Source organism: Sphingobium sp. FG58 (assembly GCF_057809055.1).
Genome location: NZ_JBMDJF010000003.1, coordinates 333,432 through 382,645, shown reverse-complemented (window position 1 = coordinate 382,645; position 49,214 = coordinate 333,432). Strand labels below are relative to the sequence as shown.

Genomic DNA, 49,214 nt, shown 5'->3' with positions numbered 1-49,214 from the left:
GTCGAGAAACGTGCCACACCGGTTTCTCGACTTCGCTCGAAACGAACGGAGGGCGGGTTGCTATCTCAAATTGTGACGCTCTGCGTGGCTGAAACTATTGGCGGCTTGCGCTCTGCCTGCAGCATCGCAATGCTCTGCACCCTAATCCCTGCTCGCGCGTTACCGCGTCTCCTTCCCCAAACCTGAAAGGCTCCCCTGATGCGCGTCGCGATCGAGGCGATACTGGATTATGACTTCGCCGAACCGACCGATGTGCTGCTGGCGGTGGAGGCTGCCGCGCTGCCCGACCAGCATATCGTCAGCCAGTCCCATATCATCAACAATGCAGGGCCATTGACCAACAAGGTCGGCGGCAGCGGCGTCGGGCGGCGGACCTGGACCCGCACCGGCACCGGGCGGATGCTCAGCACCTACCGCGCCACGGTGGATGTCGAACGGCCTGTGGTCGATCTCGCCAGCCTCAACAAAAGCCCGCTCCCCAGCCTGCCGGAAGAGGTGCTGCCCTTCATCTGGCCCAGCCGCTATTGCGAAGCCGATCGCTTCGTCAGCTTCGTCTGCGGCCATTTCCCCGATCTGGAGGGCGGCGCACTGGTCGCGGCACTGCGCGACTGGGTGCAGGACAATCTCATCTATGTGCCGGGCAGCTCCGATGGCGCGACCACCGCCGCCGACACCTTCGTCGCGCAGCAGGGCGTCTGCCGCGATTATGCCCATCTCACCGCCGCGCTGATCCGTTCGCGCGACATTCCCGCCCGTCTGGTGTCGGTCTATGCCCTCGGCCTCGACCCGCCAGACTTTCACGCTGTCGTCGAAGTCTGGCTCGACGGCGCATGGCACATTGTCGATTCGACCGGCCTCGCCCCGGTCGAAACCATGGTCCGCATCGCCGTCGGCCGCGACGCCACCGACATCGCCTTCATGACCGCCTTCGGCAACGCCATGATGAACGCCCAGTCGATCCTGGTATCCCGCGTGGACGAATAAGACAGTTTGAGGGGGCGGAGTCGCCCGCTCCCTCAATAATCCTTCGAATAGCGCAGGTTCGCCGACGACCCGGCATTGGTGCCCGTCTTGGACAGCAAGCTCAGCGTCTTGGACAAAGCGATCTCCAACTGGGTGGCGGTAAAGCCCTTGGAGTCGGTGATCACCTCGACGTAAACATTGTTCGAGATATGCTGCCCCACCGCGAGTGAGGTGCCGCGTCCGGTCGCCTCGTCGCCCCCGACGATACCGATGCGATCGACCCCCGACGCGCCCTGCAACTTGCCCATCGGGTTCAGCCCGCCACTACTGCCACGCAGGCCATTGAGCGCAGCCGCCAGCTGCACCGCCTGCATCGCCGACAGGTTCGCGACATTATCGCCAAACAATATGCGCGACAGGATCTCGTCCTGCGGCAGGGTGGGGTTGGAGATGAACGCGATGTCGGGCTGCTGCGCCGATCCGCTCACCTGTATGCCCGCCGTCACCGTGTCGATCCGGGTCTGCGCCTTGATCGCCAGCACCGGGTTCAGCATCGGCCCGTTAAAGGTGATGACACCCTGTTCCAGATCGAACTGCTTGCCCGAAAAACTGTACCGCCCGCGCAGCACTTCCAGCCTGCCGACCACGCGCGGATTGGCGGTGGTCCCGGTCACCCGCATCGCGGTTTTCCATTCCGAATCCAGCCCCATGCCGGTCACGTAAATCTCATTGTCGGCCCGCAGCCGGATATCGAGTTTCCAATCGGTCGGTTTCGCCGCCGCCTGCCGCGCGGCCATGCGCTGGTCCAGAATATCCACACCCTCGCCCTTGCGCCGCACGCCCTGCAACTGGCGGATGTCGGTGCCACCCTGCCAGGCGACCTTGTAACGGGTTTCGGGCAGGGTGAGGTCGCCCTTGATCAGGCCGCCATTGGCCGGACTGTTGGTGATCGCCATCGTCCCGCTGACCACGCTGGTGATCGCTTCGCTGCGCGCCAGCCGCGCGCGGTCGAGCGCGATGGCGATGTTCATCGGAAAACCGCTGTCGGCAGCGAGCCCGACCGTGCCGGACGCCTTGACCGTGCCATCCCCCGCCCGCCCGGAAAAATCGCGTATCTCCAGCCGGTCGTTGGTGAAGCGGCCGTCCAGCCGCATCTGGGTAACGCGGGTGCCGAACGTCTCATTCTCATAGGTCAGGGCATTGGCGCGGACGATGCCGTTGACGCGCGGGTCGGTGAGCCGTCCGCTAAAATCCGCCGCAACCGCCAGCCCGCCGGTCAGTTGCTGGTCAGCCAGCCCCGCAAAGGAGAACAGAACATCGGCTGGCCCGGCATAGCGGATACCCCCGCCCAGCGGTGCCGCCTGCAACTGCTCGCTCCAGCTGGCGCCGGGTCCGGGCGGGGCAAGCGTCGCGACGAACCGCCCCAGCGTGGACGTGCCGCGCCGGATCAGCCCGCGCAAATCGCCGCCCGCGCCCGACAGTTTTCCCTCCATATTCATCGACACCGGATCGGACACGGCGGTCAGGCTGGAGCGGCGGAAATCGGCGATGGCGAGCCGCGTCGTCGCGGTCGGGAAAGCATTGCCAGTCTGCGCGAAATCGAGCGTCCCGGTCGCCTTGCCGCCAATGCCGAGGCCCGGCGCAGCGATGTTGATGATGGCGAGATCAAAATCCTTGAACCGCGCCTGCATGGCGGTGCTGCCACCAAAGCGCCCCGCCAGATCGACCTTGCCCTGCGGCAGTACCAATGTGGCCGGTTCCAGCCGATAGCCCGCCGGTTCGGTGCGGATGATCGCCGGGTTGGCGAGACGGAAGGGGATATTGCCCGCCTTGCCCTGCAACACCACGGCATAGAGGTTGGGCCGCAACGCCGTATTGGCCGCGATCGAGAATGGCACGCCACTGGAGCCGTCGGCCACGAGCTGCGCCTTGCCGCGCCCGCCCTGATAGTCGATCTTGGCGCGCCCGGTGCGCACGACATAATCGCCATAAGCGGCATTGGCGATCTGCACATCGGCAACGATGCGCGGCTGATCGGTCAGGACCATGGAAGCCGTCACGATGGCGCGGCCAATCAGCACCTCCGCGTCGCCGGGCAGCTTGGCGTTGCTGGCGGTGGCGTTGACGTCCACCCCCTGCGCCTTGCCGACCGCGGTCAGCCGCACCGCGCCGGTGATGCCCGACCCGTTCATGCTGAGCTGCCCGGTAAACGGACCGGCTGCACTTTGCTGCACCGTGCCTGCCATATCCACCCCGGCGAAGCGCGCCTTGGCAATATCGATCGTCAACGGCCCCTTGGCGGTGCGGATCAGCACATTGGCGAAGAAGGGACCATAAGGCGATCCTCCGGTCGCTTCGAGCCGATAGCCCGCGGCCTCACCATTCAGCTTCGCCACCACTTCGGACAGTTGCACGCCGACATTGGGCCGCGCCGCGCGCAGCACCGCCTGCGGCCGCTCCATCGTCCCCCGCACGGTGAGCGCCAGCGGGCCATATTGGCGCGACGAAGCCGTTGCGTCGAACGCGATCTGGCCGTCGGTGTCATAACTGCCCGATCCCGACTGGATCGTGAAATTGGGCGCTGCACCCTTCAGCCCCGCCAGTATGAACTTGCCCTCCGGCGTCATGCCGATGCGCCCGGTAGCGACCGCATTGCCGCCCAGAAAATCGCGCACGGACGCATTGTCCCAGCGCGCCGTCCGCACACCAAAGCGACCCGACAGGCCAAAGCCGCCCCTGGGTCCGGGGACCAGCTCGACATCGGTGTTCAGGTTGACGATTCCGACCCCGTCGATCCGGTAATCATTGACCCGCCCTTTCAGCGCCCCGCGATAGAGCGCGTTATCAAGGTCCGCCAATATGATGGCAGTCGCGTCGACCCGGTCGCTGTCGATCTTCAGATTGTCGCTGATCAGCTTCCCGCCCGCATAGGCGAAATCGCCCTTCACCCGCAGATTGTTCATCAATCCGCCCGCCGCTGCATTCAGCCCGGTCACCCGGCTTGCGGTTGCGCTGACGGGAATGCGAATACGATCGGCGTCGATGACCGCGCGGCCGCTGGCTTTCAGATTCTCGATCCCGGTCGCGTCGAACGCCAGATATTTGGCGGTAATGTCATAGTCGATGAACGGCGTCGCCATCGGCCCGTCCAGGATGATAGCGGCGCGCACGTCGCGGCCCTTCACCTTCTCCATGATCGCGCCGGGGGTCAGCAGCGCGGCGTTGATCCTGAGCGCGTTGAAGCGGCTGGTGCCAAGGTCGATGATCCCCTGTGCATCGGCGGTCAGGGCTGGCGATCGCACCGTGCCTTTCAGATTCACCCGCCGTTCGTTGAGGCCTGCGAACAGATCGACGTCCAGCTGCGGCCCGGTCAGGCGGTCGACGGTCCCTGCCATGACCAAGCCCGGACGCACCGGCCCCTTGGCAGTGAAGGCGCCATCCCGCGCGGCGATGGCGATATTGGCGAGTTGCCCCTTGGGACTGGTCGCAATGATGCGCCCGTCCCAGGCTTGCCACGTCCCCTTGCCATCCAGCATCGCGGTCATGCCGTCGGTCAGACCGGACATGGCGGCAATCACCCCGCCCTTGGGCGCGGTCAGCGTGCCGCTCATGGCCAGGCGGTTTTGCGCGGGGACTGCGTCCAGCTTGGCCTGCAACCGGTCGCCGCTGTCGACGATCGCGTCGGCGGACAGGATCGCCCGGCCATCGGCGATATGGGTCACGCCATCGATCGCGATTTCCCGCTTCTGGCCGATCACCGGCCTGGCGAGGATGAACTTGCCGATCTTCATCCGGTCGACGTCAATGTCCAGGTCCGGCAGGATCGGCGCGTTGGGATCGGTCGGGGTAGCGTTGAACTGCGGGCTGCGCGCCAGCACGACCAAAGGCGTTTCGAGCAGGCTGACCGAGATATGATTGTTCACATAGCGAAACGGCTTCCACACCACATGGACGCGGGGTGACACCGCAAACACGCCCTTGGGATCGCGCAGGATCAGGTCGTGAATCACCATGTCGCTATAGACCGACCCGTCGATCCGCCCGACCTCGATGGCCATGCCCGATTCGAGCTTCAGCGCAGCAATCTGCTGGATCAGGAAGCGCTTGCCCGGCTGGGTGTTGAGACCCAGCAGCAGCCCCGCCGCCAGCACCACCAGCGCGACGACAAGGCCGACGACCCCGATCGCGATCTTCTGCCACAACGGGCGACCCTCGCGGACGATGACGGTCTGGGCGGGGACAGTCTGGGTAGGAGTGTCGTCCTGCGTCATTAGAAAGCCTGCCCGATGCCGATATAGAGGGCGAATTTGGATTCGCCCGGCTGCCGGTTGATCGGCATCGCAATGTCGGCGCGGAAGGGACCGAAATTGGTGTAGAAACGCCCGCCTATGCCCACGCCATAGCGCATGTCGGAAAATTTCGGGATCGCGCTATCATAGACCTGACCCGCATCGACAAAGGCGACCGCACCATAATTGCCGAAGCGATAGCGACCCTCGACCGCAAATTCATTGACCGACCGGCCACCGACCGGATCGTTATTCGCGTCTTTCGGCCCCAGTTCCTGATAGCCATAGCCACGCACCGATCCGCCCCCGCCCGCATAGATGCGCCGCGATGGCGCGACATCGTCGCGCCCCACGCCGCTGATCGTGCCGAGTCGGGTGCGCGCGGCAATGACCAGCGCATCGGACACCGGATAATAGCCGGTCAGGTCGAACGTCCCGCGCACATAGGGCGACACATTGCCCTGCAAAGAGGCTTCGGGCGACACGCGCACACTGGCGCGGAAACCCTTGGTCGGATTGAGCAGATCGTTGGACCGATCATAACCGACCTGCACCGGCAGCGCGCCGATGAAATAGGTCAGCCGCTTATTCTGGCCGGTCGCTGGGTCGATCGTCGTCTGTTCGTTCGACAGCAATATTTCCGCGCCATAGCTATAGGTCCAGCGCTTCTGGAAGATCGGCGTCGATTGCCGCGCCCAGCTGATGTTCAGCCCTGCGGTAAAGGCTTCATAGGCGTCATATTTCTGATGGTTGATCAGCGCACCGGCCTGAAACGTCTTGTCGCGCTTGCCCGCATTGGAGCGGCGGAACGTGCCCGACACACCCTGTTCCTGCGTGCCTGCGACCACGCCCGCGATCAGCGCGCCTTCGGGCGGGAACAGGTTGCGGTGGGTCCACGTCCCCTCCGCCCGGAAACCCTGACCCGTGCCATAGCCCAGCTCGCCCGCCAGCGTGCGCGGCGGCCCGGCATCCTGTTCGACATGCAGATCGACATATTCGGTGCCGTCCGGCCCGGCCTCGTTGGTGCGCACCGGATCGACCGCAACGCTGGAGAATAGCCCGGTCGCGACCAGCGCCTTGCGCAGGTCGTCCACCTTGCGGCTGTCATAAATCTCGCCCGGCTTATAGCGGCGGATCACCTCCATATGATCGGCACCAAAGGCCTGTTTCTCGCCGCTGGTGGTGATCTTGCGGAACGTGCCGCGCGGGCCGGTATCGACCGGCAGCCTATAGTCGCCGGTTACGGTCGCGGGGTCGAGCAATATGTCGCGCTCCCCCACCTTGGCAAAGGCATAGCCCTGTTCGGGCAGCCGCAGCGCGACATTGGCCTCCGCCCCCTCGACCGTCGCCGCGACGATATAGTCGCCACTCTTGAGCGGCAGGCTGTCGCGCGCGAGTCCCGGCGGCACCGTCGGCCCGGCGGTCACGACGATATCGCCCAGCTTATAGCGTTTGCCCGGCGTCACCGAAACCACGGCAGTCAGCGTCCCATCCCCGGTCTGGTCCAGGCTGGCGAGCGCGGTCGCGTCATAATAGCCCTCGGAATAGAAAAGCCGCACCGCCAGCTTTTCATCCTCCTGCGCCCGCGCCTGCACCATCGCGGCGGTCTCCGCCTTGCCATCGCCGTCGATCAGCGCGGACGCATCGCGGAATGCGTCCTCAAGGCCCGTTTTGCCGAAACCCTCGATCCGGGTGGCGTAGCGGATATCGGGCGTCTTTATGTTCGGGTCAGTGTCGGCCGCGACATTGGCGGGTACGGTCACGCTGTCGAGCGCGGGCAGGGGTTGCGCCAGTTCTGGCTCCTGTACCGGCTCCGTCGCGGCGGGCAGCTCTGCTGTCGCACTGGTATGCGGCATTTGCTGGTCGATCCAGCTGTCGATCGAGGGCAGGCGCGCGTCAAACTGGTCGTCGGGCAGGATCGGCGCTTCGGCTTCGGGCGGCGTCGCTGTCTGTGCCATCAACGGCAGGGGGGATGCGGTCGCGATGAGGAGGCCCAACATGTGCCGGACATGATGCGCCTGTCGTCTGATCATATGTCCGTCATGCCCCTTTGGTCGCCAGCCCTGTAGATGGCCGACGAACCTGCAATACGCGCAAGGCGTTGCGGCGGTTCCGTCGAGCGGACGATTCGCCGCGACGGCTCGCGCTTCCCTCCATGCTTCCCAGAGTCTAGAGCGGCGGCATGACATTTGCGCTCAACGTCTCTCGCTCGATCACTGGCCAGCCCTGGAAATGGCGGGGGGAGGGGGCGGATGCGCGCGAACCGGGCTATCTGCCCGACGATCTGGTGACGCAATTGCTGCTGGCGCGCGGCTGCCCGCGCGAGGCGCTGGAGGCGCACCGCAACCCCACCATCCGCGCCTTCATGCCCGATCCCAGCCTGTTCCGCGACATGGACGCTGCTGCCGATCGGCTGGCCGACGCGGTGCAGCGGGGCGAGGATGTGCGCATCTTCGGCGATTATGACGTCGATGGCGCGACCAGCGCCGCGCTGCTCATCCGCCTGCTGCGCGATCTGGGGTTGGCGGCCAAGCCCTATATCCCCGACCGGCTGATGGAGGGCTATGGTCCGTCGGGCGAGGCGCTGGTGCGGCTGGCGGGCGAGGGCGCAACCCTGATCGTCACGGTCGATTGCGGCGCGCAGGCGTTCGAGGCGCTGGCCATGGCGCGCGAAACCGGGGTCGATGTCGTCGTGGTCGATCATCATAAATGCAGCGCAGCGCTGCCCCTGGCGCTGGCGCTGGTCAATCCCAACCGGCTGGACGAGGGGGATGAGGCGGCGACCCACGGCCATCTCGCCGCGGTCGGCGTCGCCTTCCTGCTCGGCGCGGCGCTGGTGCGGGTGCTGCGGGCGCGCGGCTGGTTCGCGACGCGGACCGAACCGGCGCTGATGGAATTGCTCGATATCGTCGCGCTGGGCACCGTGGCCGATGTCGCGCAACTCAAGGGGCTGAACCGCGCCTTCGTCGCGCAGGGGCTTAAAGTGATGGCCAGGCGCCGCAACATCGGCCTCGCCGCGCTGATCGACGCCAGCCGCCTGACCCGCGCGCCGCTCTGCCATGATCTTGGCTTTGCGCTGGGGCCGCGCATCAATGCGGGCGGGCGCGTGGGGCAGGCGGATCTGGGCGTGCGGTTGCTGACCACCGACGATCCAGCCGAGGCCGCAAGGATCGCCGAGCAGCTCAATCAATATAATGAAGAACGGCGCGCAATCGAATCGACCGTCCAGGAACAGGCCGAGGCATTGCTGGCCGCCCAGGGCAATTGCGCCGTCGCAGTGATCGCCGGGCAGGGCTGGCACCCTGGCGTCATCGGCATTGTCGCGGGCCGTATCAAGGAAAAGGCCGGGCGACCCGCCATCGTCATCGCGCTGGATGAGGATGGCGTCGGCAAGGGATCGGGCCGGTCGATCAGCGGGGTCGATCTTGGCGCGGCGGTGATGGCGGCCAAGGATAGCGGCCTGCTGGTCGCGGGCGGTGGCCATGCGATGGCGGCGGGGCTGACCGTGGCGGCGGACCGGGTCGATGCGCTGGCCGATTTCCTCGACGATCGCCTGTCCGCCGCTGTGGCGCGGGCGCGTGACGATCGGGCGCTGCTGATCGACGCAGTGCTGGCCCCCGCCGGGGTCAATCCCGACTTCATCGCCGCGATCGAGGCAGGCGGTCCCTATGGCGCAGGCTGGCCCGCCCCCCGCATCGCCGCCGGGCCGATGCGGGTGATCAAGGCCGACATCGTGGGCAATGGCCATTTGCGCGCGATCATGGGCGGGGAGGATGGCCGGTCGTTCAAGACCATCGCTTTCCGTCAAGCCGAAACCGATCTGGGCCAGGCGATATTGGGCGCGCCACGCGACCGGCGCTTGTGGGTTGCGGGCCGCGCGAAGATCGACGATTGGGGCAGTCGCCCGGCCGCCGAACTCCATCTGGAGGACGCCGCCTGGGCCGATTGAGTGCGAAGCCTCCCGCCACACGCAAAAGGGGGGTTGACCCCTGCGCCGTCTCCTCCTAATGCCCGCCTCGCTTCGCAGCGCCATCCGGTGGCGCCGCCAACGGCCCCTTCGTCTAGCGGTTAGGACGCGGCCCTTTCACGGCTGAAACACGGGTTCGATTCCCGTAGGGGTCACCATCAAGCAGGCAGGCGCACGGTCGCCGGGTCGCGATGGTGTGAAGATGGGTGTTTTCCACGTTAATCCGTAGTTTACCATGGTTGACCTTGACGGGTCTTAGGGTGCAACATTGCTGTCATGAAAAAGGCAGAGGGTGCATTGTTGACCATCAGCGAGCTGGCGGGTGAACTGGGTCTGCCCCAGCATATATTGCGCTATTGGGAAACCCGTTTCCCGCAGCTGCGCCCGCTCCAGCGCTCCGGCAATCGTCGCTATTACCGCCCCGCCGACGTGGCGCTGGCCCGCCGTATCCACGACCTGCTCAATGTCGAAGGTTTCACCGTCAAGGGCGCGCAGAAGATGCTGGTCGATGGCAATGGGACGACCGTGCCTGATACGCCTGCCCAACCGGCTGACGATGTGCTGAGCCAGTTGCAGGCGATCCGGTCGACGCTGGCCCGCGCGATCGGCGAATAGACCGCGTCAGCGCGTCCCCGGACCCAATGCCGGGTCCAGATCGCGCGGTCGGGTGAAGCTGACCAGCGTAGCGATATTCTCCTGCGCCTGATCCCACCGGTCGATGGCAAGGTCCAGCACGGCGATGCTGGCGGTCGGAAATTTCACCTCCACATCCTCGCGCAGCGGATTGGCCCCGTCATCGGGGACCAGGTCGAGGATCAATTCCTCCAGCCCCGGATTATGTCCGGTCAGCAGCGCACTGCCGGCGCTGTCGGGCAGGTCGCGGATGACATCGAACAAGGTGGGGGAGGAGGCGAGATAGATGCGCCGGTCCCAACGCGCGTCGAGCGTCTCACCAAAGCCGATAAAAAACGTCTCCAGCGTCTGCACCACCCGCACGGCGGGGGATGCGACCAGCATGTCGAACTGCATCTGCCGCCGGGCGGCAAACTGGCCCATCAACAGCGCCGCCTTCTCGCCCCGGTGGTTCAGGGGCCGGTCGAAGTCGCGGGCCACCGGATCGTCCCAGTCGGACTTGGCGTGGCGCAACAGGGTCAGCCGCTTCATTCTCTCTCCAGATGGCTGTGGCCGGATTCGTGTCCCTGATGCCCTAAGGGCGACGTTTCGCCAAGGGATTCGCGCCGCGAAGCGACACTGACGGCAATGATTGCCTCGTCCAGTGTCACCCGGCGGATCGGCGTGCCGGGCGGAAAGGCGCTCAGCAAGCGGCTCGGCATCGCGGCGGACAGGATGACGAAACTGCCCTTGTCCTCCGCCCGGCGAATGAGGCGACCAAAGGCCTGCGCCAGCCGCGCGCGGATCAGCCGGTCGTCATAGGCGTTGCCGCCATTTGCCAGCCGCCGCGCGGCGTGCAGCACGGTCGGCTTGGACCATGGCACCCCCTCCATCACCACCAGCCGCAACGAATGGCCCGGCACGTCCACCCCGTCGCGCAGCGCGTCCGTCCCCAGCAGCGACGCGCGCGGATCGTCGCGGAAAATGTCGACCAACGTGCCGGTGTCGATCGGGTCGACATGCTGCGCGTAGAGCGGCAGCCCTGCGCGCGCCAGCCGGTCGGCGATGCGGGCATGGACCGCGCGCAACCGCCGGATCGCGGTGAACAGCCCCAGCGTGCCGCCGCCCGCCGCGTCGATCAATCGCCCATAGGCGCCCGACAGCGCGGCTAGATCGCCGCGCTTGATGTCGGTGACGATCAGCACTTCCGCGCGTGCGGCATAGTCGAACGGGCTGCTCGCCTCGAACCGCCCGGCACCATGGGGCAAATGGGTCGCCCCGCTGCGGCTTTCCGCATTGCCCCAGTCGCCCCCGCCTTTCAGCGTCGCGGATGTGACGATCACCCCCTGCGCGGGCTTCAGCACGGTTTCGGCGAGCGGGCGGCTGGGGTCGAGCCAGTGGCGATGGATGCCGATATCATATTCGCGCCCCTCGACCCGATCGACCGTCATCCAGTCGACATAGTCGGGGTCGGCGGGGCCACCGATCCGCGCCAGCAGCGCCAGCCAGGCGCTGATCAGGTCGCGCCGCCAGCCCAATGAGGCGACCGCCCCCTCGATCCGCGCCCGTGCCGCGCCATCCAGCCAATCGGGCGCATCCTCGATCACCGCCTCCAGCCGCCGCGACAAATGCGTCAGCGGGCGCAGCAGCGCATCGAGCGCCAGCGCGGCCTCCTGCGCCGCCTCGACCAGCGGCCCGTCCGGCGCGGCCAGTTCGGTTTCCAGCCCATAGCCCGCATCCGCCTCGCCCGTGTCCGCCGCACGGGCAAAGACGGTGCCGCGCACCGCAGCGAACAAGGCTTCAAGCGGCCCGAACGGCTCCCCCGCCACCACGCGCTTGAGCCATTCATCAGCGGGCAAAGCGAGCGCGGCGTCGGCGGCGGCACGGATCGCCTCTCCCCCTTCGACATCATAGCTGGCCAAGTCCGACAGGCGCGCCGACAGGCCGCGTCGTCGCCCGCGCGATCCGCCCTCCGGTCCCATGATCCAGCGCCGCAGCTCGATCGCCTCCTGCCCCGACAGGGCAACGGAGAAGGTCGAATCCGCCGCATCGAACAGATGATGCCCTTCGTCGAACACGATGCGCTGCGGTCGCTGCCCGGTTTCGCGACCGCGCGCGGCGTTGATCATCACCAGCGCATGATTGGCGATGACGATGTCCGCGTCGGCGGACGCACGCGCCGATCGCTCGATGAAGCATTTGCGGTAATGCGGGCAGCCGGCATAGATGCACTCCCCGCGCCGGTCGGTCAGCGCGGTGGAGCCGTTGCGGCGGAACAAAGTGGGCAGCCAGCCGGGCAGGTCGCCGCCGACCATATCCCCATCCTTGCTGAACGCGGCCCAGCGCGCGACCAGCTGCGCCAATATCGCGGCGCGGCCAGTAAAGCCGCCCTGCAACGCATCTTCCAGATTGAGCAGGCAGAGATAATTTTCCCGCCCCTTGCGCACCACCACCCGCTTGGCCGCCACCATCGCATCGGGAAACAGGCGCAGCGATTCGCGGTCGAGCTGGCGTTGCAACGCCTTGGTATAGGTGGACACCCACACCGTCCCTTGCGCCTGCGCTGCCCAGAGCGAGGCGGGGGCGAGATAGCCCAATGTCTTGCCAATGCCGGTGCCAGCTTCCGCCAGCAGCATATTGGGCTGGTCGCGGTGCGCGCGCGGGCGAAAGGCGCTGATCGCGGCGGTGGCATAGGCGCGCTGGCCGGGCCGCGCCTCCGCCCCCGCGCCGGTCAGCGTATCGAGCCGGGCCAGCACCTGAGCTTCATCCAGCACCACGGTGCGCGGGGCAGGGCGGGGTTGGGCTTCCTCCCATTCGGGAAGCTTGGAAAACAGCCAGCGCTCGGCCTCCTTGGGCTTGGCGATGCGTGGGGCGACCAGCGGCGACCAGGGCCAGCGCAGCCGGTGCAGCGTTTGCGCCGATGTCCAGCTGCCCTCCCGTTCGCGCCAGTCGGGCGATTCGATCCGGTCGAGCAATGCCTGCGCCGCGCTCTGGAGCAGGGCGGGAATGTCGGCCTCAGCGCTCGGCACCGGCAGGCCAAGCGCCTGCGCCAGCCCCTTGGGCGTAGGGACGAGGAAGCGGGCCGGGTGGAGGAAGGCCCAAAGTTCGAGCAGGTCGAGGCCATTGAGATCGGGATAGCCGAGGCGCTGGCCAGTCAGCGGAGCATTGAGCAGTAATACCGGGGTTTCCGCCGCCCGGCCGATCGCCTGCCCCTTGGCCAGACCTTGTGTGCGGCCACCTTCGCGCAACCAGATGCCGCCATGGCTGGCGTGGAGAGCGGGCAGGGATGCAGGATCAATCACCCGCCCCGTTTAAGCGAGCGGGAACAAAAGGAAAACCTGTTTCAGCTCGTCCGGCGACCAAAACCGCCACCGCCACCGCCGCTGCTTGCGGCCATGGCGCGGGCGCGTGGTTGGAACGCGACAGGCGTGCGCAGCGCAGCGCGGGCCTGTTCCAGCTGGCCGTAAAGCGGGCCTTCGTTCAGCTCGTAAGGGAAACGGATGCCCATGCGATCCTCTTCGGACCAGCGCACCGTGCCGAAAGTGATATGGCCGTCCAGGTCGATCTGGCACGACGATCCGGCCGGCAGGGTGCAACCGACCACCTGCGCGCCGCCCTCGCTCAGGTCGACGATCGTGCCTTCCAGGCTATCGAGTACGGTCGTGACGACAATGGGAATGTCGACCACGATGCGTTCGCGGTTACGCAAGATATGCATGGTGCCTCCAGATACGTAAGTATCTTCGGTCAGGGTTAATGAAACCCTAATGTGCGAACGATTCTTAACGCAGATTTGCCACCAAAGGACGTTTCCTTTCGCCCTGCGCGGGGCTAGGGGGCGTAATCATGACCGAGACCGACATTCTCCGCACCGCCGCGCTGGCGGCCAAGGCCTGGCCCTATGAAGAAGCGCGCAAGCTGCTCAAGCGCTATCCCAATGGCGCGCCGGACAAAGGCCATATCCTGTTCGAGACCGGCTATGGTCCCTCAGGCCTGCCGCATATCGGCACGTTCAACGAAGTGCTGCGCACGACGATGGTGCGCAATGCCTATCATGCGCTGTCGGATATTCCCACGCGGCTGGTCGCGTTCAGTGACGATATGGACGGGCTGCGCAAGGTGCCCGACAATGTCCCCAACCAGGCGATGCTGACGGAGCATCTGGGCAAGCCGCTGACGCAGGTGCCTGACCCGTTCGGCAAGTTTGAAAGCTTCGCCCATCACAATAATGCGATGCTGCGCGAATTTCTCGACCGCTTCGGCTTCGACTATGAATTCGTCTCGGCGACCGAACGCTATCAGGCGGGCGCATTCGACGATGCGTTGCGGCAGGTGCTACGGTGCAATCAGGCGATCCTCGACATCATGCTGCCGACTCTGCGCAAGGAACGGCAGGCGACCTATTCGCCTGTCCTGCCGATCAGCCCCAAGAGCGGCATCGTGTTGCAGGTGCCGGTCGAGGTGATCGATGCCGAGGCAGGCCTGATCCGCTTCGAGGATGAGGGTGAAATGATCGAGCAGTCGATCCTGTCCGGCGGGGCGAAGCTGCAATGGAAGGTCGACTGGGCGATGCGCTGGGTCGCGCTGGGCGTCGATTATGAGATGGCGGGCAAGGATCTGATCGATTCGGTCACCCAGTCGTCGAAAATCTGCCGCGCGCTGGGCGCCCGCCCGCCAGAAGGCTTTAATTACGAGATGTTCCTCGACGAAAAGGGCGAGAAAATCTCCAAGTCCAAGGGCAATGGCCTCAGCCTTGAACAATGGCTGACCTATGGTCCGCAGGAAAGCCTGGCCTTCTACGCCTATCGCGAACCCAAAAAGGCCAAGCAGCTGCACATGGGCGTCATCCCGCGCGCGGTGGACGAATATTGGCAGTTCCGGGTCAACTATCCCAATCAGGCGATCGAACAGCAGCTGGGCAATCCGGTCCATCATGTCCATGACGGCAAGCTGCCCGAAGGCCGGTTGCCGGTGACGTTCGGGCTGCTGCTCAATCTGGTCGGCGTGATGGGCGACGCCAGCCGCGATCAGGTGTGGGGCTATCTCACCAACTATGTCGCTGATGCATCGCCGGACACCTATCCCGAACTGGACGCGCTGATCGGTCACGCCTTGGCCTATCATCGCGATTTCGTTGCGCCCACCCTCCAGCGCCGAGCGCCCGACGCCAATGAGGCGGCGGCCCTGCGCCGGCTCGACGCGGAACTGGCCGCGCTACCGGCGGACGCCACGGCGGAGGATATTCAGAATATCGTCTATGCCATCGGCAAGGATGAGGCGTTCGGCTTTGCCGAGCTGCGCGACTGGTTCAAGGCGCTCTACCAGACGCTGCTGGGCGCGGACCAGGGACCGCGCATGGGCAGCTTCATCGCCCTCTATGGCATTGATAACAGCCGCGATCTGATCGCGCAGGCATTGGCCGCCTGAATCCTTGGATTTTAGCGGAAAAACGGGAACTTTTCGGGCGGAGGTGCGTTCTGCGCAACGGTCCACCCCCCTTTCGGACTGATGGTGCGTCCTGCGTGCCATCGGCCGCGCTTGCCCGGCAACGGGCGGCGCGGCCAAGTTGGGGGGAAACATCCATAAAAACAGCCCCGGACATTGCTGTCCGGGGCTGTTTTTTTAGGCAGGCAGCTTACCAGAAGAAGCCGCGATGCACCTGGATCACGCGCCCGTTGCGGACATTGACCAGCAGCACATCGTTATAATGACGTACCCAGCGCTGGTTCACGCCCGGACGGGGCAGGCGATAGCGATAGGGATCGGCGATATAATAGCGCGAATTATAATAGGCCGGGCGAAGCTGGACGCCGACATTCCACTGGTTGTAGCGGAAGGGCGCGCGCCAATTCCCGCCGCGATAGACGTCGCGGTGATTGCGGCGATAGTCGCGCCAGTCCTCGCGGGCCTCCTGACGGGCATCGCGGACATCGCGCCGTTCCTCGCGCACATCGCGGCGGTCGCCATAACGCTGGGCCTGACGCAGATCGCGCTGTTCCTCACGCAGGTTGCGTTCGCTGCGGCGCGCTTCGCCATAGGACTGGGCGGACGCGACACTGGGCGCCACCGTTGCGGCCAGCAGGCCCAGGATGATCAGTTTACGCATAGCATATCTCCTATTTCCTCTGGCGGCTGAACCCTGTCCGGCTGGATCGGGTTCCCGGTCGCCAACACAAGGAGATATGGGGCAGCGCGCCTGAACGCCCGGCGAATGAAGCTGTCAGTTTTCAGTCATTTATGTCGCAAAGTGTAACGGGAAGGTTTTTGAAAATGCGCGGAAGGGCGCATTTTGAAGCCGCACCGGCCCTCTCCCCCACCCGGCCACCCATAGGCTACTATCGTGGGGTGGCCGGGTGGGGGAGAGGGCCGGTGCCGCACGCATGTGCGAAGGCACATGCTCAAACAGATCTCGGCGTCCATGGCCGTTCGCGAAACCATTTGGTGACGACATATTTGGTGCCCTGTTCGACCGGCCGGGCGGCGTGCAGGCTGAACCGGTTGGGCGCGCCGTCAGCGGTCATATTGTTCCAGATCAGGATCATCCCCTCAACCGGCGGCACCATGAATTCGCATTGGGGGAAATGGGTTTCGCCCCCGGCCTCGACCGGGGAGAGATAGATCATCGTGGTCCAGCTGCGCTGCCCGCCAGTGACGCGCATGGCGGGCCAATAATCGGCGGTGACCGGGAAATAGTCGCAATGCAGCCGATATTCCTGGCCGCTGGTATAGCGCTGGCCCTGCAATGTTTCGCCATGGTCGGCTGGCAGGCCAGTCAGCGCGCAGATGCGGTCGCTGATGGCCTTGATCAGCGGATCGAACGGATCGAGATTGCAACTATGGCTGGTGCGATAATCAGCGTTTGCGCTACCCGAAAAGAGCGTCGAAGGCTGCGCGCCCGCATCGATGATCGCGCGCAGATCGGCGCATTCCTCCGGGCTGAGGAAATCCTGCCGCCCGTAGATCGCAAGGTCTGGTGCGTCGATCCGGCTGACCATCGGGTTGCGCTCCAGCCGCGCCTGCACCTGCGCGCCTATGGCCGCGCGGCTGGGCGAAGCGATGCCGCCATCATCGTCACTGTCTGTCATGCGGCCCTCCTGCCACAGCGGCCAGTGCCATGAAAAGACCCCGGCGCGTCTCCGCACCGGGGCCAGTATTCCTGAAGGCCACTTCAGGGAGTCAGATTGGGGAGCATCGGCCCGTACCCCCACCCGGCCTTCCGTTCAGGATATACTGTGGGAGGTCGGGTGGGGGTGTGGGCCGGTGCGGTTCTTCACCAGAAAAAGTCATGGATCACGTCGACGACATAGCCGTCGCGAATGTCCACCAGCATGGCGTCGTCATAATAGCGGACCCAGCGCAGCGTGCCGTAAGCGGGCGGCAGGCGATAGGCGTAAGGATCGTTCAACCAATAGCTGTTGGAATAGAGCAGGCTGCTCAGCACGATGCCCACGGAGAAACGGCGATAGCCATAGTCCCAGCCGCGCGGCGCGTTGTAGCGGCCCATGCGATACTGGTTGCCATAGCGGTTGCGATAGCTGTTCCAGTCATAGCGCCGGTCCTGCCGCCAGCCATTATTCCAGCGTTGCTGGTTGCTCCAGCGGGTCCGGTCGTCATAGCGGCGACCATTATTCCAGTTGCCTGCCGCTCCGCGATTGTCGCTCCAGCCACGATCATCGCGCCGGTCGTCGCGCCTGTCCTGACGATAATCCTGCCGACCGTCGCGGCGATCGTTGCGCCAGTCCTGCCGATCGGCACGCTGGTCCTGGCGATAGTCCTGCCGGTCATTGCGGCGATCATCTCGCCTGTCCTGTCGTGCGTCCTGCCGCGCCGGTGCTGGCACGACCGCAGGATTGCCGGGGTTGCGCCACGGACGATCCGCACGCGGTTGCTGGACGGGAGCCTGCTGCACCGGTGCCTGCGCTACCGCGCGGTCCTGCCGCTGCTGCCAGCGTTGCGCCTGCTGCCCGTCACCGCCCATCGGCCGCTGTCCGTTACCGCGCCACTGATAGGATTGACGGTCTGCTCTGCCACGGTCTGCCCCACCGCGTTCTGCACGGTCGCCGCGATTGCCACGGCCATTCTCATTGCTCTGGGCATAGGCTGGCGCGACACCGCTCAGCAGCGTTGCAGCCATCAGTCCCGTCAGCATCATCTTCCTGAACATCATCGTGACTTTCTGTTTGCGGGAACCTTCTGTCCCCTCATGCCGCCCTTCTAGATGGCGCGCGATGTCGCAATTCTGAACCTGTCCGTCAGCTTGTTGAAAGAATCGCCGGGCGTAATGAACCCAATTTCCGCTTTGCGCGTTGTTCCGTGTTCGTATCGTTCTGTCCGTTAAAAATGGCCGGAACCGGGTCAAAAGCTGATCCAGATCAGTGCAGGGTGCCTGCCCCCTCTATAGGACTGCCGAGTGAAGAAATCTCCCAATGTCAGCGGCGTCCGCCAGGCTCTGCGCGAAGCGACGAGCGACAGCCATCACCGTGTCGACACGCTGTTTTCGGGCTATCGGCTTGATTCGCAAAGCCATTATGGTGCCTTCCTGACGGCCCATGCCTGCGCGCTTGGCGCGCTCGAATCGGTTGCGCGCCCCGCATCGCCACGCCTGTCCCTGATCGCGGCGGATCTGGCGGCGATGGATATGGCTATGCCTGCGCCGTTGTCGCTCGCTGATCCTGACCGGGACGGTTATCGCTGGGGGCTGCTCTATGCGCTGGAAGGATCGCGCCTGGGCGGCGCGATGTTGGCGCGGCAGGTCGCGCCGGGCATGCCCCGCGCTTATCTGTCGGCGGTCCACGGCAAGGGCGGCTGGGTCGCCTTTCAGCAGGCGCTTGATCAGGCCGCCGCTGACGGGGGCGAAGGCTGGCTGGACGACGCCGTGCAGGGCGCGCAGGCGGCCTTCGCCCTTTTTGCCGCAGCCGCCCGGCCCGAACCGGTCGCCGCCCATGGCTGACGGCGGTAGCGGCGCGGATTTCGCCGTCAACCTCACCAATTGCGATCGGGAACCGATCCATGTGCTGGGTACGGTCCAGCCATTCGGTTTCCTGATCGCGCTGACCGCCGACTGGCTGGTATCGCGCGTGTCGGCCAACAGCGCCGCGTTCGTCGGCCTGTCCCCCGACGACATGCTGGGCAAGCCGGTGAGCGCCCTGCTCGACGGCGAAGCCATCCATACGCTGCGCAACCGCATCACCCTGCTGCGTGGCCCCGATTCGGTCGAGCGTATCTTCTCCCTGCCGTTGATGCCGGGCGGCACGCCGTTCGACGTTGCCGTCCATTTTTCCGGTCAATTGGTGGTGATAGAGGCCGAGCCCGCTAGCGCTGACGAGATGGAGGCCAGCAGCACTGTCCGCTCGATGGTCGCCCGGCTGGCGCAGGCCGATGGCATGACCGCCTTTCTGCGTGATGGCGCGCGGCAGGTGCGGGCGTTGACCGGGTTCGATCGAGTGATGGTCTATCGCTTTGCCGAGGGCGGCGATGGCGAAGTGGTCGCCGAAGCGTTGCGGCCCGGCATCGACAGCTTCTTTGGTCTGCACTACCCCGCGTCGGACATTCCCGTGCAGGCGCGCGCGCTCTATCTGCGCAACATCTTCCGCGTCATTGCCGATGTGCAGGCGGTGCCCGTGCCGGTCGTCCCAACGCTGGATCCGACCGGCGCGGCGCTGGACATGTCGCTGTGTCTCACCCGCGCCGTCTCGCCCATCCACATCGAATATCTCCGCAATATGGGGGTGGGGGCGTCGCTCTCCATCTCGATCATTGTCGAAGGGCGGCTGTGGGGGCTGTTCGCCTGCCACCATTATGCCCCGCGCCTGCCGACCTTTGCCCAGCGCAGCGCCGCCGAACTGTTCGGCCAGATCTTCTCGATGATGCTCGAAAGCCGCGAGCGCGCCGAAACCGCCGCCTATGAGGGCAAGGCGCGGCAGGTGGCCGACCGGTTGATGTCCGCCGTCGCGCAGGATCATGACCTTCTGTCCAACGCCCGCTGGCTGGGCGACATCATCTTCGACACGATCCCTGCCGATGGCGTGGGCGTCTATATAGACGGGCAGATCAGCTTTTCCGGGCTGACCCCGGACAAGGCCGCCTTTGCCGGGATCGTCTCGATGCTCAACCGCGTCGCGGCGAGTCAGGTCTATACCACCGATACGCTGAGCCGCGTCCTGCCCGAAGCGGCTGCCTATGCCGATCGCGCCGCTGGGCTGCTTGCCATTCCCCTGTCGCGCCGCCCGCGCGACTATGTTGTGCTGTTCCGTGCTGAGCAACTGCGCGCGGTGCGCTGGGCGGGACAACAGGACAAGCATATCGAATATGGTCCCAACGGCCCGCGCCTGACCCCGCGCAAAAGTTTCGAGGAATGGTCGGAACTCGTGAAGGGGACGGCGCTGCCGTTCGCGCCCGCCCAGTTGCGCGTCGCCGAAGCGCTGCGCACCGCCTTGCTGGAAGTGGTGCTGCGCCTGTCCGATTCGGCGGATGCGGAACGGCAGCGCGCGCATGAGAAGCAGGAATTGCTGATCGCGGAACTCAACCACCGGGTGCGCAACATATTGGCGCTGATCCGTGGCCTCCTGTCCCAGACGCGCAGCAGTGCAGGATCGGTCGAGGATTTCATCGGCACGCTGGAAAGCCGCATCCATGCGCTGGCCCGCGCCCATGACCAGATTACCGCCGATCGCTGGAGTCCCGCGCGCCTCTATGACCTGATCGAGGTGGAGGCGGGCGCCTATCTGGGTGAGCGACGCGACCGGGTGCGCCTGTCCGGTCCCAATGTGCTGCTGACGCCGGGATGCTTCACCGTCATGGCGCTGGTGATCCACGAAATGCTGACTAATGCCGCCAAATATGGCGCGCTGTCGGACAATGGCACGGTGGCGATCGACTGGCATGTGGATCAGGATGGCAGCCTGATGATCGACTGGACCGAAAGCGGTGGCCCGGCGGTGGTGGCACCGACCCGTCGCGGCTTTGGGTCGACCGTGATCGAGCGCTCCATCCCCTATGACCTGGATGGCCATGCCGAAATCCACTACCGTCTGGCCGGGATAGAGGCGCATTTTTGCATCCCCTCCGTCCATGTCGTGTCGGTGCTGCCCGATGTCGTCGGCACGGATCGTCCGCTGCCCGTGATCGCCGCGACGCCCGAATTGCTCAAGGGTCGGCACGTCCTGCTGGTCGAGGATAATATGATCATCGCCATGGATGGTGAGGATGCACTGCGCGATCTGGGCGCGGACGTAACCACCGCCGCCAGCGTCGCACGGGCGCGTGAGGCTATCGAGCAGCATCCCATTGATTTGGCGGTGCTGGATTTCAACCTGGGCGCCGAAACCAGTATGCCGGTGGCAGACCTGCTGGTCGAACAGGGCATCCCCTTCCTGTTTGCGACCGGCTATGGCGACGGGCTGGAACTGCCGGATCGCTTTGCCGGGGTCACTTTGGTCAAGAAGCCTTATTCAGGCGCGACCCTGGCGCAGGCGATGATGCCGCTGGTCGATCGGAACGGTTAGAAACGGAATGTTTCGCGCTTGCCCGTTGCAGTTGGTCTCCCGCGCGCCAATGTGCTGGGCATGACACAGCCCAGCCTCTTCATCCCTCATGGCGGTGGTCCCTGCTTCTTCATGGACCCCGCCGATCCCGACCATCCGCATAGCGATCCGATGTGGCAGCCGATGCAGGACTATCTGGCCGGGCTGATCGCCAGCCTGCCCGAACGCCCCCGCGCCATCCTGCTGGTGTCGGGCCATTGGGAGGAGGCGGCCTTCACCGTCCATGCCGGTGATCGCCCGGCTTTGCTGTTCGACTATTATGGCTTCCCCCCGCACACCTACACGCTGCGCTGGGACGCGCCGGGCGCGCCAAATCTGGCCGCGCGCGTTGCGGCGCTGCTTGCCGGAGCAGGGTTTGCGACCGCGCAGGAGGCGGCGCGCGGCTGGGACCATGGCGTGTTCATCCCGATGAAGGTCGCGCTGCCCGATGCCGACATTCCGCTGGTCCAGCTGTCGCTACGCCACGATCTCGACCCCGCTGCCCATATCGCCGCCGGGCGCGCGCTCTCCGTGCTGCGCGAGGAAGGCGTGCTGATCGTCGGATCGGGCATGAGCTTTCACAATCTGCGCGTGCGGGGCGCGCAGGCGACCGCGCCATCACAGACGTGGGACGATGCGCTGACGGCGGCGGTGACCGATCCCGATCCGGCCCGCCGCGCTGCGCGCGTCATCGCGTGGGACAGCCTGCCTAACGCCCATTTCGCTCATCCGCGCGAGGAGCATCTGCTGCCGCTGATGGTCGCGCTGGGTGCTGGCGGCGATGACCCGGCGGTGCGCGACCATCATAGCACGGTGATAGGCTGGGCCGTGTCGGGCTATCGCTTCGGCTGAGGTGCAGGCCTGCCCAGCGCCGGGACGGTGCGGGCAGCCTCCTCCGGCGTAATGCCCGGCGGCGGGGCGGCGGCCCCTTGTTCGCCGATACCCGTATCCTCGCCCCGCATGATCCGTCCAGCCCGACGGATCGCGCCGCGCAGCCGGGGATAGATGCCGCAGCGGCAGATATTGGTGATCGCCGCGTCAATCTCCGCATCGCTTGGATCATTGGTCCGGCGCAGCAGCACGGACGCGGCCATGATCATGCCCGGGATGCAATAGCCGCATTGCGACACATTGTCGGCGGCGAACGCCTGTTGCACCGGATGGCCGCGATCGGGCGACAGCGCCTCGATCGTGGTGACGAACCGCCCCTCGGTCTTGCCGATCGTCACCTGGCAGGACCGCACCGCTTCCCCGTCAATATCGACGGTGCAGGCACCACAGTCGCCGGTGCCGCAACCATATTTGGTGCCGGTCAGGTTCGACGCATCGCGCAATGCCCATAGCAAAGGCGTGTCCGGGTCCATGCGATATTGCACCGGCCGGTCGTTGACGGTGAAGCGGGTCATTTTGCGTCCGGCTCTTCCGTCTCGGCCTCGTGATACAATACTTCGTTACGGATATGGATGATCTTGGACCCCAGCCGGATTTCCTGAATGAAGGTCGCAAAGCCGCCCGCCTGCAACAGCATCGCCAGACTGAACAATATGGCGATCGCCGTCCCCAGATGCGCATCGAACAAATTGCCCGCAAACAGCAGAATGACGACGAGGCACACGGCGCAGGCCGATGCGACCGACAGGAAGATCGCGATATTGACCACGCTCATCCGTTGGTCGAGGACGCGGATTTCATTGACCAGCCGGTCATGCTCGCGCCCCCGCGTGGTCAGGATCGCCGCCTCCACCGTCCGCGCCCGGTCGATGATCCGCGCCAGCCGACTGACACAGACATTCAGGAACGCGCCGATCCCCGCCAGCAGGAACACCGGGGCGAGCGCCAGCTGGATGGTCTGCGCGACCTGAGAGACTTGTGGCAGGGGGATCATCGCGCGGCACCTCTTACGAGGCAGCTATCCTTCATTGTGGCTGGCGGGGCAAGGGGATCACAAGCGGCGGTGGCCCAAAGGACGCGCCTCATCGCACCGAACATCGTGTTCCCGCGTAGGTGGGAACCCAGTCCGACCGTATGATCTGGGTTCCCGCCTGCGCGGGAACACGCAGCGCTTTTAACGCAGGATAGTCTTTTGGCTCAGGCCGCGCCCTTGGCTGGCGTATTGACGCCCATCGACTTGAGATAGGATTTGATGTTGCGGGCCGCCTGCCGCAGTCGTTGTTCATTCTCCACCATGGCGATGCGGACGAACCCTTCGCCATCCTCGCCATAGCCCACGCCTGGCGCGACCGCGACCTTGGCATGGGTCAGCAACTGCTTGGAAAATTCCAGGCTGCCCATTTCTTTGAGTGCAGGCGGCAACGGCGCCCAGGCAAACATCGACGCGGGCGGGGCGGGAATGTCCCATCCGGCGCGGCCGAAGCTTTCGACCAGCACGTCGCGGCGCTTGTGATAGAGTTCGCGGTTCTTCTGCACGATATCCTGCGGCCCGTTGAGCGCGGCGCAGGCGGCTGCCTGAATCGGCGTGAATGCGCCATAATCCAGATAGGATTTCACCCGGCTCATCGCCGCGATCAGCTGCTTGTTGCCGACCGCAAAGCCGATCCGCCAGCCCGCCATCGAATAGGTCTTGCTGAGCGAGGTGAACTCGATCGCAATATCCTTCGCGCCCGGCACCTGCAAAATGGAAGGGGTCGGGTTGCCGTCATAATAAAGCTCGGAATAGGCAAGGTCGGACAGGACCCAGACCTTATTTTCCTTCGCCCAGGCGACCAGCCGCTCGTAAAAGGCCAGGTCCACCGTCTCGGCGGTCGGGTTCGACGGATAATTGACCACCAGGATCGAAGGGCGCGGCACGGTGAAGGCCATGGCCCGGTCGAGCGAGCGGAAATAATTGTCGTCCGGCGTCGTCGGCACCGACCGGATGGTCGCGCCCGCCAATATGAAGCCGAACATATGGATCGGATAGCTGGGGTTGGGGGCCAGCACGACGTCGCCCGGCGCGGTGATCGCGGTGGCCAGGCTGGCGAGGCCTTCCTTCGACCCCATGGTCACGACGACCTCGGTTTCCGGGTCGACATCGACGCCGAAGCGGCGGCCATAATAATTGGCCTGCGCCTTGCGAAGCCCCGGAATCCCCTTCGACTGGGAATAGCCATGGGCGTCGGGCTTGCGCGCCACCTCGATCAGCTTGTCGATGACATGCGGCGGCGGCGGCAGGTCGGGATTGCCCATGCCCAGATCGATAATATCCTCTCCCGCCGCACGCGCGGCGGCCCGCATCGCGTTGACTTCCGCGATGACATAGGGGGGCAGGCGCTTCATGCGATAGAATTCTTCGGACATTATAAGGCTTTCCTGAAAGCTCTAGGTAAGGAATAGTGCGCGACGCGCCGTTGCCGCGTCACAATCTGGCTATAACCGGCCCGATGGCGACGCGCCAGAGAAAGCGGCGCGCAGAAACGATGCCAGGAGGAGCAGGGTGGCCATGGATAAAGCCGATATCATGGAGCCGCATCTGCCCACGCTGGAACAGATGCAGCAATGGACCCACGCGATAGGGCAGGCCCAGCAACTGATGCTGGAGCAGGCGGCGGGGGCGGCGGGCCAGACCCTGCCTTTCTCGCCAGAAGCGGTGGCGCGGATCCAGACGAGTTTTGCCGACGAAGGGCTGGCGATGTGGCAGCGTTTCCTCGATTCGGGCGGCATGTTCCGCGACAAGCCTGAGCCGGCTCCGGCCGACAGCCCCGCCGCGCGCAAGGACCGTCGCTTCGCCGATCCGGCCTGGACCCAGCACCCCTTTTACGACCTGATCCGGCAAAGCTATCTCCTCGTCTCGGACTATATGCTGCAACTGGCCGATGCGGTCGATGGCGTGGACCCTAAGCAGAAGGCCAAGCTGCGCTTTGCGACCAGCGGGATGCTCGATGCGCTCTCGCCCTCCAATTTCCCGCTGACCAACCCGACGGTCGTGGAAAAGACGATCCAGAGCGGTGGCGAAAATCTGGTCAAGGGCTTGCAGCATATGCTGGCCGATCTGGAAAAGGGACAGCTGACCCATACCGACGGCACCCAGTTCGAACTGGGCCGCAATATCGCCGCGACACCGGGCAAGGTGATCCACGAAACCCCGCTCTACCAGCTCATCCATTATGCGCCATCGACGCCGGACGTGCTGGCGACCCCGCTCATCATCTTTCCGCCATGGATCAACCGCTTCTATATTCTCGACCTGTCCCCGCAAAAAAGCTTCGTCAAATGGGCGGTGGATCAGGGGATCAGCGTGTTTCTAGTCTCCTGGAAGTCCGCCGATGCGTCGATGAAGGATCTGGTCTGGGACGATTATATCCTGCGCGGGCAGATCGACGCGATCGACACGGTGCGCGATCTGCTCAAGGTGCCCAGCGTCCACACGATCGGCTATTGCGTCGCGGGGACCACGCTGGCGGCGACGCTGGCGCTGCTGGCGGCGCGCGGGGAGGGGGACAAGGTGGCGAGCGCGACCTTCTTCACCGCACAGGTCGATTTCAGCCAGGCGGGCGACCTGACCCTGTTCATCGACGATGAGCAGATGAAGCTGGTCGATCAGCTGTCGTCCAAGGGATTTCTCGATGGCCGCTACATGGCGCTCACCTTCAACCTGTTGCGCGGCCGCGACCTGATCTGGTCCTATGTCGTTAACAACTATCTGCTGGGACAGGATTATCCCCCGTTCGACCTGCTGTACTGGAATGGCGACACCACCAACCTGCCCGCGCGCTGGCACAAAGATTATCTGACCCAGCTCTATCGCGACAATCTGCTGGTTGTCCCCGGCGCCATCACGATCGACGGCACGCCGATCGACCTAAAAAAAGTCATGACCCCCGCTTATGTGCAGGCGGGCAAGGAGGACCATATCGCCCCGCTGGAAAGCGTGTGGAAACTGACCGAAAATCTGTCCGGGCCGATCCGCTTCCTGCTGGCCGGGTCCGGCCATATCGCCGGGGTCATCAATCCTCCGGCGGCGCACAAATATCAATATTGGGCCTGTGAGGACAGCCAGCCGACGCTCGACGCCTTCCTCGCCGCGGCGCAGGAAACCAAGGGCAGCTGGTGGCCCGACTGGCGCGCCTGGATCGAGCGACTCGATCCGCGCACTGTCCCTGCCAATGGCGCGCGCCAGCCGGGCAAAGGCCGACTCAAGGCGATAGAAGATGCGCCAGGACGCTACGTAAAGGGACATTAACGCCAATTTTTCCGACCCTTGCGATTGTCCCCATATGGCCAGGTGACGGTTTTGTTGCACTGCACAATAAGTCTTGCAATTGCATCGACGAATCATTATTGTGCAGTGCAACAAATGGAGAATAGTCCATGGCCGTAACACCCAAGACCGGACGCAGCGCCCCGCGCGCTAAAAGCGCATCGACGACCTTGTCGGCCAGCGAAGCGCTCAAGGCTGCCGAAGCGGCGATCGCCCCTGCACCCAAGAAGCCGACCGCGCGCAAGGCGACGGCATCGAGCGTCAAGGCGATCGACGCCAATCCGTCCGCGATCGTTGCAGCGACCACCGCCGTCGACGCGCCGCCGCTCCCGGAGCCGGTCGCTGAACCAGTCGTGGAAGCGGAACCAGTGGCCGAGGCACCTGTAGCCGCCGCGCCGCCGCAAGCCCCGGCCGCACCCGAAATGACCAAGAGCCTGCCCAAGCAGGCCGAACCGTTCGCAATCAAGACGCTGTCCGCCTTAGAAGGAACCAAGACGATGAACGACGTAATCGAAACCGGCAAGAAGTTCGCTGAAGACGCCAAGGCCAAGATGGAAACCGTCTATGCCGACCTCAACGAAAAGGCGAAGGCCGGCGTCGAAAAGTCGACCAAGGCGATCGAAGAACTGAGCGACCTGGCCAAGGGCAATGTCGAAGCACTGGTCGAATCCGGCAAGATCGCGGCCAAGGGCATGGAAACGCTGGGCCAGGAAGCCGTCGATTACAGCCGCAAGAGCTTTGAGAAGGCGACTGCCTCGTTCAAGACCTTCTCGACCATCAAGACGCCGACCGAATTCTTCCAGCTGCAGAGCCAGCTGTTTTCGAGCAGCTTTGACGATTTCACCAAGGAAGCCGCCAAGAGCAGCGAAGCGATGATGAAGCTGGCCGGTGACGTCGCCAGCCCGCTGACCGCTCGCGTGACCCTGGTCACCGACAAGGTGAAGTCGCTCGCCGCCTAAGCGATCGGACTAGCCGCATCAGGGGCGCGCCCTCCATATCGGAGGGCGCGCCCTTTTGCTGTCTGCAAAATAGATGGTTACCACAGGGGCATGTCCCTGCGGACCCCTTGCCATGCGGCGACAAATCGCCATATTCTCGTCCATCATGACCAGCATTTTGACAGCATCGATGATCCCCGTGACGATGACGGGGGAGGATCGCGACGATCCGGGTGATGGCACCGGTCCCAGCGTCGGCATTGCCACGCGCACCCGCACCCGCACGAAAAAGCCGTCGCTCTACAAGGTGCTGATGCTCAATGACGATTACACGCCGATGGAATTCGTCGTGCATGTCCTCCAGCAATTTTTCCGCATGGATATGGAGCAGGCGACTCGCGTGATGTTGCATGTCCATCAGCGCGGCGTCGGCGTGTGTGGTATTTTCAGCTATGAAGTGGCGGAGACCAAGGTCAATCAGGTGATGGATTTCGCCCGGCAGAACCAGCATCCGCTACAATGCACGCTGGAAAAGGCCTGACCATCACCGCGGCGCACTGACTGTAAAATTCGATCAGTCAGCATGTTTTAATCAATTTCACCGGAACCTGTTTGCGGCCTATCCTTTCTCCATTCGCAAGACGAGGAGGATGATCATGGCTGACAAGCCGATAATGACGACCAGCGGTGGTGCGCCGATTGGCGACAATCAGAACAGCCTGAGCGCTGGCCCGCGCGGCCCGCTGCTGTTGCAGGATTATCAGCTGCTCGAAAAGCTGGCCCACCAGAATCGCGAGCGTATCCCTGAGCGCGTCGTCCATGCCAAGGGCTGGGGCGCGCATGGCACGCTGACCATCACCGGCGACATCAGCGCCTATACCAAGGCAAAGGTGCTGCAACCGGGCGCGCAGACGCCGATGATTCTGCGCTTCTCGACCGTGGCCGGCGAAGCGGGCGCAGCGGATGCCGAACGCGACGTGCGCGGCTTTGCGATGAAATTCTATACGCCCGAAGGCAATTGGGATCTGGTCGGCAACAATACGCCGGTCTTTTTTGTCCGCGATCCGCTGAAATTCCCCGATTTCATCCACACCCAAAAGCGTCACCCGCGCACCAATCTGCGCTCGCCCACGGCAATGTGGGACTTCTGGTCGCTCAGCCCGGAATCGCTGCATCAGGTGACGATCCTGATGTCGGATCGCGGCCTGCCTACCGATGTGCGTCACATCAACGGCTATGGCAGTCACACCTTCAGCCTGATCAACGACGCCAATGAGCGTTTCTGGGTCAAGTTCCACTTCAAGACGATGCAGGGCCACAAGCATTGGACCAATGAGGAAGCGGCGCAGGTCGTGGGCCGCACCCGCGAATCGACGCAGGAGGATCTGTTCGAGGCGATCGAAAAGGGCGACTTCCCCAAATGGAAGGTGCAGGTCCAGATCATGCCCGAACTGGATGCGGACAAGACGCCCTACAATCCGTTCGACCTCACCAAAGTGTGGCCCCATGCCGACTATCCCCCGATCGACATCGGCGTGTTGGAGCTGAACCGCAACGCCGACAATTATTTCGCGGAGATCGAACAGCTGGCCATGTCGCCCTCCAACATCGTGCCGGGCATCGGTTTCTCGCCCGACAAGATGCTCCAGGCGCGCATCTTCGCCTATGCCGACGCGCACCGTCATCGCATCGGCACCCATTATGAGGCGCTGCCAGTCAACGCCCCCAAATGCCCGGTCCATCATTATCACAAGGACGGGGCGATGCGCTTCACGCCCAACAATCCCAATCCGGCGGCCTATTATGAGCCGAACAGCTTTGGCGGGCCGGTCGAGGACAATAAATTCCTGGAGCCGCCGCTGCGGATTTCGGGCGATGCAGACCGGTGGAACCACAGGGAGGGGAATGACGATTTCAGCCAGCCCCGCGCCCTGTTCGAACTGTTCGACGCGGGCGAGAAGGAACGGTTGTTCGCCAATATCGCCGCGGCCATGGGCGATATCCCCGACTTTATCGAGGAACGTCAGTGCAAGCTGTTTGATCAGGTTCACCCTGATTATGGCGCGGGCGTTCGCGCGGCGCGGGCGACGATCAAGGATCGCAATCCGTCCATCTCCGCGCCCACCGATCAGTTGCTTTCCGATGCTTCTGCCTAACGGTTAGGCCAAGCGTCGCAACGTTCGGCCCCGGCGCCCATGCGCCGGGGCTTTTGCATGGCTATTACAGCGGTTTTTCCCTCCATTACGGGCGGATGGTGAGCAAATATTAAGGATGCCGCGTTAACCTCCTTGCCAACATGCAGCGGTCCGCCCTTCGTCACTCCTCTTCGATATTCGCGCCGGTCATCACCGGCAGCGTGTACTTCGTCGTGGCGACGCTGGCGCTGCTGCTATCCCGCTTTGAAGGTGGGCTAGCCTTCATCTGGGGCGCCAACGCTTTCCTGATGGCCGAACTGCTGACCTCGCGCACCCGCTACTGGCCGCGCGCCATCATCGCCTGCGCCATCGCCAGCGCCGTGGCCACCGCCCTGTTCGGCATGGGACCGCTCGCTGCCATCCCGATGGCGGCGATCAATATCGTCGAATCGCTGATCGTGGCGATCATCTGCCGCCATTTCGTGCCGGATCGTCGGATCATCGGCGCGATCCGCCCGCTCGTCATATTCATCATCGCCCTGTGCGGCGTCGCCAATGTGATCGCCGCTGCCATGGCGGCGACGGTCGCGGCCTTCCTGACGCCGGTGCCGTTCGGCGCATCCTGGCTGCAATGGTATAGCGGTCATGTGCTGGGCGGGCTGACCTTCGCGCCGATCCTGATCCTGTTCTTGCAGGGCGAATGTGGCCGCTGGCTGCGCGATACGCCGGCGCGGGCGAAGGTCGAGATGGTCGTGCTGCTGGCGCTGTTCGCACTGGCCATCGTGCATATTTTCTTCTGGGCGCGCTACCCGCTGCTGTTCGCATCGCTCCTGCCGCTGGTTCTGATCGCTTTCCGCACCGGCCAGATGGGGGCGGCGGCTTCCATCATCATCCTGGCGGTGATCGGCGGCGTGGCGACCATGCACGGCGTCGGCCCGATGACCATGCTGCCTGGGTCGATGGGTATGCGAGTCCAATATTTTCAATTCTACCTCGCCCTCAGCTTCCTGATGAGCATGTTGGTCGCGGCCGAACTCAACAGCCGCCGCCGCCTGTTCCTGATGTTGCAGGATAGCGAGGCGCGCTACCGCGCCATTGCCGAACATAGCGGCGACGTGGTCCTCAATATCAGCGTGGATGGCATCATCCATTATGCCTCACCCTCGGCCGCCGAACAGATTGGTTGCGCGCCCGAATTGCTGATCGGTCAGTCTGCTGCCAATCTGGTCGATCCGCAGGATCGCGCGCTCGTCATCGCCACCCACCGCCGCGCGCTGGCGCACCCTGGCGTGAACCACACTGTGGAATTCCGTCCGCTGGTGTCCGTCGGCGACCTGCAATGGTGCGAAATGGTCAGCCGCGCCGTGGTGGACGAACGCGGCGTTGCCAGCGGCGTTGTCAGCATGATTCGCGACATGTCGCGGCACAAGGCACGCCAGCAGGCGCTCCAACAGGTCGCCGCACGTGATTCGCTGACCGGCGCAGACAGTCGCCGCGCCTTCCTCGAAAAGCTGGAAGCGGAAATATTGCGGGCGCGTCAGGGCGCGCGATCCTGCCTGTTGCTGATCGATATCGACCATTTCAAGGCGGTAAACGACCGTTACGGCCATGGTGCGGGCGATCGGGTGCTGAGCGCCTTTGTCGAACGGCTGCGGCCGGGGCTGCGGAGCATCGACAGCATCGGTCGTCTGGGTGGCGAGGAATTTGCGATCCTGCTGGCTGACAGCGACATTGATCGTGCCAGCATGATCTGCGAACGGCTGCGCCTGCGCATGGTCGATCCGATCCCGGTCGGGGACGCGGGGAGCGAGGCCATCTCCGTCACCTTCAGCGCGGGTCTGGTCAAACTGGACGGCGAATCGACGCGATCGGCGATGCTCGAAGCGGCGGACAAGGCGCTCTATCGCGCCAAACATAGCGGCCGTAACTGCCTGCGTCTGGCGGCTTAGGCGCGGTGGACGGCAGGTTCGCGTCGACCCATAAAAACATCCAATGATATGTTGTAACTTATGATTGGCTAGCCTATGTAGCAGCCACCATGCCGCAGTCCCTTCGCCACTTCCTGTTGTCCGGCCGGCTCGATCGCTTCGCGATCGCGCTGTCGGGCCTGTGCCTGGCGCATTGCTTCGTCACTGCCGTGGTGCTGGGCCTGCTGGCGACGGCGGGTGGTATCTTTGAAAGCCCGATCTTCCATGAAGCCGGACTGGTGCTGGCCATATTGCTCGGCGCAATTGCGCTGGGCCATGGCGCGCTGGTCCATCGCTTCATGATGCCCGCTGCGATCGGATCGCTGGGGCTTGGGGTGATGGCAGGCGCGCTGACCATGGACCATGGCTGGCAGGAAAGCGTCTATACGCTGATCGGCGTCGGCATCCTGGCGCTGGGTCACGATCTCAACCACCGCGCCGGGCGCTAGCCCAAAAAAAAGGGAGCCAGTTGGCTCCCTTTCACTATGTTCGGCTCACTGTCGCTTACAGCGGCTTGTGGTCCAGCCGATGCTCGCCCTTCACCCAGCGCACCGTGCCGGTGCTGGCGCGCATCACCACGCTTTCGGTCGTCAGCTTGCCGCCCGGCAGTCGTTTGACCCCGTCGAGCAATGACCCGTCAGTGACCCCGGTGGCGGCGAATATGCAGTCGCCTTTGGCCAGTTCCTTCAGGTCGTAAATCTTGTCCAGATCAGTGATCCCCCATTTGCGGGCGCGCTGCTTTTCATCCTCATTGCGGAACAGCAGCCGCCCCTTGAACTGTCCGCCGACGCAGCGCAGCGCGGCGCAGGCCAGCACGCCCTCAGGCGCACCGCCCGACCCCATATAGATGTCGATCGTGGTTTCAGGATCGGTGGTGGCGATCACGCCGGCGACATCGCCATCGGGGATCAGCATGATGCCGCAGCCAATGGCGCGCAATTCCGCGATCAGCTTTTCATGGCGCGGCCGGTCCAGCACGCACACGATGATGTCGGACGGTTCCACGCCTTTGGCCGCCGCAACCGCCTCGACATTTTCCTTCGCCGACCGGGCCAGATCGATGATCCCATCGGGATAGCCCGGTCCCACCGCCAGCTTGTCCATATAGACGTCGGGTGCGTTGAGCAGCCCGCCTTCTTCGGAAATGGCCAGCACGGCCAGCGCATTCGGCCCGGCCTTGGCGGTGATGGTTGTGCCTTCCAGCGGGTCGAGCGCGATGTCGATCTTCGGCCCGGTGCCGATCGCGTTGCCGACCTTCTCGCCAATGTAGAGCATCGGCGCCTCGTCGCGCTCGCCTTCGCCGATGACGACGGTGCCGTCCATATAGAGGTCGTTAAAGGCCAGGCGCATGGCTTCGACGGCGGCGGCATCGGCCGCCTTTTCATCGCCCCGGCCGATCAGCTTCGACGCGGCAATGGCCGCCGCTTCGGTAACGCGGACCATTTCCAGCACCAACACGCGATCCAGTGTCGAACTTGCCTGCACCATCTTCATTCCTCTGCCTTTTCTTATGGGCAGAGCGGATAGGCCGTTGCCCCGTCCTTGTCGAGCGGGGAAGGGGAGTCGCCATTATGCAGCCATGTTTCCATGGTGGATTGGGTACAATGAAAGCCCTGGCCAGCCTCCTTATTCTCCTCTTGCCGTTAGATGCGCACGCGGCGGACGAAGCGTTGATGGCCGCCTATCGCGCCAGGACTCAGGTGGTGAAACCGTGCGACCGCAGCGGCAATGCGATTGTCGTGTGTGGGAATCGTGCCGAACGCAATGCCCGCGAGAGGCTGCCCCTGCCGCGCGAATCTACACAGGGCGGTGTCGTGAGGGGGGATGCCCCGCGTGCATCGGCAGCGGCGGTACGGCAGGGAAGTTGCGGCGTGATCGGCGGGCAGGGGATGGGATGTGTCGGCGGTCTATCGGTTTTCAAGGTGGCGGACGTTGTGCGCAAGAGCGTGACCGCGATCATCGATCCCGATGCCGACCTCGCCCCACCGCCACCACTCCCGGACCGTTTCAAGGGCGCCGGGCAGCATTGAATTTGCTCAATCGAGAATATGCATCACCATCGGCGTGCCGAGCAGGCTTTCCGATCCGGCAAGCCGCTCCAGCGTGTCGCGGATGCAGCGTTCCTCGCCCGCATGGGTGACGATGGCGACCAGCACGCCATCCTCCTGATGCGCCCCGCGCTGGATCATGCTTTCGATCGATACGCCCGCGTCGCGGGTGGCAGCGGCGATTTCGGCCAGCACGCCGGGGCGGTCCTGCACCATGAAGCGCAAATAGGTGCGGCCCACCCGTGCGCCGGCATCGGCGGTGTTTTGCGGCGTCAGCGCGGCGACCGGCATGGCGAAGGCGTCGCCATATTCGTCGCGCGCGACGTCGATCAGGTCGGCAACCACCGCCGACGCCGTCGGGCCATCGCCTGCGCCGCGGCCCTGGAAGAAGAGACGCCCGACGAAATTGCCCTCTGCCACCACCGCGTTCAACGATCCATCGACATGCGCCAGCGGATGGTCGAGCGGCACCAGCATCGGGTGGACCCGCTGGAACAGTCCATCCGCACCATTCTGCGCCATGCCGACCAGCCGGATACGGAAGCCCAGCGCGGCGGCTTCAGCAATGTCTGCGGCGATGACATGGCGGATGCCAGTGGTGGCGACTGCGGCGAAATCCAGTTCGGTGCCGAATGCCAGGCTGGCGAGGATGGTCAGCTTGTGCGCGGCATCCACCCCGTCAATGTCGAAACTGGGGTCAGCCTCGGCATAGCCCAGTTCCTGCGCTTCCTTCAGCACCTCGTCAAAGCCCCGGCCTTCCTTCTCCATCGTCGTCAGGATGTAATTGCAGGTGCCGTTGAGGATGCCATAGACGCGCGAAATCTCGTTCGCCGCCGCGCCTTCGCGCATCCCTTTGATCACCGGGATGCCGCCCGCGACCGCAGCTTCATATTTCAGCGCAATGCCGCCCTTTTCAGCAAGGCGCGCCAGGTCCAGCCCATGATGGGCCAGCATTGCCTTGTTCGCGGTGACGAACGGCTTGCCTGCGGTCAGGCAGTGGCGCGCCAGCGTGAGCGCCGGGCCGTCCGACCCACCGATCAGTTCGACGACGACGTCGATATCGTCGCGCGTCGCCAGGCTGTTCATATCGTCCACCCATTCATAGGGGGACAGATCGACACCGCGATCCTTGTTCCGGTCGCGCGCCGAAATGGCGACGACTTGGATCGGGCAACCCGCGCGCCGGGCGATCAGGGCGCCATTGGTGTTGAGCAGCCGGATAACGCCCCCGCCCACCGTGCCGAGGCCGACGAGCGCGACGCGCAGCGGGGCATGGCGGTGCAGATTGGTCATGGGGACGTCTCTCTCTATAAACGGCGCAGGTGATGAAGCCCGCGCTGATAGCGACAGGTGCGCGCCCGTCCAAGCAAAAGCTGTATCAGGTGGGCGTCCGCGTCCGCCCGCACGGCCCCAGCGCATCGATGACCACCCGATAGTCGGCGCGCGCCGCTTCGGCGTCTTGGACAGACAGTGTGCGCACCGCGCGGGCGGGCAGGGCAGGGGGGAGCGCGCAGGCTAGGCGATACCACAGCAGGCTGCCGGGGACGGGCGCGCGCGCGGCTTCGTCCACAATCTCGCCCAGCGCGACCGCCCAGCGGGGTGGCTCGCCAGGCCGCCGGAGAATCGAGAGCGACACCGGATCGCCATTTTCGGTGCGCAGGAAAATCTGCGTCTCGCCCTCGCCCGCCACCGTGCCGGCGACATGGAAGGCATCGCCCAGTCCCAGGATACGCGGCGGGGCATCGCGCGCAACCAGTGCCGACAATATGCCTTTGACCCGGTCGATCTCGACAGGGGTAGCCGGAATCTGGGCGTCACGGGCAACCAGCTGAATCTGGCCGGGGCGGCTGCCGGGCCGCGCAAACAGGATGACCTGCGCTTTCTTTAGCTTGGGCAATTTGCCGCGCGCATCGATTGGCGCGTCGTAGAGCCAACTGACAAGGGGGGCGATTCCCGCCTCGCCGCGAATCAAACCCGTCACATCGCCCTCGATAAACAGCCGTTTATAGCCAGCTGGGACGTCTCCGGCCTGTTCGGGCTTCAATGTGATGATGTTGCGGATTCGCACATGCGCCACCAGCGGCGCATTGTCCGCCAGGTCGACAATGTCGGCATAGGATAGGCCGGTCGCCGCACCTGTTGTTTGCGTTGTCACAGGCCGTTGTTGCGCTAAAGCAGGGAAAACCGGGAGGTTTGCGGCTGAAATGAGGCATGGCAGCGCGAACCGGTATAACATGGTGGTGGATTTCATGATCAGCTTCGTCCTATGTTTTCGGCTCGTGGCAAGGATGTCACAGGCAAGTCATTCCGCTATGAAATGGTAACCGCAAATGAACATATCGATAAAGCGTTTGCGTGCCACGATGTGCCGCGATAGGAGTTTGCACGGTAGCAATTGGACGGACAGGGGCCGAAGGTGGCCGGGGTAGCCCGGTCGGCTTGGGTCGTTTTTGGCTGATTTGTATAAACCACTGGTAAGATGAGTTAAGGAGTGTCGTTGCCGAATGGCCTATGCTGACCACTCGCAAGGATCGAGTCGGACTGTCTCGATCATCATCGTCGCCCTGATTCACGCTGTTCTTGGCTATGCCTTCGTCACCGGTCTTGGCATGAAATATGTCAAAAAGGCGGCAGAACAGCTGAACGTGATCGACGTGAAGGAAGAGCCGCCGCCACCGGACGAGGAGCCGCCACCGCCGCCGCCAGACCAGCCGGTCGAGCCGCCGCCGGTCGTGGCCCCGCCGCCGATCGTGCAGACCCCGGCGCCTGCGCCGACCATGACCGTTGTTCGGACACCCCCTCCGGTGTTCAACCCGGTTCCGGTCGCCGCTCCGCCGCCGCCGCCGCCGCCCGCGGCGCCGCCTGTCGCCGCAAGCCGCGCTACCCCGCGGAGTTCGCCTGGCAGCTGGCTCAGCGATGCGGACTATCCGAGCCGCGCCCAGCGTGAAGAACGCTCCGGTACGGCAGGGTTCCGCCTGCAAATCGGCGCTGACGGTCGGGTGACCGACTGCACCATCACCTCCTCGACCGGCCACCCGGATCTCGATGAGGCGACCTGCCGCCTGCTGCCGCGCCGTGCGCGGTTCAAGCCGGCCAAGGGTTCCGATGGTGCGGAAATGCCCGATACGTACAATGGCCGTATCACCTGGCGTCTGCCGGAATAATCCAAACGGGCAAGGTGCGCGCCCGGCGCCGCCTTGCTCTAGCTTGATCTCATTGAGAGGGAAGTCTTGAACATGTTGATGTATCTCGCAGCTGCGGCGCCGAAGCCGGAAAACCCCTATGGTCTGATGGAAGCTCTGGAACAGGGCGGCACGATCGCCTGGACCGTGTTCCTTATCCTGTGCGGCATGTCGGTCGGCACTTTCTACATTCTCTTCACCAAGCTGATCGAACAGCAGAAGGTGATCAACCAGGGTAAGAAGGTCCGTGCGACCTTCTGGCGCGCCGCCAACATCAAGGAAGGCTCGGCCAAGCTGGAAAAGAACTCCGCCTACAAGCAGATCGTCGATGACGGCATCAAGGCGCAGGAAGAACATACCAAGCTGACCGATCCGGTCGAAGCGCATGACTGGCTGCACGGTTCGCTCGGCCGTTCGGAAGCCGCGATCAACTCGTCGCTGGGTGGCGGTCTCGCCTTCCTCGCAACCGTGGGTTCGACCTCGCCGTTCATCGGTCTGTTCGGTACGGTTATCGGCATCTATCGCGCGCTGATCAAGATCGGTGCAGCCGGTCAGGCGTCGATCGACGCGGTCGCCGGCCCCGTCGGTGAAGCGCTCATCATGACCGCCCTGGGTCTGGCCGTGGCCGTTCCCGCGGTGCTGGCCTACAACTTCCTGCAGCGTCGCAACAAGTCGATCGCCGAACAGCTTAACGGCTTCACGGTCGATCTGCTGGCCTATCTGGTGTCGAACGGCGCGGTTAAGCCCAGCGTTGCTCCGGCTCCCGCCGCACCTGCTGCCAAGCCGGTTGCTGCGCCGACCAAGGCCTGATTGTCTTGAGATGCCGGCGCGGGAACGGGATGGCCGCTGCGACCATCCCGTTCCCCGCCGACCATGGGCCTCGTCGCGATGGTGAGGCGCCATCGACACCAATGTTAGGATATTATCAATGGCAATGAGTGTTGGCCCCGGCGGCGGTGACGACAAACCGTTGTCCGACATCAACACGACGCCGCTCGTCGACGTCATGCTGGTGTTGCTCATCATCTTTCTCATCGCGGTCCCGGTCGTCGTCCAGACGGTCGAACTGCAACTTCCCAAGGTGGCGTTCGAGCCGACCACGACGAAGCCCGAAAATGTCTCTCTCTCGGTCACGACCGGGTCGGATGGCAGCTGCGCTGTTTTCTGGAACATGACCAAGGTCGATTCCAGCGATCTGCTCAACCGGGCCGTTGCGAAGCTGGAATCGGATATCAAGAAGGCAGGCGGCGTCGAAAATATGACGCCCGAAGACATGCCCGAAGTGCATATCCGCGGCGACATCAACACACCCTACCGGTGCATCGGTGGTACGATCTACACGATGCAGCGCGCCGGTTTCCCCAAGGTGGGCTTCATCTCCGAGCCGGAACCCGGCACGACGACGACCCGCCTCTGACCGGCTGATTAAGGAGATTTCGCTATGGCCATGAGCATGGGTTCCGATGAAGGCGAACCGATGATGGAAATGAACACGACGCCGTTGATCGACGTCATGCTCGTTCTCCTCATCATGTTCATCATCACGATTCCGATCCAGACCCACGCGGTCAAGATCGACCTGCCGCAGAGCGCACCGCCGACGGATAGCCCGATCGATCCGGTGAAGAACAAGGTTGCCATCGACCAGGCCGGGATCATTACCTGGAACGGTTCGGCGATCGACCTGCTGACCCTGCGTCAATATCTGCAGCAGTCGCTGCGCCTGCCGGTCGAGCCGGAACTTCAGTTCCAGCCGAACGCGCAGACCCGTTATGTCACCGTTGATGAGGTGCTGGCGGAGATCAAGCGTGCGGGCGTGACGAAGCTGGGCTTCGTCGGCAACGAACAATATGGCAATTTCTAAACGCTGATTGCCCGCGCCTGCCAGTTTGTGTCAGGACTTCCCGTTTTTCCAGGCGGGCAGGGCGGCATCGGAGTTTTGACAATGCCAATCTTTCAGGGGGTCGCCTTCGGGCGGCCTCTTTTTTTGTTATCGTCTTTCGCGCATTCGAGGCAGACTCTTAACCCTTTGCTTACGCCAATCGCCGATAATGGCGGCGAAGGACGGGCGATAGCGAGCCATGAGCGCCGAACGACAGACCGACTTGGATCGAAAGGCACGGCTGGCCGAGCGCGCCTATGTGCAGATCAGCGTCCGTGTGCGCCGGCCGGGTGAAACCTGGTTCAACAGCCGCATCGCCGACGTGTCCGTCACCGGCTTTCGCCTCCAAAGCTTCATGAAACTGACCAGCGGCAGCGAATTATGGGTCATGCTGCCTGGCTTCGAGGGGCGTCGCGCCCGCGTCCTGTGGTCACGCGCGCATGAGGCAGGCTGCGCCTTCGAACGCCCGCTCCATCCCGCAATTCTCGATCATATCATCAAGCTGAGCAGCGGCCCGGCGTTCGTCTGATCGCAGAGTTTGATCTGAAACACCAATCTCCGTCCGTTTCGGGGTGAGGCCGTCGCGCTCTAGCTGAGCGGCGCGTCCTGAAACTGCAAACTGGCAAGGCGCGCATAAAGACCGCCCTGCGCGACCAGCGACGCATGATCGCCCTGTTCGACGATCCGCCCCTCGTCCAGCACGATGATCCGGTCAGCGGCGCGCACCGTCGCCAGCCTATGGGCGATGACGATGGTGGTGCGCCCCTGCATCAACCGGCCGAGCGCATCCTGCACCAGCCGCTCCGATTCGGCGTCGAGGGCAGAGGTCGCCTCATCCAGCAGCAGGATCGGCGCATCGCGCAGCAGCGCGCGTGCGATCGACAGCCGTTGCCGCTGCCCGCCCGACAGGCGCGTACCCGCTTCACCCATCGGACTGTCCAGCCCCTGCGGCAGCGCGCGCAGGAAGCCCTCGGCATTGGCGGCGCGGGCGGCATCCCAAATCTGCTCGTCGGTCGCGTCCCACCGGCCATAGCGCAGATTGTCGCGTGCCGACGCGGCGAAGATCACGCTATCCTGCGGCACCATCGCCATCATGTCGCGCAACGCCGCCGGGTCGGCCTGTGGCAGCGGCACGCCATTCAGCCGGACCACGCCGGACGACGGATCGTAAAATCGCAACGCCAACTGGATCAGCGTCGATTTCCCCGCGCCCGACGGCCCGACCACGGCCACTGTCTCACCCGGTGCGACGTCGATCGACACGCCATTGAGCGCGGCTTGATCGGGCCGGGTCGGATAATGAAAATGCACATCCTCGAACGTCAGCCGCGCGCCATGCGCCGCAGGTGGAATGGTGGTCGGGCTGGCGGGTGGCAATATGTCCGGCGTCGCTGTCATCAACTCATGCAAGCGACTGGCCGCCCCCGCGCCGCGCAGCAGATCGCCCCAGCTTTCAGAAAGCGATCCGAAGGCGCCTGCGACCAGTCCGCCGGTCAGCACGAACGCGGCAATGCTCCCGCCCGACAGCTTCCCCGCCGCGACATCCAGCGCGCCCTGCCACATCACCGCTGTGATCGATCCGAACACCAGCGAGATCACCACCGCCGTCATGATCGCGCGCAACCGGATGCGCCGCCGCGCGGTGCCGAACCCGCTTTCGACAGTGGCGTCGAAGCGCGCCGCCTCCCGCGCCTCCTGCCCGAACGCCTGGACGATCTTCATCGCCGCCAGCACCTCATTGGTCACGCTGCCGACATCGGCCAGCCGGTCCTGACTGGCGCGCGACAGGCTGCGCACCTTTCGGCCCAGGCTGACCAGCACCAGCAGGATGATCGGGATACCCAGCAGCAGCATCGCCGCCAGCTTGGGCGCCAGCGCGAACAGATAGATGAGGCCGCCAATGCCGGTCACCAGATTGCGTAGCGCGATCGACACGGTCGATCCGACCACGTTCTCGACCACGGCGGTATCGGCGGTCATGCGCGACGCGATTTCGGACGGGCGGTTTTCCTCAAAGAAACGGGGTGCCTGCCGTAGCAAATTGGCCTGGGTCGCGCTGCGAATATCGGCAACCACCCGCTCGCCCAGCCAGGACACGAAATAAAAGCGCAGCGCACTGGCGACCGCCAGGATGATGACGATCAGCAGCAGATATTCAAACCAGCGGCTGATATCGCCCCCGCCCATAAAGCCCCGGTCGATCACCAGCCGGAAGCCGCTGGGGATGCCCAGCGTCGCGGCGGACGACACGATCAGCGCAGACAGCGCGCCCGCGATCCGCCCCGGATAGCGTTTGGCGAATATCCACAGCATCGCCAGGCTGCCAAGCGCGGGACGGGCGCTGGCGCGCGGCGACGGGGTGGGTTGTTCCTCCATGCGCGGCGCTTAGCAGGCTGCCCGCCGCGCCTCAATGGGCGGGGCTGGTGGCGCCGGCGACTTTCGCGCATAGGCGGTCAGTCTGTTCACGCCATTGGAGCCAGCAATGATCCACCTATTGTCTGCGACCGTCGAACGCTGGCCGGTCGCAGGCGCGTTCATTATCGCTCGCGGGGCCAAGACCGATGTCGACGTGGTCGTCTGCACCGTGGGTGACGGCACCTATGTCGGCCGGGGCGAGGGGACGGCAATCTATTATGAGGGCGAAACGGCAGAAGCCTGCGCAGCTGCGATCCGCGCCTACGCCGGGCCGCTCGACCGGCAGGCGCTGTTGACGCAAATGCCGCGCGGCGCGGCGCGCAATGCGCTCGACTGCGCGCTGTGGGATCTGGAAGCGAAGCGGGCAGGCGTACCGGTGTGGCAGCTCGCTGGCCTCAGCGCCCCCACGCCGCTGCCCACCGCCTTCACGATCAGCCTCGGCGATCCTGCGACGATGGAGGCTGCCGCCCGCACGGCGGCGGGGCGCGGCTTTGCCCTGCTCAAATGCAAGCTGACTGGCGAGGGCGACCGCGCGCGCATCGCTGCCGTGCGAACTGGCGCGCCAAACGCGCGCCTGATCGTCGATGCCAATGAAAGCTGGCATGATCTGGATATAGCCGCAGAGGCGCAGGCGCTGGCGGACCTTGGCGTCGAGATGGTCGAACAGCCGGTGATCCACGACCGGGAAGCGGCGCTGGCCGGGGTCCGCGCGCCGCTGCCGCTCTGCGCCGACGAAAGCTGCCACACCAGCGCGGACCTTGATCGGCTCGGCGATTTCGACGCGGTGAACATCAAACTCGACAAGGCAGGCGGCCTCACCGAAGCGCTCGCCCTGCGTCAGGTGGCGCGGGACCGCGGGTTCCGGGTCATGGTCGGCTGTATGCTCGGCACATCGCTCGGCATCGCGCCCGCCGCGCTGGTGGCGCAGGGGGCGGACTGGATCGACCTTGACGGTGCGCTGTTGCTGGCGCGGGATCGCGACGGCGGACTGGCGCTGGAGGACGGCCTGCTCCTGCCCGGCAGCCTGTGGGGAATGGGTGAATGAGCGGCGTCAGGCGGATCGCACCGGCTGCACCTCTGGATAGGGCATGATGGGCCGCCCATCCGGCGCAGCGGTGAAGCTGGTCTGGGTGGGATAGGCGAACTCTATCCCTTCCGCGTTAAACCGCTTCCAGATCGCCAGCCCCATGCGGTGCCGCGACAGGAAATAATCATGCGTATCGGGGTCCGGCACGTCGAAATTCACCTCATAGTCCAGCGAACTCGCGCCAAAGCGCACAAGGCCCGCATTGACGAAGATGAACCCTTCTGCCTCGACAATCTCGCGCAGCATCTCCGGTATCGCTTCGGCCTTCTCCTCCGGCGTCTGGTAGATGATGCCGATGGCGAAGGTCACCCGGCGCTGGATCAGCGTTTGCAGGCTGGTGATCTCCTTCTGGAGGAGATTGGCGTTGGAGATGACCTTCTTCTCCCCGCTCATCGCCCGCAGCCGCGTGCTTTTGAGGCCAATCTTTTCGACCCGCGCGGTCGTCTGGTCATAGGTGATGATCTCGCCGCGCCGGAACGGCTTGTCGAAGATGATAGACAGCGCGGCGAACAGGTCGGAAAATATCCCCTGCGCGGCCAGGCCAATGGCGATGCCGCCAATGCCCAGACCCGCAACCAGCCCGGTGACGTTGACGCCCAGATTGTCCAGCACAACGATAGTGGCGATCGCAAACAGGGCAAAGGTCACCAGCACGCGAATCAGGCCCATCGCGTTGGCCAGCGTCTCACCCTGGCCATCCTCCGCCAGCGTCTTGCGCTCGATCAGTCCCAGGATGATCTCCCGCGCCCAGATCGCGCCCTGCAACACGGCGGCGATGGTGAAGAGAAACGCAATCGTCTTGAACAGCACCGCAGGCGGATCGGCATAGCCCGCGACCAGCTTGGCCGCGACCATGACCATGAAGAAATGGGATGTCCGCGCCACCGCCCGGCCCAGCACATTGGCATAGCCCAGCGGGTCGCCATAGGCACCGCGCCACCTTTTGCCGAACGAACGCAGCGCCGCCAGCAGGAGGTAGATCAGAACGCCCGCGCCAATGGCGACGATGATCTGGACATAGTGAACAGCGAACCAATCGCTGGTCGATCGCCACATTTCGACGAAATCGGGCGCGCGCACCGATGCGGCGGCGGCGGCAGGTTCAGTTTTATTGGCCATGCTGGTCCCGTTAGTCTGTATCAGGCTAAAGTGTCGAGAAATGCGATGAGTCCGCGTTCCCCGCGGGACAGATAGCGTGTTGAACGCGGCAGGCGAAGCCCCGCGCGCCAAGCTTCCTGTCCATCCTTGCACAGGTCGAGCAGGGCAGGGTGGATATAGCTTTTGCGGCTGATCGCGGGCGTATTGCCCAGCGCGGCCGCCACCGGCTCCAGCAAGCCCTTCATCGACACCGGCCCGGCGGCCAATGTGGCAAAGGCGACAGTCGATGCGCCCCAGGTGCGGAAATGCTTGGCGGTGAAGGGACCGCCCATGGCCTGCGCGATATAGGCGTTGACGTCGCTCGATGTGATAGGCCGCGCCTCGCCATCCTCATCCAGATATTGGAACAGATGCTGGCCCGGCAAATCCTGCACCTGCCGCACGAAACGCAGCAGCCTTTTGTCGGTCAGCGTCACCTGATGCTGCTTGCCCGACTTGGCGCGATAGCGCAGCGTCAGCGCCTTGCCGGTCAGGTCGATATGACGGCGGCGCAATGTCGTCGCGCCGAAACTCTTGTTGGTCGTGGCATAATATTCATTGCCCACGCGCAACCGGCCCAAATCCAGTAGCCGCACGACAGCCGCGATCGTCCGTTCCTTGCGCAGCCCGCGCCGCGACAGGTCCGCCTCCAGCTGCGCGCGCAATTTGGGCAGGGCGCGACCGAAGCCGGCGCAGCCTTCATATTTCTGTGCCTCCCGGTCAGCCCGGAACTCCGGGTGATAGCGATATTGCTTGCGGCCCCGCTCGTCATGCCCCGTCGCCAATATATGGCCATGCGGCATCGGGCAGAACCAGCAATCGCGATAGGCAGGGGGCAGGGCGATGGCGTTCAGCCGCCCAATCTCGTCCCGGTCGGCGATGCGTCCGCCATCGGGCTGGTAATAGCCCCAGCCGCCCTTGAGCGCGCGTCGTGAAATGCCGGGGATGCTGTCATCGACATGGATAAGGGGTTGGGTGGCCATATTTTCCTTCTCATGGCCAAAAACCCACCTTTCATCGCTTCGTTCCGCAACGGGTCGGGCGGTGGTCCGTTAGCCTGTCTCCCATCAGGCGCAAGGAGAAGCCCCATGCCCGCCATTACCAACAGCCGCATCCTCATCATCGCGACCGACGGATTCGAGCAGTCCGAATTGTTCGACCCCCGCGACGCCCTGATCGCGGCGGGGGCCAGCGTGACGCTCGCCTCGCCCGACCTGGACCCTATTCAGGGGATGAAGCATGATGAAAAAGGCGACACGATCACCCCCGACATCCGGCTCGATGCCGTCAGAATAGAGGGATATGACGGGCTGATACTGCCCGGCGGCGTCGCCAATCCCGATACGCTGCGCACCAATGCCGCCGCCGTGTCGCTGGTGCGCGCCTTCGTGACCACGGGCAAGCCGGTCGCCGCGATCTGCCATGGCCCATGGCTGTTGGTGGAGGCTGACGTCGTGAACGGCCGGACCGTCACTGGCTGGCCATCGGTCCGAACGGACCTTCGCAATGCTGGCGGAAATGTGGTCGATCAAGCCGTCGCGGTGGACGGCAATATCATCACCAGCCGCAAGCCGGACGATATCCCCGCCTTCATCGAAGCCTTCAGCAAGGCCGTGGCAGAAGCCGGAACCGTTACGGCCTGACCTGTGTACCGCCGCCCGCCCGCCACGGGACCGGGCGGCGGCGCAGCGTCGAGACGTGCGCCAGCGCCAGCGTCGCGCAGACGATTGCGGCGGGGAAGGCGACGGGCAGGGCGGCAGGCCAAAGCACCGGCGCTATCGCCGCAGCCACCAGCCCGCCCAGCGCCAGTCCCAGCGCATGAGCCTCGCCATCGGGACCGCGCAGCCAGAAAAGACAGGCGCTCATCCCGGTCATGAAGCCGATCATGTAGCGGATCGTCTCGCCGACAGCGCTCAACCCGATCAGGATCAGCAACACCAGCACCGCGCCGACCACGCGCCGCGACAGTCGGGCCAGCACATGGGTACAGACCGGATAGACCAGTAATTCGCACAGCGACGCGGCGATCAGGATAGCCTGCGCCCGCCCGCCATTGCCTGCGATCAGCGCGACGGTCGCCGCCGCGCCCCAGGGGATCAGCCGCAACGGGGCCATGCGGATATGGCTGATCCAGCTGCGCCAGCCATCGCGCATGTCCCAACGCCGGTCGGCCAGCCGCAACTGGAACGCGCCGATGATGAACAAGGCCTCGACCCCCCAGGGCAACAGCCCCGGCGCGATCAGTGGCGACGCCAGCAGCAGCCCCAGCAACAGGCCATGGACCAGCCCCAGCGCGCGCAATTCGCCGCTCATGCCAGCGCCCCGCGCGGCCGGTTCATCGCCGCATTCAGGTCGATCCGTGCCGCGGCCTTGCGCCTACGGCTTAGATAAGTGTCCAGACCGATCTGGAGCGCCAGCATCATGAAGATGAAGGGCTGATAGGCGATGCCTACGAACAGCGATCCGATCATATAGATAATATGCCCCTGTTGCAGCGCCAGCGCGAAGGGCGCGATCCATGCCTCGTCCGGTCCCGCTCGTTTACGATACAGGCGGCGGATCATTTCGGTGCGGATGAAGCAGATGCCGTGGATCAGCGCCCAGAGCAGAAAGCCGAAATAGCCCTGCTCGCCCAGCATCTCGAAATAGGCGCTGTGATAGGCGCGACCCTTGTCGGTCACCAGCCGCCGCTCGATCCGTTTGGCGTCGCCATCGCCCACTTCGCTCTGCGCGAAATAGGTAAAGCTGTTCTGGAGATAATTGTCGAAGCCGCCGCCGCCCGGATGGGTTTTCACATAGTCGAGCGTCCACATCCACACTGCCACGCGGGTCGACGCGCTCTCGTCGCCCTGATGATTTTCGATCGTCTGCATCCGCTGGGTGAAGCTGGCGGGCAGGAAGGGGATGGAGACAAGCGCCGCCAGCAGCATCAGCGGCCCATAGACGAAGCGGCGCGGCGATCGCACCAGCATCAGCCCCGCCAGAATGACGATGCACACCAGTCCGGTGCGTGCCTCAGTGCCGATCGGCATCAGCAGGCAGGCGAGGCACAGGCAGTAGCAAAATCCCTTCACCCGCCAGTCGTCCGGCGAAAAGATGGTGCCATGTTTCGACAGCCACAGGATCAGCGGGATCAGCGAAATAGCGACGCAGCTGATGATCGACCCTTCATAAAGGCCGCTATTATTGTCGACCATCAGGTTCAGCACGCCATAGCCGCCGCCCGACAAAGCGGTTTTCATGCCGCCATTGATGATGATCGTGCTGGCGCACAGGATCATGAAAACCGTCATCGCCTCGATTCGCAGCCGCGTGCGCAGGGTGAGCGGCAGGAAGATGCCCGCGATGATCGCCTTCCACACCCAGTTCCATTTTGTCAGCGCCTCGGCGGGGAAATCGGCGGTCGCGGTGGTATAGCCGCACCAGATCAGCAGGATCAGCAGCAGCACCTGCCGCGCGGAAAAGCGGCAATCCTTCTTGTCGTCGATGACCAGCCAGGCACCCACCATCGCGGCAAAGGCGATGGCGGAAATCGGGATCGAATTGAGCAGGAAATAGGACAGGCGCTGGGGCGACACGATGTCGATATAGGCATAGACCGCGACCAGCAGGAACGGCCGCCTAAGCCCCATCAGGAAAAATACGGCCAGGAAGGCGAGGAAGAACAGGTCACGCATCGCGTGGGCTCTCCTCTACCGGTGGATCACGATCCAGATCGGCGCGCGGCAACAGCCGCCACGCGGCGAGCAGGATCACGCCATGGCTGATCAGCAGGGACAGGGTGTCGATCATTGCGTCTTGGTGGTTCCACTGGCTACCAGACCCTCCCTAACGCGACACAGTTGACGGGCCGTTAAACCTTTTGTGGTTAAGTCCATGGGCTATGACCCATATTCTTCATGTGCTGGACCACAGCCTGCCACTGCACAGCGGCTACACCTTCCGCACCCGCGCCATATTGCGGGCGCAGCTGGCCAGGGGCTGGGAGGTGCGCGGCATAACCGGGCATCGCCACAGCGCGACAGGGCCGCTGGAGGAGCTGGTCGATGGTCTCCATTTCCATCGCACCCCCGGCGCGCCCGCCACCGGCAATCCGGTGCTGCGCGAATGGCGCGACATTGCCGCCCATGCCGACGCGATCGAGGCGCTGGTGCAGCAATGGCGGCCCGACATCATCCACGCCCATTCGCCCGTCTTGAACGCCATCGCCGCGCAGCGCGTCGCCAAGCGCCATGGTATCCCCCTGGTCTATGAAATCCGCGCTTTCTGGGAAGATGCGGCGGTAGGCAACGGCACGGGCACGGAAGGCAGCCCGCGCTACTGGCTGACCCGTCAGCTTGAAACCCATGCGGTGCGCAATGCCGATGCGGTTGCGGTCATCTGCGAAGGACTGCGCAGCGATCTCGCCACGCGCGGCATCGACCCGGCCAAGATCATCGTGTCGCCCAATGGCGTCGATATGGACCAGTTCGGCACACCCGTGCCGCGCGATCCGGCGCTGACGGCGCAACTGGGCCTTGAAGGGGCGGACGTCGTCGGCTTCATCGGAAGCTTCTATGATTATGAAGGGCTGGACGATCTGATCGCCGCGATGCCGCGACTCGTCCGCGCCCGACCAAAAGCCAAGCTGCTGCTGGTGGGCGGTGGCCCGCGCGAACAGGCGTTGCGCGATCAGGCGCTGGCCTCCCCCTTTGCCGACCATATCGTCTTTGTCGGGCGCGTCCCGCACGATCAGGTCGAACATTATTATGCCCAGATCGACATATTGGCCTATCCGCGCAAGGCGATGCGGCTGACCGATCTCGTCACGCCCCTAAAGCCGCTCGAAGCCATGGCGCAGGGGCAGTTAGTCGCCGCGTCCAGCGTCGGCGGCCATCGCGAACTGATCGAGGATGGCGTCACCGGGACCTTGTTCCCGCCCGATGATCCGGCGGGCATGGCCGCTGCGCTGGCGGGCCTGTTTGCCGATCGAACGATCTGGGACGAGCGGCGCGCCGTCGCCCGTGCCTTTGTCGAGCGTGAGCGTAACTGGTCGTCAAACATTTTGCGTTACGAACCTGTTTACCAGCAGCTGCTGGCGCGTCCTACCGGCACGCGCGCGGCTGCCTGAGCGAGGGTTGAAGAAGCAAAGTGGCCATGAAGGCAGCACAGACAAGGGGGATCGCCATCATGGCGCTGGGCGGCCTGGCCGCGGCGCTGTTGGTGCTGTGGATTCCGGTCGGGCTGATCGAAATGGTCGTGGCGTCGAGCGGCCTTTCGGAAAGTTTGCCCGCCGCCGCACCGCCGCTGGGGTTGAAAGCCCGGCTGCTGCTGGCGGGCTTTACCGCGTTGATGGCGGTGGGACTGATGGGGATGATGCGCCGGCAGGACCGGCCAGCTGAACAAGAGGGACGCAGGTTGCGCGTCCAGGGAGCAAGAAAAATGGGTTTCGCCTTTTCCAAACTGACCGCGCTGGCGCGGGGACGTGCTGCCCCTGTCGATGACGCTATTCCATCGCTGCGCCGCGCCGATGCGCACCCCGATGCGCCCGCCCGCGCGCCCATCTTCGCCAGCCGCGACTTCAACGGCCTCGACATTTTCGCCCGCCCCGACGCGATCCGCAGGCCGCTGGTGATGCATCCCGAGCCGGAGCAGGACGCTATCGTTCCGTCCGTCGGTCTGGTCATGCCCAGCGCGCCCATGCCGATCGCCGAGGAAGAATTGCCCCAGCCGACCTTCCAGCGGCCCGCCGCGCCGCTGGTCGAGCCGGATGTAGCGGAGGAAGCGCCGCAAGACGCAGCGCCCGTCACGCCCCCGCCGCTTGATCCCATCCCGACCCAGGGTCTGTCGATCACCGAACTGACCCAGCGGCTGGAACGCGGCCTCGCCCTGCG

At 64.4% G+C, this 49,214-nt stretch carries 43 protein-coding genes and 1 tRNA gene (1 of these 44 only partly in view); 24 read left to right on the top strand and 20 right to left on the bottom strand.

What is annotated here, in order from left to right:
• The first annotated feature begins 198 nt into the window (after window positions 1–198).
• A complete protein-coding gene (locus ACODR8_RS06625) occupies window positions 199–984 on the top strand; it encodes a transglutaminase-like domain-containing protein (RefSeq protein WP_489006479.1) in 786 nt (261 codons plus the stop codon).
• A gap of 32 nt (window positions 985–1,016) precedes the next feature.
• Here ACODR8_RS06625 and ACODR8_RS06620 read toward each other — a convergent pair whose 3' ends face one another.
• Entirely contained in the window at window positions 1,017–5,234 is a 4,218-nt protein-coding gene (locus ACODR8_RS06620) for a translocation/assembly module TamB domain-containing protein (protein ID WP_489006478.1), read from the bottom strand.
• Window positions 5,234–7,285 carry an autotransporter assembly complex protein TamA gene (locus tag ACODR8_RS06615; protein ID WP_489006477.1) on the bottom strand — a complete coding sequence of 684 codons (2,052 nt, stop codon included), beginning with the start codon at window positions 7,283–7,285 and terminating at the stop codon, window positions 5,234–5,236. Before ACODR8_RS06615 ends, ACODR8_RS06620 begins: the two co-directional genes overlap by 1 nt.
• 149 nt (window positions 7,286–7,434) lie before the next feature.
• Between ACODR8_RS06615 and recJ the strand changes: the two genes are divergently transcribed.
• The 3 genes from recJ to ACODR8_RS06600 all read left to right on the top strand — a co-directional run bounded on the left by recJ (window position 7,435) and on the right by ACODR8_RS06600 (window position 9,834).
• Window positions 7,435–9,201 carry a single-stranded-DNA-specific exonuclease RecJ gene (recJ, locus tag ACODR8_RS06610; RefSeq protein ID WP_489006476.1) on the top strand — a complete coding sequence of 589 codons (1,767 nt, stop codon included), beginning with the start codon at window positions 7,435–7,437 and terminating at the stop codon, window positions 9,199–9,201.
• Between the two features lie 101 nt (window positions 9,202–9,302).
• Window positions 9,303–9,377, top strand: a tRNA-Glu gene (locus ACODR8_RS06605).
• 118 nt (window positions 9,378–9,495) lie between these two features.
• Complete coding sequence (locus ACODR8_RS06600; protein ID WP_489006475.1) at window positions 9,496–9,834, top strand: MerR family transcriptional regulator; 339 nt, start codon at window positions 9,496–9,498, stop codon at window positions 9,832–9,834.
• A 6-nt stretch (window positions 9,835–9,840) separates the two neighbouring features.
• On the opposite strand, the gene ACODR8_RS06595 is transcribed toward ACODR8_RS06600, so the two are convergent.
• From ACODR8_RS06595 to ACODR8_RS06585, 3 genes are read right to left on the bottom strand one after another with little or no spacing between them, the layout of a single operon-like run.
• Window positions 9,841–10,383, bottom strand: a complete 543-nt coding sequence (locus ACODR8_RS06595) for a SixA phosphatase family protein (RefSeq protein WP_489006474.1) — start codon at window positions 10,381–10,383, stop codon at window positions 9,841–9,843.
• Entirely contained in the window at window positions 10,380–13,133 is a 2,754-nt protein-coding gene (locus ACODR8_RS06590) for an ATP-dependent DNA helicase (protein ID WP_489006473.1), read from the bottom strand. Before ACODR8_RS06590 ends, ACODR8_RS06595 begins: the two co-directional genes overlap by 4 nt.
• A gap of 41 nt (window positions 13,134–13,174) precedes the next feature.
• On the bottom strand, window positions 13,175–13,549 hold the full coding sequence (locus ACODR8_RS06585; protein ID WP_489006472.1) for a PilZ domain-containing protein: 375 nt from the start codon (window positions 13,547–13,549) through the stop codon (window positions 13,175–13,177).
• Between the two features lie 128 nt (window positions 13,550–13,677).
• On the opposite strand from ACODR8_RS06585, the gene ACODR8_RS06580 reads away from it, so the two are divergent.
• Window positions 13,678–15,258 (top strand): lysine--tRNA ligase, encoded by a 1,581-nt coding sequence (locus ACODR8_RS06580; protein ID WP_489006471.1) that lies wholly within the window; start codon window positions 13,678–13,680, stop codon window positions 15,256–15,258.
• 208 nt (window positions 15,259–15,466) lie between these two features.
• Here the strand turns inward: ACODR8_RS06580 and ACODR8_RS06575 are convergent, their stop codons facing one another.
• The 3 genes from ACODR8_RS06575 to ACODR8_RS06565 all read right to left on the bottom strand — a co-directional run bounded on the left by ACODR8_RS06575 (window position 15,467) and on the right by ACODR8_RS06565 (window position 17,998).
• Window positions 15,467–15,937: an RcnB family protein gene (locus tag ACODR8_RS06575; RefSeq protein ID WP_489006470.1), complete on the bottom strand. Its 471-nt coding sequence runs from the start codon at window positions 15,935–15,937 to the stop codon at window positions 15,467–15,469.
• Window positions 15,938–16,229: 292 nt separating this feature from the next.
• On the bottom strand, window positions 16,230–16,916 hold the full coding sequence (locus tag ACODR8_RS06570; protein ID WP_489006469.1) for a prolyl hydroxylase family protein: 687 nt from the start codon (window positions 16,914–16,916) through the stop codon (window positions 16,230–16,232).
• A 185-nt stretch (window positions 16,917–17,101) separates the two neighbouring features.
• Window positions 17,102–17,998, bottom strand: a complete 897-nt coding sequence (locus ACODR8_RS06565) for an RcnB family protein (RefSeq protein ID WP_489006468.1) — start codon at window positions 17,996–17,998, stop codon at window positions 17,102–17,104.
• A 243-nt stretch (window positions 17,999–18,241) separates the two neighbouring features.
• Between ACODR8_RS06565 and ACODR8_RS06560 the strand changes: the two genes are divergently transcribed.
• The 3 genes from ACODR8_RS06560 to ACODR8_RS06550 are packed head-to-tail and all read left to right on the top strand — an operon-like array spanning window position 18,242 to window position 22,205.
• Window positions 18,242–18,781 (top strand): biliverdin-producing heme oxygenase, encoded by a 540-nt coding sequence (locus ACODR8_RS06560; protein ID WP_489006467.1) that lies wholly within the window; start codon window positions 18,242–18,244, stop codon window positions 18,779–18,781.
• Complete coding sequence (locus ACODR8_RS06555; RefSeq protein WP_489006466.1) at window positions 18,774–21,335, top strand: HWE histidine kinase domain-containing protein; 2,562 nt, start codon at window positions 18,774–18,776, stop codon at window positions 21,333–21,335. Before ACODR8_RS06560 ends, ACODR8_RS06555 begins: the two co-directional genes overlap by 8 nt.
• A 60-nt stretch (window positions 21,336–21,395) precedes the next feature.
• The gene (locus ACODR8_RS06550) at window positions 21,396–22,205 is read left to right on the top strand and encodes a DODA-type extradiol aromatic ring-opening family dioxygenase (RefSeq protein WP_489006465.1); all 810 of its coding nucleotides are present in this window, start codon (window positions 21,396–21,398) and stop codon (window positions 22,203–22,205) included.
• On the opposite strand, the gene ACODR8_RS06545 is transcribed toward ACODR8_RS06550, so the two are convergent.
• The 3 genes from ACODR8_RS06545 to ACODR8_RS06535 all read right to left on the bottom strand — a co-directional run bounded on the left by ACODR8_RS06545 (window position 22,190) and on the right by ACODR8_RS06535 (window position 24,650).
• Window positions 22,190–22,759: a (2Fe-2S)-binding protein gene (locus ACODR8_RS06545; RefSeq protein WP_294133119.1), complete on the bottom strand. Its 570-nt coding sequence runs from the start codon at window positions 22,757–22,759 to the stop codon at window positions 22,190–22,192. The genes ACODR8_RS06550 and ACODR8_RS06545 overlap by 16 nt on opposite strands.
• A complete protein-coding gene (locus ACODR8_RS06540; protein ID WP_489006464.1) occupies window positions 22,756–23,238 on the bottom strand; it encodes a DUF2721 domain-containing protein in 483 nt (160 codons plus the stop codon). The genes ACODR8_RS06545 and ACODR8_RS06540 overlap by 4 nt, the downstream gene beginning before the upstream one ends.
• Window positions 23,239–23,441: 203 nt before the next feature.
• On the bottom strand, window positions 23,442–24,650 hold the full coding sequence (locus ACODR8_RS06535) for an LL-diaminopimelate aminotransferase (RefSeq protein ID WP_489006463.1): 1,209 nt from the start codon (window positions 24,648–24,650) through the stop codon (window positions 23,442–23,444).
• A 142-nt stretch (window positions 24,651–24,792) separates the two neighbouring features.
• Here ACODR8_RS06535 and ACODR8_RS06530 point away from each other — a divergent pair, with 142 nt between their 5' ends.
• The 6 genes from ACODR8_RS06530 (at window position 24,793) to ACODR8_RS06505 (ending at window position 32,039) form a co-directional block, all read left to right on the top strand.
• Window positions 24,793–26,532, top strand: a complete 1,740-nt coding sequence (locus ACODR8_RS06530; protein WP_489006462.1) for a PHA/PHB synthase family protein — start codon at window positions 24,793–24,795, stop codon at window positions 26,530–26,532.
• A gap of 128 nt (window positions 26,533–26,660) precedes the next feature.
• The gene (locus ACODR8_RS06525) at window positions 26,661–27,509 is read left to right on the top strand and encodes a phasin family protein (RefSeq protein WP_489006461.1); all 849 of its coding nucleotides are present in this window, start codon (window positions 26,661–26,663) and stop codon (window positions 27,507–27,509) included.
• Window positions 27,510–27,621: 112 nt separating this feature from the next.
• Window positions 27,622–28,029 (top strand): ATP-dependent Clp protease adapter ClpS, encoded by a 408-nt coding sequence (clpS, locus tag ACODR8_RS06520; protein WP_489006460.1) that lies wholly within the window; start codon window positions 27,622–27,624, stop codon window positions 28,027–28,029.
• 115 nt (window positions 28,030–28,144) lie between these two features.
• Complete coding sequence (locus ACODR8_RS06515) at window positions 28,145–29,644, top strand: catalase (RefSeq protein WP_489006459.1); 1,500 nt, start codon at window positions 28,145–28,147, stop codon at window positions 29,642–29,644.
• Between the two features lie 140 nt (window positions 29,645–29,784).
• Window positions 29,785–31,572, top strand: a complete 1,788-nt coding sequence (locus ACODR8_RS06510) for a sensor domain-containing diguanylate cyclase (RefSeq protein WP_489006458.1) — start codon at window positions 29,785–29,787, stop codon at window positions 31,570–31,572.
• Between the two features lie 89 nt (window positions 31,573–31,661).
• Complete coding sequence (locus tag ACODR8_RS06505; RefSeq protein ID WP_489006457.1) at window positions 31,662–32,039, top strand: MerC domain-containing protein; 378 nt, start codon at window positions 31,662–31,664, stop codon at window positions 32,037–32,039.
• A 55-nt stretch (window positions 32,040–32,094) separates the two neighbouring features.
• Here ACODR8_RS06505 and glpX read toward each other — a convergent pair whose 3' ends face one another.
• Window positions 32,095–33,078, bottom strand: coding sequence for a class II fructose-bisphosphatase (glpX, locus tag ACODR8_RS06500; RefSeq protein ID WP_489006495.1), 984 nt, complete (start codon window positions 33,076–33,078; stop codon window positions 32,095–32,097).
• 185 nt (window positions 33,079–33,263) lie between these two features.
• Here glpX and ACODR8_RS06495 point away from each other — a divergent pair, with 185 nt between their 5' ends.
• A complete protein-coding gene (locus ACODR8_RS06495; protein WP_489006456.1) occupies window positions 33,264–33,620 on the top strand; it encodes a hypothetical protein in 357 nt (118 codons plus the stop codon).
• Between the two features lie 6 nt (window positions 33,621–33,626).
• Here ACODR8_RS06495 and ACODR8_RS06490 read toward each other — a convergent pair whose 3' ends face one another.
• Window positions 33,627–34,931 carry a homoserine dehydrogenase gene (locus ACODR8_RS06490; protein WP_489006455.1) on the bottom strand — a complete coding sequence of 435 codons (1,305 nt, stop codon included), beginning with the start codon at window positions 34,929–34,931 and terminating at the stop codon, window positions 33,627–33,629.
• An 85-nt stretch (window positions 34,932–35,016) separates the two neighbouring features.
• A complete protein-coding gene (locus tag ACODR8_RS06485) occupies window positions 35,017–35,889 on the bottom strand; it encodes a hypothetical protein (RefSeq protein ID WP_489006454.1) in 873 nt (290 codons plus the stop codon).
• 253 nt (window positions 35,890–36,142) lie between these two features.
• Here ACODR8_RS06485 and ACODR8_RS06480 point away from each other — a divergent pair, with 253 nt between their 5' ends.
• The 5 genes from ACODR8_RS06480 (at window position 36,143) to ACODR8_RS06460 (ending at window position 39,231) form a co-directional block, all read left to right on the top strand.
• Entirely contained in the window at window positions 36,143–36,802 is a 660-nt protein-coding gene (locus ACODR8_RS06480) for an energy transducer TonB (RefSeq protein WP_489006453.1), read from the top strand.
• Between the two features lie 72 nt (window positions 36,803–36,874).
• Window positions 36,875–37,630: a MotA/TolQ/ExbB proton channel family protein gene (locus tag ACODR8_RS06475; RefSeq protein ID WP_182913875.1), complete on the top strand. Its 756-nt coding sequence runs from the start codon at window positions 36,875–36,877 to the stop codon at window positions 37,628–37,630.
• Between the two features lie 118 nt (window positions 37,631–37,748).
• Complete coding sequence (locus ACODR8_RS06470) at window positions 37,749–38,237, top strand: ExbD/TolR family protein (protein ID WP_119744855.1); 489 nt, start codon at window positions 37,749–37,751, stop codon at window positions 38,235–38,237.
• A 24-nt stretch (window positions 38,238–38,261) separates the two neighbouring features.
• The gene (locus tag ACODR8_RS06465) at window positions 38,262–38,684 is read left to right on the top strand and encodes an ExbD/TolR family protein (protein WP_006959125.1); all 423 of its coding nucleotides are present in this window, start codon (window positions 38,262–38,264) and stop codon (window positions 38,682–38,684) included.
• A gap of 217 nt (window positions 38,685–38,901) precedes the next feature.
• A complete protein-coding gene (locus tag ACODR8_RS06460) occupies window positions 38,902–39,231 on the top strand; it encodes a PilZ domain-containing protein (RefSeq protein WP_294133066.1) in 330 nt (109 codons plus the stop codon).
• Between the two features lie 59 nt (window positions 39,232–39,290).
• Here ACODR8_RS06460 and ACODR8_RS06455 read toward each other — a convergent pair whose 3' ends face one another.
• On the bottom strand, window positions 39,291–41,078 hold the full coding sequence (locus tag ACODR8_RS06455) for an ABC transporter transmembrane domain-containing protein (protein ID WP_489006452.1): 1,788 nt from the start codon (window positions 41,076–41,078) through the stop codon (window positions 39,291–39,293).
• 106 nt (window positions 41,079–41,184) lie between these two features.
• Here ACODR8_RS06455 and dgcA point away from each other — a divergent pair, with 106 nt between their 5' ends.
• A complete protein-coding gene (gene dgcA / locus ACODR8_RS06450) occupies window positions 41,185–42,162 on the top strand; it encodes an N-acetyl-D-Glu racemase DgcA (RefSeq protein WP_489006451.1) in 978 nt (325 codons plus the stop codon).
• Window positions 42,163–42,168: 6 nt separating this feature from the next.
• Here the strand turns inward: dgcA and ACODR8_RS06445 are convergent, their stop codons facing one another.
• Both ACODR8_RS06445 and ACODR8_RS06440 read right to left on the bottom strand, forming a co-directional pair.
• Window positions 42,169–43,323 (bottom strand): mechanosensitive ion channel family protein, encoded by a 1,155-nt coding sequence (locus ACODR8_RS06445; protein ID WP_489006450.1) that lies wholly within the window; start codon window positions 43,321–43,323, stop codon window positions 42,169–42,171.
• Window positions 43,324–43,343: 20 nt separating this feature from the next.
• Entirely contained in the window at window positions 43,344–44,324 is a 981-nt protein-coding gene (locus ACODR8_RS06440; RefSeq protein ID WP_489006449.1) for a DNA topoisomerase IB, read from the bottom strand.
• A 105-nt stretch (window positions 44,325–44,429) separates the two neighbouring features.
• On the opposite strand from ACODR8_RS06440, the gene ACODR8_RS06435 reads away from it, so the two are divergent.
• Entirely contained in the window at window positions 44,430–44,984 is a 555-nt protein-coding gene (locus ACODR8_RS06435; RefSeq protein WP_489006448.1) for a type 1 glutamine amidotransferase domain-containing protein, read from the top strand.
• On the opposite strand, the gene ACODR8_RS06430 is transcribed toward ACODR8_RS06435, so the two are convergent.
• The 3 genes from ACODR8_RS06430 to ACODR8_RS06420 are packed head-to-tail and all read right to left on the bottom strand — an operon-like array spanning window position 44,974 to window position 47,133.
• Complete coding sequence (locus tag ACODR8_RS06430) at window positions 44,974–45,654, bottom strand: hypothetical protein (RefSeq protein ID WP_489006447.1); 681 nt, start codon at window positions 45,652–45,654, stop codon at window positions 44,974–44,976. The two genes, ACODR8_RS06435 and ACODR8_RS06430, sit on opposite strands and share 11 nt — an antisense overlap.
• Window positions 45,651–47,018 (bottom strand): putative O-glycosylation ligase, exosortase A system-associated, encoded by a 1,368-nt coding sequence (locus tag ACODR8_RS06425; protein ID WP_489006446.1) that lies wholly within the window; start codon window positions 47,016–47,018, stop codon window positions 45,651–45,653. The genes ACODR8_RS06430 and ACODR8_RS06425 overlap by 4 nt, the downstream gene beginning before the upstream one ends.
• A complete protein-coding gene (locus tag ACODR8_RS06420) occupies window positions 47,011–47,133 on the bottom strand; it encodes a hypothetical protein (RefSeq protein ID WP_489006445.1) in 123 nt (40 codons plus the stop codon). The genes ACODR8_RS06425 and ACODR8_RS06420 overlap by 8 nt, the downstream gene beginning before the upstream one ends.
• 91 nt (window positions 47,134–47,224) lie before the next feature.
• Between ACODR8_RS06420 and ACODR8_RS06415 the strand changes: the two genes are divergently transcribed.
• Complete coding sequence (locus ACODR8_RS06415) at window positions 47,225–48,451, top strand: TIGR04063 family PEP-CTERM/XrtA system glycosyltransferase (RefSeq protein ID WP_489006444.1); 1,227 nt, start codon at window positions 47,225–47,227, stop codon at window positions 48,449–48,451.
• A gap of 59 nt (window positions 48,452–48,510) precedes the next feature.
• A protein-coding gene (locus ACODR8_RS06410) for a hypothetical protein (RefSeq protein ID WP_489006494.1) crosses the window boundary here: on the top strand, window positions 48,511–49,214 show its 5' portion. 160 nt of this gene lie beyond the right edge of the window; the window shows 704 of its 864 coding nt (coding positions 1–704); it begins with the start codon at window positions 48,511–48,513; its stop codon lies off the right edge, out of view.

What these genes read in the sequence shown, in the direction of transcription:
- ACODR8_RS06625 (WP_489006479.1), top strand. Translation starts at nt 199, where the DNA reads ATGCGCGTCGCGATCGAGGCGATACTGGATTATGACTTCGCCGAACCG.
- ACODR8_RS06620 (WP_489006478.1), bottom strand. Translation starts at nt 5,234, where the DNA reads ATGACGCAGGACGACACTCCTACCCAGACTGTCCCCGCCCAGACCGTC.
- ACODR8_RS06615 (WP_489006477.1), bottom strand. Translation starts at nt 7,285, where the DNA reads ATGATCAGACGACAGGCGCATCATGTCCGGCACATGTTGGGCCTCCTC.
- recJ (WP_489006476.1), top strand. Translation starts at nt 7,435, where the DNA reads ATGACATTTGCGCTCAACGTCTCTCGCTCGATCACTGGCCAGCCCTGG.
- ACODR8_RS06600 (WP_489006475.1), top strand. Translation starts at nt 9,496, where the DNA reads ATGAAAAAGGCAGAGGGTGCATTGTTGACCATCAGCGAGCTGGCGGGT.
- ACODR8_RS06595 (WP_489006474.1), bottom strand. Translation starts at nt 10,383, where the DNA reads ATGAAGCGGCTGACCCTGTTGCGCCACGCCAAGTCCGACTGGGACGAT.
- ACODR8_RS06585 (WP_489006472.1), bottom strand. Translation starts at nt 13,549, where the DNA reads ATGCATATCTTGCGTAACCGCGAACGCATCGTGGTCGACATTCCCATT.
- ACODR8_RS06580 (WP_489006471.1), top strand. Translation starts at nt 13,678, where the DNA reads ATGACCGAGACCGACATTCTCCGCACCGCCGCGCTGGCGGCCAAGGCC.
- ACODR8_RS06575 (WP_489006470.1), bottom strand. Translation starts at nt 15,937, where the DNA reads ATGCGTAAACTGATCATCCTGGGCCTGCTGGCCGCAACGGTGGCGCCC.
- ACODR8_RS06570 (WP_489006469.1), bottom strand. Translation starts at nt 16,916, where the DNA reads ATGACAGACAGTGACGATGATGGCGGCATCGCTTCGCCCAGCCGCGCG.
- ACODR8_RS06565 (WP_489006468.1), bottom strand. Translation starts at nt 17,998, where the DNA reads ATGATGTTCAGGAAGATGATGCTGACGGGACTGATGGCTGCAACGCTG.
- ACODR8_RS06555 (WP_489006466.1), top strand. Translation starts at nt 18,774, where the DNA reads ATGGCTGACGGCGGTAGCGGCGCGGATTTCGCCGTCAACCTCACCAAT.
- ACODR8_RS06550 (WP_489006465.1), top strand. Translation starts at nt 21,396, where the DNA reads ATGACACAGCCCAGCCTCTTCATCCCTCATGGCGGTGGTCCCTGCTTC.
- ACODR8_RS06545 (WP_294133119.1), bottom strand. Translation starts at nt 22,759, where the DNA reads ATGACCCGCTTCACCGTCAACGACCGGCCGGTGCAATATCGCATGGAC.
- ACODR8_RS06540 (WP_489006464.1), bottom strand. Translation starts at nt 23,238, where the DNA reads ATGATCCCCCTGCCACAAGTCTCTCAGGTCGCGCAGACCATCCAGCTG.
- ACODR8_RS06535 (WP_489006463.1), bottom strand. Translation starts at nt 24,650, where the DNA reads ATGTCCGAAGAATTCTATCGCATGAAGCGCCTGCCCCCCTATGTCATC.
- ACODR8_RS06530 (WP_489006462.1), top strand. Translation starts at nt 24,793, where the DNA reads ATGGATAAAGCCGATATCATGGAGCCGCATCTGCCCACGCTGGAACAG.
- ACODR8_RS06525 (WP_489006461.1), top strand. Translation starts at nt 26,661, where the DNA reads ATGGCCGTAACACCCAAGACCGGACGCAGCGCCCCGCGCGCTAAAAGC.
- clpS (WP_489006460.1), top strand. Translation starts at nt 27,622, where the DNA reads ATGCGGCGACAAATCGCCATATTCTCGTCCATCATGACCAGCATTTTG.
- ACODR8_RS06515 (WP_489006459.1), top strand. Translation starts at nt 28,145, where the DNA reads ATGGCTGACAAGCCGATAATGACGACCAGCGGTGGTGCGCCGATTGGC.
- ACODR8_RS06510 (WP_489006458.1), top strand. Translation starts at nt 29,785, where the DNA reads ATGCAGCGGTCCGCCCTTCGTCACTCCTCTTCGATATTCGCGCCGGTC.
- ACODR8_RS06505 (WP_489006457.1), top strand. Translation starts at nt 31,662, where the DNA reads ATGCCGCAGTCCCTTCGCCACTTCCTGTTGTCCGGCCGGCTCGATCGC.
- glpX (WP_489006495.1), bottom strand. Translation starts at nt 33,078, where the DNA reads ATGGTGCAGGCAAGTTCGACACTGGATCGCGTGTTGGTGCTGGAAATG.
- ACODR8_RS06495 (WP_489006456.1), top strand. Translation starts at nt 33,264, where the DNA reads ATGGCCGCCTATCGCGCCAGGACTCAGGTGGTGAAACCGTGCGACCGC.
- ACODR8_RS06490 (WP_489006455.1), bottom strand. Translation starts at nt 34,931, where the DNA reads ATGACCAATCTGCACCGCCATGCCCCGCTGCGCGTCGCGCTCGTCGGC.
- ACODR8_RS06485 (WP_489006454.1), bottom strand. Translation starts at nt 35,889, where the DNA reads ATGAAATCCACCACCATGTTATACCGGTTCGCGCTGCCATGCCTCATT.
- ACODR8_RS06480 (WP_489006453.1), top strand. Translation starts at nt 36,143, where the DNA reads ATGGCCTATGCTGACCACTCGCAAGGATCGAGTCGGACTGTCTCGATC.
- ACODR8_RS06475 (WP_182913875.1), top strand. Translation starts at nt 36,875, where the DNA reads ATGTTGATGTATCTCGCAGCTGCGGCGCCGAAGCCGGAAAACCCCTAT.
- ACODR8_RS06470 (WP_119744855.1), top strand. Translation starts at nt 37,749, where the DNA reads ATGGCAATGAGTGTTGGCCCCGGCGGCGGTGACGACAAACCGTTGTCC.
- ACODR8_RS06465 (WP_006959125.1), top strand. Translation starts at nt 38,262, where the DNA reads ATGGCCATGAGCATGGGTTCCGATGAAGGCGAACCGATGATGGAAATG.
- ACODR8_RS06460 (WP_294133066.1), top strand. Translation starts at nt 38,902, where the DNA reads ATGAGCGCCGAACGACAGACCGACTTGGATCGAAAGGCACGGCTGGCC.
- ACODR8_RS06455 (WP_489006452.1), bottom strand. Translation starts at nt 41,078, where the DNA reads ATGGAGGAACAACCCACCCCGTCGCCGCGCGCCAGCGCCCGTCCCGCG.
- dgcA (WP_489006451.1), top strand. Translation starts at nt 41,185, where the DNA reads ATGATCCACCTATTGTCTGCGACCGTCGAACGCTGGCCGGTCGCAGGC.
- ACODR8_RS06445 (WP_489006450.1), bottom strand. Translation starts at nt 43,323, where the DNA reads ATGGCCAATAAAACTGAACCTGCCGCCGCCGCCGCATCGGTGCGCGCG.
- ACODR8_RS06440 (WP_489006449.1), bottom strand. Translation starts at nt 44,324, where the DNA reads ATGGCCACCCAACCCCTTATCCATGTCGATGACAGCATCCCCGGCATT.
- ACODR8_RS06435 (WP_489006448.1), top strand. Translation starts at nt 44,430, where the DNA reads ATGCCCGCCATTACCAACAGCCGCATCCTCATCATCGCGACCGACGGA.
- ACODR8_RS06430 (WP_489006447.1), bottom strand. Translation starts at nt 45,654, where the DNA reads ATGAGCGGCGAATTGCGCGCGCTGGGGCTGGTCCATGGCCTGTTGCTG.
- ACODR8_RS06425 (WP_489006446.1), bottom strand. Translation starts at nt 47,018, where the DNA reads ATGCGTGACCTGTTCTTCCTCGCCTTCCTGGCCGTATTTTTCCTGATG.
- ACODR8_RS06420 (WP_489006445.1), bottom strand. Translation starts at nt 47,133, where the DNA reads ATGATCGACACCCTGTCCCTGCTGATCAGCCATGGCGTGATCCTGCTC.
- ACODR8_RS06415 (WP_489006444.1), top strand. Translation starts at nt 47,225, where the DNA reads ATGACCCATATTCTTCATGTGCTGGACCACAGCCTGCCACTGCACAGC.